Source organism: Pseudomonas sp. FP603, assembly GCF_030687415.1.
Classification (GTDB): domain Bacteria; phylum Pseudomonadota; class Gammaproteobacteria; order Pseudomonadales; family Pseudomonadaceae; genus Aquipseudomonas; species Aquipseudomonas wuhanensis.
On sequence record NZ_CP117431.1, the window covers coordinates 2,167,140 to 2,224,810 of the forward strand.

General features: G+C 59.4%; 42 protein-coding genes and 1 pseudogene (2 of these 43 cut by a window edge). 22 read left to right on the plus strand and 21 right to left on the minus strand.

Going from position 1 to position 57,671, the window contains the following annotated elements:
• Nucleotides 1–353, plus strand: the 3' portion of a protein-coding gene (locus tag PSH65_RS10125; RefSeq protein ID WP_305426097.1) for a hypothetical protein. The gene continues 4 nt to the left of window position 1, outside the view; the window shows 353 of its 357 coding nt (coding positions 5–357); its start codon lies beyond the left edge, outside the window; the stop codon is at nucleotides 351–353.
• Between the two features lie 58 nt (nucleotides 354–411).
• Here PSH65_RS10125 and PSH65_RS10130 read toward each other — a convergent pair whose 3' ends face one another.
• Together PSH65_RS10130 and PSH65_RS10135 are read right to left on the minus strand one after the other, a co-directional pair.
• Complete coding sequence (locus tag PSH65_RS10130) at nucleotides 412–807, minus strand: hypothetical protein (RefSeq protein ID WP_305426098.1); 396 nt, start codon at nucleotides 805–807, stop codon at nucleotides 412–414.
• A complete protein-coding gene (locus tag PSH65_RS10135) occupies nucleotides 804–5,681 on the minus strand; it encodes an RHS repeat-associated core domain-containing protein (protein WP_305426099.1) in 4,878 nt (1,625 codons plus the stop codon). Before PSH65_RS10135 ends, PSH65_RS10130 begins: the two co-directional genes overlap by 4 nt.
• Nucleotides 5,682–5,944: 263 nt before the next feature.
• On the opposite strand from PSH65_RS10135, the gene PSH65_RS10140 reads away from it, so the two are divergent.
• Nucleotides 5,945–6,640, plus strand: coding sequence for an HAD-IA family hydrolase (locus PSH65_RS10140; RefSeq protein ID WP_007902125.1), 696 nt, complete (start codon nucleotides 5,945–5,947; stop codon nucleotides 6,638–6,640).
• Between the two features lie 111 nt (nucleotides 6,641–6,751).
• Here PSH65_RS10140 and PSH65_RS10145 read toward each other — a convergent pair whose 3' ends face one another.
• Complete coding sequence (locus PSH65_RS10145; RefSeq protein WP_305426100.1) at nucleotides 6,752–7,498, minus strand: 3-oxoacyl-ACP reductase family protein; 747 nt, start codon at nucleotides 7,496–7,498, stop codon at nucleotides 6,752–6,754.
• A 124-nt stretch (nucleotides 7,499–7,622) separates the two neighbouring features.
• Here PSH65_RS10145 and PSH65_RS10150 point away from each other — a divergent pair, with 124 nt between their 5' ends.
• The gene (locus tag PSH65_RS10150; protein ID WP_305426101.1) at nucleotides 7,623–8,546 is read left to right on the plus strand and encodes a LysR family transcriptional regulator; all 924 of its coding nucleotides are present in this window, start codon (nucleotides 7,623–7,625) and stop codon (nucleotides 8,544–8,546) included.
• A 133-nt stretch (nucleotides 8,547–8,679) separates the two neighbouring features.
• Here PSH65_RS10150 and PSH65_RS10155 read toward each other — a convergent pair whose 3' ends face one another.
• From PSH65_RS10155 to PSH65_RS10165, 3 genes are all read right to left on the minus strand, one after another.
• A complete protein-coding gene (locus tag PSH65_RS10155; RefSeq protein WP_305426102.1) occupies nucleotides 8,680–9,408 on the minus strand; it encodes an aspartate/glutamate racemase family protein in 729 nt (242 codons plus the stop codon).
• Between the two features lie 59 nt (nucleotides 9,409–9,467).
• Nucleotides 9,468–11,009, minus strand: a complete 1,542-nt coding sequence (locus PSH65_RS10160) for an NCS1 family nucleobase:cation symporter-1 (protein WP_305426103.1) — start codon at nucleotides 11,007–11,009, stop codon at nucleotides 9,468–9,470.
• A gap of 577 nt (nucleotides 11,010–11,586) precedes the next feature.
• Nucleotides 11,587–12,327, minus strand: coding sequence for a phosphoadenylyl-sulfate reductase (locus PSH65_RS10165; protein WP_305426104.1), 741 nt, complete (start codon nucleotides 12,325–12,327; stop codon nucleotides 11,587–11,589).
• A 174-nt stretch (nucleotides 12,328–12,501) separates the two neighbouring features.
• On the opposite strand from PSH65_RS10165, the gene thrH reads away from it, so the two are divergent.
• Nucleotides 12,502–13,119 carry a bifunctional phosphoserine phosphatase/homoserine phosphotransferase ThrH gene (gene thrH, locus PSH65_RS10170; protein WP_305426105.1) on the plus strand — a complete coding sequence of 206 codons (618 nt, stop codon included), beginning with the start codon at nucleotides 12,502–12,504 and terminating at the stop codon, nucleotides 13,117–13,119.
• 110 nt (nucleotides 13,120–13,229) lie between these two features.
• Here thrH and pabB read toward each other — a convergent pair whose 3' ends face one another.
• From pabB to PSH65_RS10190, 4 genes are all read right to left on the minus strand, one after another.
• Nucleotides 13,230–14,567, minus strand: a complete 1,338-nt coding sequence (gene pabB / locus PSH65_RS10175; RefSeq protein WP_305426106.1) for an aminodeoxychorismate synthase component I — start codon at nucleotides 14,565–14,567, stop codon at nucleotides 13,230–13,232.
• Nucleotides 14,568–14,769: 202 nt separating this feature from the next.
• On the minus strand, nucleotides 14,770–15,756 hold the full coding sequence (locus PSH65_RS10180) for an alpha-L-glutamate ligase-like protein (protein WP_123360058.1): 987 nt from the start codon (nucleotides 15,754–15,756) through the stop codon (nucleotides 14,770–14,772).
• Nucleotides 15,756–17,291, minus strand: coding sequence for an inactive transglutaminase family protein (locus PSH65_RS10185; protein WP_305426107.1), 1,536 nt, complete (start codon nucleotides 17,289–17,291; stop codon nucleotides 15,756–15,758). The genes PSH65_RS10180 and PSH65_RS10185 overlap by 1 nt, the downstream gene beginning before the upstream one ends.
• A gap of 5 nt (nucleotides 17,292–17,296) precedes the next feature.
• Nucleotides 17,297–17,833 carry an ATP-dependent zinc protease gene (locus PSH65_RS10190; RefSeq protein WP_305426108.1) on the minus strand — a complete coding sequence of 179 codons (537 nt, stop codon included), beginning with the start codon at nucleotides 17,831–17,833 and terminating at the stop codon, nucleotides 17,297–17,299.
• Between the two features lie 297 nt (nucleotides 17,834–18,130).
• Between PSH65_RS10190 and PSH65_RS10195 the strand changes: the two genes are divergently transcribed.
• The 7 genes from PSH65_RS10195 to PSH65_RS10225 all read left to right on the plus strand — a co-directional run bounded on the left by PSH65_RS10195 (nucleotide 18,131) and on the right by PSH65_RS10225 (nucleotide 28,224).
• A complete protein-coding gene (locus PSH65_RS10195; protein WP_007902102.1) occupies nucleotides 18,131–18,853 on the plus strand; it encodes a GntR family transcriptional regulator in 723 nt (240 codons plus the stop codon).
• Nucleotides 18,850–19,740, plus strand: a complete 891-nt coding sequence (gene prpB, locus PSH65_RS10200) for a methylisocitrate lyase (RefSeq protein ID WP_305426109.1) — start codon at nucleotides 18,850–18,852, stop codon at nucleotides 19,738–19,740. The genes PSH65_RS10195 and prpB overlap by 4 nt, the downstream gene beginning before the upstream one ends.
• A gap of 138 nt (nucleotides 19,741–19,878) precedes the next feature.
• Entirely contained in the window at nucleotides 19,879–21,006 is a 1,128-nt protein-coding gene (prpC, locus tag PSH65_RS10205) for a 2-methylcitrate synthase (RefSeq protein ID WP_305426111.1), read from the plus strand.
• Nucleotides 21,007–21,213: 207 nt separating this feature from the next.
• Nucleotides 21,214–23,811 (plus strand): Fe/S-dependent 2-methylisocitrate dehydratase AcnD, encoded by a 2,598-nt coding sequence (gene acnD / locus PSH65_RS10210; protein WP_305426113.1) that lies wholly within the window; start codon nucleotides 21,214–21,216, stop codon nucleotides 23,809–23,811.
• A 53-nt stretch (nucleotides 23,812–23,864) separates the two neighbouring features.
• Nucleotides 23,865–25,055, plus strand: coding sequence for a 2-methylaconitate cis-trans isomerase PrpF (prpF, locus tag PSH65_RS10215; protein WP_305426114.1), 1,191 nt, complete (start codon nucleotides 23,865–23,867; stop codon nucleotides 25,053–25,055).
• 212 nt (nucleotides 25,056–25,267) lie between these two features.
• A complete protein-coding gene (gene prpD / locus PSH65_RS10220) occupies nucleotides 25,268–26,752 on the plus strand; it encodes a 2-methylcitrate dehydratase (RefSeq protein ID WP_305426116.1) in 1,485 nt (494 codons plus the stop codon).
• Nucleotides 26,753–26,922: 170 nt separating this feature from the next.
• Entirely contained in the window at nucleotides 26,923–28,224 is a 1,302-nt protein-coding gene (locus tag PSH65_RS10225) for a transposase (protein ID WP_305424801.1), read from the plus strand.
• 50 nt (nucleotides 28,225–28,274) lie between these two features.
• On the opposite strand, the pseudogene PSH65_RS10230 reads toward PSH65_RS10225, so the two are convergent.
• Nucleotides 28,275–29,188 (minus strand): annotated as a pseudogene (locus tag PSH65_RS10230) (pyruvate, water dikinase regulatory protein).
• A 236-nt stretch (nucleotides 29,189–29,424) separates the two neighbouring features.
• On the opposite strand from PSH65_RS10230, the gene ppsA reads away from it, so the two are divergent.
• From ppsA to PSH65_RS10270, 8 genes are all read left to right on the plus strand, one after another.
• Nucleotides 29,425–31,800: a phosphoenolpyruvate synthase gene (gene ppsA, locus PSH65_RS10235; RefSeq protein WP_305426117.1), complete on the plus strand. Its 2,376-nt coding sequence runs from the start codon at nucleotides 29,425–29,427 to the stop codon at nucleotides 31,798–31,800.
• 99 nt (nucleotides 31,801–31,899) lie between these two features.
• A complete protein-coding gene (locus tag PSH65_RS10240; protein ID WP_305426118.1) occupies nucleotides 31,900–32,889 on the plus strand; it encodes an alpha/beta fold hydrolase in 990 nt (329 codons plus the stop codon).
• 175 nt (nucleotides 32,890–33,064) lie between these two features.
• On the plus strand, nucleotides 33,065–33,556 hold the full coding sequence (gene rraA / locus PSH65_RS10245; protein ID WP_305426119.1) for a ribonuclease E activity regulator RraA: 492 nt from the start codon (nucleotides 33,065–33,067) through the stop codon (nucleotides 33,554–33,556).
• A 25-nt stretch (nucleotides 33,557–33,581) separates the two neighbouring features.
• Entirely contained in the window at nucleotides 33,582–34,577 is a 996-nt protein-coding gene (locus PSH65_RS10250; RefSeq protein ID WP_217858229.1) for a zinc transporter ZntB, read from the plus strand.
• Nucleotides 34,578–34,640: 63 nt separating this feature from the next.
• A complete protein-coding gene (locus tag PSH65_RS10255) occupies nucleotides 34,641–34,889 on the plus strand; it encodes a hypothetical protein (protein WP_007902080.1) in 249 nt (82 codons plus the stop codon).
• A 2-nt stretch (nucleotides 34,890–34,891) separates the two neighbouring features.
• Entirely contained in the window at nucleotides 34,892–35,716 is an 825-nt protein-coding gene (locus tag PSH65_RS10260; RefSeq protein WP_007902078.1) for a mechanosensitive ion channel domain-containing protein, read from the plus strand.
• Nucleotides 35,717–35,802: 86 nt separating this feature from the next.
• On the plus strand, nucleotides 35,803–36,393 hold the full coding sequence (sigX, locus tag PSH65_RS10265) for an RNA polymerase sigma factor SigX (RefSeq protein WP_017337463.1): 591 nt from the start codon (nucleotides 35,803–35,805) through the stop codon (nucleotides 36,391–36,393).
• 107 nt (nucleotides 36,394–36,500) lie between these two features.
• The gene (locus PSH65_RS10270) at nucleotides 36,501–37,535 is read left to right on the plus strand and encodes an OmpA family protein (RefSeq protein WP_305426120.1); all 1,035 of its coding nucleotides are present in this window, start codon (nucleotides 36,501–36,503) and stop codon (nucleotides 37,533–37,535) included.
• 94 nt (nucleotides 37,536–37,629) lie between these two features.
• On the opposite strand, the gene cobA is transcribed toward PSH65_RS10270, so the two are convergent.
• The 8 genes from cobA to PSH65_RS10310 form a co-directional block, all read right to left on the minus strand.
• Entirely contained in the window at nucleotides 37,630–38,397 is a 768-nt protein-coding gene (gene cobA / locus PSH65_RS10275; RefSeq protein ID WP_305426121.1) for a uroporphyrinogen-III C-methyltransferase, read from the minus strand.
• Between the two features lie 10 nt (nucleotides 38,398–38,407).
• Nucleotides 38,408–41,125, minus strand: coding sequence for a nitrate reductase (locus PSH65_RS10280; protein WP_305426122.1), 2,718 nt, complete (start codon nucleotides 41,123–41,125; stop codon nucleotides 38,408–38,410).
• Complete coding sequence (gene nirD / locus PSH65_RS10285; RefSeq protein WP_007902067.1) at nucleotides 41,125–41,442, minus strand: nitrite reductase small subunit NirD; 318 nt, start codon at nucleotides 41,440–41,442, stop codon at nucleotides 41,125–41,127. The genes PSH65_RS10280 and nirD overlap by 1 nt, the downstream gene beginning before the upstream one ends.
• The gene (gene nirB, locus PSH65_RS10290) at nucleotides 41,439–43,892 is read right to left on the minus strand and encodes a nitrite reductase large subunit NirB (RefSeq protein WP_305426123.1); all 2,454 of its coding nucleotides are present in this window, start codon (nucleotides 43,890–43,892) and stop codon (nucleotides 41,439–41,441) included. Before nirB ends, nirD begins: the two co-directional genes overlap by 4 nt.
• Nucleotides 43,893–44,277: 385 nt before the next feature.
• On the minus strand, nucleotides 44,278–45,948 hold the full coding sequence (locus PSH65_RS10295) for a bifunctional protein-serine/threonine kinase/phosphatase (RefSeq protein WP_305426124.1): 1,671 nt from the start codon (nucleotides 45,946–45,948) through the stop codon (nucleotides 44,278–44,280).
• 7 nt (nucleotides 45,949–45,955) lie between these two features.
• Entirely contained in the window at nucleotides 45,956–47,167 is a 1,212-nt protein-coding gene (locus PSH65_RS10300) for a NarK/NasA family nitrate transporter (protein ID WP_305426125.1), read from the minus strand.
• 259 nt (nucleotides 47,168–47,426) lie between these two features.
• Nucleotides 47,427–48,002 carry an ANTAR domain-containing response regulator gene (locus PSH65_RS10305; RefSeq protein ID WP_008006986.1) on the minus strand — a complete coding sequence of 192 codons (576 nt, stop codon included), beginning with the start codon at nucleotides 48,000–48,002 and terminating at the stop codon, nucleotides 47,427–47,429.
• A 15-nt stretch (nucleotides 48,003–48,017) separates the two neighbouring features.
• Nucleotides 48,018–49,229 carry a CmpA/NrtA family ABC transporter substrate-binding protein gene (locus tag PSH65_RS10310; RefSeq protein WP_305426126.1) on the minus strand — a complete coding sequence of 404 codons (1,212 nt, stop codon included), beginning with the start codon at nucleotides 49,227–49,229 and terminating at the stop codon, nucleotides 48,018–48,020.
• Nucleotides 49,230–49,457: 228 nt separating this feature from the next.
• On the opposite strand from PSH65_RS10310, the gene PSH65_RS10315 reads away from it, so the two are divergent.
• A complete protein-coding gene (locus PSH65_RS10315; RefSeq protein WP_305426966.1) occupies nucleotides 49,458–50,477 on the plus strand; it encodes a quinone-dependent dihydroorotate dehydrogenase in 1,020 nt (339 codons plus the stop codon).
• Between the two features lie 299 nt (nucleotides 50,478–50,776).
• Here PSH65_RS10315 and rmf read toward each other — a convergent pair whose 3' ends face one another.
• A complete protein-coding gene (rmf, locus tag PSH65_RS10320; RefSeq protein ID WP_003223300.1) occupies nucleotides 50,777–50,992 on the minus strand; it encodes a ribosome modulation factor in 216 nt (71 codons plus the stop codon).
• Between the two features lie 530 nt (nucleotides 50,993–51,522).
• Between rmf and rlmKL the strand changes: the two genes are divergently transcribed.
• Nucleotides 51,523–53,793 (plus strand): bifunctional 23S rRNA (guanine(2069)-N(7))-methyltransferase RlmK/23S rRNA (guanine(2445)-N(2))-methyltransferase RlmL, encoded by a 2,271-nt coding sequence (gene rlmKL, locus PSH65_RS10325; protein ID WP_305426127.1) that lies wholly within the window; start codon nucleotides 51,523–51,525, stop codon nucleotides 53,791–53,793.
• Between the two features lie 143 nt (nucleotides 53,794–53,936).
• Nucleotides 53,937–56,327, plus strand: a complete 2,391-nt coding sequence (locus PSH65_RS10330; protein ID WP_305426128.1) for a GGDEF domain-containing protein — start codon at nucleotides 53,937–53,939, stop codon at nucleotides 56,325–56,327.
• 132 nt (nucleotides 56,328–56,459) lie between these two features.
• On the opposite strand, the gene dacB is transcribed toward PSH65_RS10330, so the two are convergent.
• A protein-coding gene (gene dacB, locus PSH65_RS10335) for a D-alanyl-D-alanine carboxypeptidase/D-alanyl-D-alanine-endopeptidase (protein ID WP_305426129.1) crosses the window boundary here: on the minus strand, nucleotides 56,460–57,671 show its 3' portion. It continues 249 nt past the right edge of the window; 1,212 of the gene's 1,461 nt are visible here — the last part of the coding sequence; its start codon lies beyond the right edge, outside the window; its stop codon occupies nucleotides 56,460–56,462.

Here is a 57,671-nt window from a genome sequence, read left to right on the forward strand (position 1 = left end):
TCAGGTCAAAATTGACAACCCTGACGGTGGTCGGCTTATTGTCGATCAGTTCATCAGCGGCGTTTGCTCAATCTTCTGGCCGCGATGCGCCGGTCGATAAGGGCGGGATGCCACCTTATTCGGAAATGAATGCGGGTACCTCGGGCGGGAAGGTGCTGCCACCGGACACTATTGGTGGTGGGAGTGGCGGCGATGCCAGTGGAAGTAGCACCAGTCCGGGAAAGGGGAGTGGCTCGATGAGCGATGGAAGTTCGATGGGGAGTGGTTCTGGAAGTGGGTCTGGAGAGTCAGGTGATTTTGAGATTGATGAGAGCGGTGGTGGAGCAGGAAGTGGAGATAAAACCGGTGGTTAGAGTTTTCTTAATACGAATCTGGCCCGGACATGAGCCGGGCTTTTGATCATTTAACTAATCATATTTTTTCTGATTCAATCCAGCGTCTATAGAAAGATAATTGTTCATGTGGATCGTTTGTTAAATTGTTATCCTCATAATCAAAGATATAAACTACATCATTGAGTGACGACGTTTTGCCCAATGTCAATTCATATGCTTTCAAACCAAGAGACATTTGTGATGACATGCTTGAGGGATGTACGTTGAGTTTTGATCCCTTGCAGAGAAATTGTATGTTGGGGTTGTCTTCTCGAATGCGAGCGAAGCATCTATAAAAGTTACTATCTGAATATGTTTTATTAAGTCCGCTTTTCATTGTAAAGATTATAGTTATGCTTTTGTTATCGCATGTGAAATTGGCGGTTTCCTTTGTGCCGTCGATGCTGATGGTTATTTCAACCTTAAATATCATTTTTTTATTATCCTGTACGGATTAGGTATGGAATAGCCGAGCTCTCTGCCATCATCAATGATTAGGGTGGCGCCAAGTACGTCGACATTTTCTATACGGTTAGCTATCGCTATCTCTTTTTCCGCTCCGAAAAGGTAGGCTGGTCCAAGCTCTTTCTGCAAATCATATCCATCTATTTTTTGAAGAGTATAGAGGTAACCTACTTTTGTGTGATAGCCGGTTGCGAAAAGTTTGCCAACATCTCGCGATGGCGACGTGCTGATGAAATTACTGGGTGGGTTTTCACTATCTATAGAGTGGAGCAATAGATCATTGCTTTTTCCTTTGCTTTTAAAACCGTTTTGAAATACATCATTAGGCTCTCGTTCATCCCCGCGGTATAAGTAATCCTCTTCTCTTTTAGGTGAAGGAGTTGTTGGCTCCCCCTCATCAACCCCCACCTTACCCGCCGGTTCCTCATCCCCAAACGACGGCTTCTTACACCCATCCCCTCCAGGACAATCACTCAACCCCAACGGATCAACCCAACCCACCGGGTTGCGCGTGTACTGATAGCCGTTTAACCCACCCGCCAACTTGCTCGGGTCCGGCGTCAGGTACCGCCCGACATCCGGGTTGTAGTAGCGATGTCGGTTGTAATGCAGGCCGGTTTCCGCGTCGAAATACTGCCCTTGAAAGCGCAGCGGCTGATCGAGGACCTGGTGGGTGTTGCGGTTGAGGCGGGTGAGGCGGCCATAGGCGGTGTATCGGGCGGCCCAGATGATGTCGCCGCTGTAGTCGGTGAGTTCTTGCGGTGTGCCGAGGTGGTCGAGTTGGTAGTAGAACGGGCAGGCTTGGCGCGGGCCTTTGCCGTCGAGCATGGCCAGTGGACGGAAGGTGCCAGGTTCGTAGATGTAGCTTCGATGGTGATCCTGGCTGTGTTCGGCGACGAGGTGGTCGCCTTGCCAGAAGAACTCGGTGGTTTTGCCGTCGACGGATTTGCTGATACGGCGGCCGAAGGCGTCGTAGCGGTAAGTGGCTTGGCTGCCATTGGGCAGGGTGACGCCGATCAACCGGTGCTGGCAGTCGTAGTGGTATTCGGTAACGAGTTTTTGCGCAGTGCCGCGACGCTCGCGGATCAGGTTGCCGAAGGCGTCGTAGTCGTAATGCCGGTCGCCCTGCATCAGCAGGCGATTACCCAGCAACTTCGCAACGCCCGGGCGATCCTGCATCAACAGGTTGCCCGCCGGGTCGTGGGCGAAGCTTTCCGGCGATTGGTCACGGGAATGGCGGACGCGGATCAGGCGGTCGAGCGAGTCGTATTGGTAGCTGCGCTGGCCGTGGCGGGTATCGGCGATGTGGTCGAGATTGCCGATGACGCTGTAGGCATAGTCTCGACGGTACAGCGGATGTTGGTGTTGGCTGACGGCATGGGCTTTCAGCCGGCCTTGGTCGTCGTAGGCATATTCGCTGAGCAGCAGACCCTGCTGGCGGTTTTGTTCGCGACCGAAGGCAAGCTGGTGGGTGGTGAGGCGCGCGCCGTTGAGGTCGATGGCCGTCAATGCGCCGCCCTTGGCGTGGTGATAATCGAGTTTGCTGTTGTCCGGCAGGCGCAGGTGGTTGAGTCGGCCGCACGCGTCGTAGCGGTAACGCAAGGTGCCCCAACTTTGGTGCTCGGTGATCAGCCTGTCCTGGGCGTCGTATTCGAATTCCAGCGGATGGTCGTGGCCGTCGTCGACACTGACCAGTCGGCCGAGGTGGTCGTAGCGGTACTTGACCTTGACGCCATCGGGCAGGGTCTTGACCAGCAGACGTCCAGCCGAGTCCCGCTGATAAGCCGTGATCAGTTGCGAGTCGTCATCACCGAACTCGGTTTTCTCCAGCAGATGGCCGTTGAGGTCGTAGGCGTAGGCGGTGCGGCGGCCGTCGAAGCCGGTTTCCTGTCGGATCAAGCCGTTCGGCGTGTAGTCCAGGCGATACTTTTCACCGGATTCATTTTCAATTTCCGTCAGCCGTAACTGCGCGTTGTCGTAGCGATAACGCAGTTGCGTGCCATCGGGATTGATCCGGCGGCTGACCAGGTGCAGATCGTCGGCGTATTCGTAGCGGGTGATGCGGCCCAATTCATCGCGTTCAGCGGTGATCTTGCCGTAGGCGTTGTAGCTGAACCCGCGGCTGGCGCCGGTAGGCAGCGTTGTCTGAACCAGTCGGCCGACGGCATCCCATTGGTACTGGGTGAGAGCACCGTGTTCGTCCTGACGGGTCGTCTGCCGGCCTAGCGCATCGTAGGAAAAGCGTCGCTGACCGCCGTCCGGCAAGGTCTCTTCGAGCAGTTGTCCCAGCCCGTTCCGGATAAAGACATGCCGACTGTTGTCCGGGAAGCGGATCGACAACAAACGCCCCTGGGCGTCGTAGTGATAGTGGGTGACCTGGCCATCCGGATCGGTGGCTTCAATGACGTCACCCTGAGCATTGCGCTGATATTTCCACACCGATTTGCCGCGATAGCACGCATGCAGGAAACCGTTGCGGTATTCGTAGGATGTTGGCTCGTCTTCGGGTGGAATCAGCGCCACCAACCGTCCAACTTCGTCATAACGGTATTCAGTGACGGCCCCGAGGGGATCCTGCTCGGCCAGCAACCGGCCGTTGTCGTCATAGTCCTTGAGGTGTTCTCCACCGTTCAGCTCAACCTTGCGCACCAGCCTCGCCCGGTCGTCGTGGACGTAAACCTCTTCGCTGCCATCGATGTTCTGGACGGTGACACTGCCTTGGTCATCCCAGACGTAGCGCGCATCCATCTGCGAAAACGACGCCCAATGCCGGACGCAGCGCGCCGCCTTGCCGGACCTTTCCCACTCCCAGAAGAAACTCGCGCCACCGGCCAGTTGCCGCTGCAGAATCACGTGTCGGTCGTCGTAGTCGTAACGCTCGCTTTCACCAGCGGCGTTGGTCGCTTCGATCAAGCGTTGGCGGGCATCGTAGCGATAGAAAACCAGCGTTTGCTCTGTATGCCAGGCTTCGCCCGAAGAATCGCCGGGCTGAAACGACTGGTATTCGATGGCGACAAGGTGCCTGCGCTCGTAGCACAACAGCAACGAGCGACCGGAACCGTTATCGAGGCGTTGAATGCGATCCTGACGGTCGCGAGTGATGTGGAGGCGGTTGTTGTAGGCGTCGCTGATCGCCGTCAAGCGGCCCTCTCGAAAGTGGTAGAACCGGTTCGTCTCGCCAGCCAGCGCGAGAATCAACTCCTCCGGTTCGCCTCCGAGGTAAATCGCCGCCCGCGACAGGCTGTTGTGGATCACCGGGCGCTCGACACTCGGCAGCGGAAACGTCGTACGACGGTTTTCATGGTCGATCCAGACGACCTGTTCATCGTCCAGTTCCAACCGCTGCGCCAGCGAATGGCTCCAGCCCCAGCCCAGCCCGCAATCGATCTCCACCGCGCTGGTGCGGTACAACCGGGTGAAGGCAAATGGCAGTAGCCCATCCAATGAGCCGTCGGTCAGGGTCAGCAGTTCTTCACCGGTGACCATCGATACCGGGCAGTTGTTGGTGCAGGTCAGTGCCACACAATCGGCACTGTCACCGTTGGGGTTTTTCGACTGACTCGATGCATCGTCGTGAGGTTCGTGACGGCCCAGCCGGGTCATGGCGAAGGACTTGTCGCGAGCAATGGCAACCGGATTGTTCACCTGTACAACTGGAGAGTTGCCAGCACGGATCTGTAACGGAACCGTCGGTGCCGGTTTCAGTGGTGCATTCCGCGCGCTGACCACGAGCGGCTTGAGCGCGCCAGCGTGAGCTGTCAGGTCAGATTTGGCCGTCAGTTCTGCCAGCCGCAAACTGGCCGCCGTCAACCACTGTCGAGCCTGCTGGGACTTGATCTTGTCCAATACTTTGGCGCTCATGCCGAGCTTCAGGCCCGTAGGTCCGGTGAGGCGCACCAGCAGGAAACTGATCAATAGTTCTGTACGAATTTGCGCCACGACTTCGGCGATGTACTGCGGCGGCAGCATCCTCAGCCAACTGGTGAAGGCCGCGAGATGAATGAACATCAACGGCTCATCGCTCAACATCAGCAACACATTGGCGATGGCTTCTGCCGAAGCATTCAGTAACGTCCCAAGCTCGCCTTGGGTCAGGTACTCAAGGAGTTTTTCGCTGTTGGTTTGCAGGTCTGCCAGCAGGGCGTAGACCTGCTTCACGTCATCCCACAAACCGTGCAGCGAACGCTCGAAACCGCGCCAGTCGGCCTGTTGCAGCATGCCGTAACGCTGGGTGAACCCTGCCTCGGAAAACCCTGCCCACAAGGGCTGGAATTCGCTCGTCCATTCATTGCGCAACCAGCCTTCCAGCTCGCCGATCACGCCTTGATAGGAGGCGTAGAGCGCTTTGACGTGATCGGTGGAAACATTGGGAAAGAAGGTGATGCGATAACGCTGGCCGCGCCAGCATTCGGGGATTTCGAGAATGCCGCTGGGGCCGATGGTTTTGTGGACGGGCTCACCGAACGTCAGTTCACCCTTACGCTGCGAGATAACCGGTTCGAGCATCACCGGCGTATTGCCGATCGGCACGAAACGCGCGGCCTCAAACAGGTGCACCAGAGTCAATGGACCGCTGGCCGGGCACATGGCGAGCGTCGAACTGACAGGGAGGGTGGAGTCCTTCGGCGCGCTCAGCCGGACTTCATTACCGACCTTGAACACCTGCTCGACATTCAGCGCCCCACCGGTCCAGAAGTTTTCCGCCCAGGCCTCGTAGTCGTTGAGGCAGAGACGAAAATCACCGAGCAGTGCTTCGACGTCAGGCTGCTCGGGGTTCATGGCGGCGACCACCAGCAGGCCGATGGCATTGTTCAAGGCCAGGACCTTGTCAGGTTCGAACATTCGCAGTCCCTCGCGCTGATTAATCTGGAGCGCAAGACTTTGCGGGGGATCAACGAGGAAAGAAGTCGGGAAAGGAGGTGTTTTGTGTAGGGAAAATCGCTAAATGATCACGGGCGTCTCGGCACAGTTTTTTATGTCCGCCTGGCATTGCCCGTTGCTCTCTGCCAACCGCGCTCGCTATGCTGCTGAACCCTTTAATCCATCACGGACCCGGTCGTGCCTTAGCCGCTCCCGGGATGTCATGAGAAAACGGATCAGATGCGATGAATGCACCCTTGGATGAGTTCGGCCCGATCAAGGCCGTGATTTTCGACATGGACGGCTTGTTGCTGGACACCGAGGGCATTTACACCGAGGTCACGTCCATCATTGCCGGGCGTTATGGCCGGACTTTCGACTGGAGCGTCAAACAGAACATCATCGGTCGTGGCGCGGGTGATCTGGCGCGCTATGTGGTCGAGGCGCTGGACCTGCCGATTACAGCCGAAGAGTTTCTGGTGATCCGCGAACCGCTGATGCGCGAGCGTTTTCCGACGGCGCTGGCGATGCCTGGCGCAGAGGAACTGGTTCGGCACTTGAAGGCCAACAACATTCCTATTGCGGTGGGCACCAGTTCTTCACGTCAGTCATTCGGCCAGAAAACCACCTTGCACCGCGACTGGTTCGCGCTGTTCGACTTCATCGTCACCGCTGATGACCCGGAAGTGGGCGCGGCCAAACCGGCGCCGGATATCTTCCTGACGGCGGCGCGACGTCTGGGTGTCGCGCCTGAGGATTGCCTGGTGTTCGAGGATTCACCGTTCGGCGTCACCGCGGCGAAAGCGGCGGGAATGACGGCGATAGCGATCCCGGATGCGGCGATGGCCGACGAAAAGTATGCACACGCCGATGGCATTCTTCGTACGTTGAAGGCGTTCAAACCCAGTGCATGTGGCCTGCCGGCGCTTGAGTGGGCTTAATGCCGATAAATGTGGGAGCGGGCTTGCTCGCGAAGAGGGCGTGTCAGGCAACATCAATGTCGACTGATACGACGCCTTCGCGAGCAAGCCCGCTCCCACAAGTGACCTGTATCAGGCGCCGAAACCACCGTCGATGGTCAGGCTGGCACCGGTGATGTAGCCGGCTTCGGGGCCGACAAGGTAGGCGACGAAGCTGGCGATTTCTTCCACTTTGCCGTAACGACCCACGGCCATCAGCGGGATCAGGCTTTCAGCAAAGTCGCCGCTGGCGGGGTTCATGTCAGTGTCGACCGGGCCCGGCTGCACGTTGTTGATGGTGATACCCCGTGGGCCGAGGTCGCGAGCCAGGCCTTTGGTCAGGCCGACCAGCGCCGACTTGCTCATGGCATACGGGCCACCACCGGCGAAGGGCATGCGCTCGGCATTGGTGCTGCCGATGTTAATGATGCGGCCGCCTTCGGTCATATGTTTGGCCGCTTCCTGAGTGGCGATGAACACACTGCGCACGTTGATGGCCAGGGTCTGGTCGAAGTCTTCGAGTTTGAAGTCTTCCAGCGGTGCGACGGCCAGAACGCCCGCGTTGTTGACCAGGATGTCCAAACGCCCAAAGGCTTCGACGGTGGCATTAACGGCATTGCGAATGGCGACGGCATCGGCGCTGTCGGCCTTGATGGCCAGGGCTTTGCCACCAGCGCTGGTGATGCTGTTTTGCAGCTCTTCGGCTTTGGCGGTAGAACTGACGTAGGTGAAGGCGACGGCAGCGCCTTCGGCGGCCAGACGTTTGACGATGGCAGCACCGATGCCGCGTGAACCGCCTTGAATCAGAGCTACTTTGCCGCTGAGGTGTTGAGTGGTCATGTCGATCTCCAGAAATTCAAGGCGGGCTGCCTTGTTGTTGGAGTCGAGTATCGGCCTCGCACTACCCTGCGGGTAGACCGTCATTGCTATAGTCTGTGTAAACCAAAAGTTTATAGTGGCGCTTATGGAAACCTTCAGTAGTATCGAATGCTTCGTGCGTAGCGCCGAGGTTGGCAGCTTTGCCGAAGCGGCGCGGCGCTTGAGCCTGACGCCGGCGGCGGTGGGCAAGAGCGTTGCCAAGCTGGAGGCGCGACTGGGTGTGCGGCTGTTCCAGCGCAGCACGCGCAGCCTGACGCTGACTGAGGCCGGCCAGCTATTTCTCGGCGAAGTCAGCGCCAGCCTGCACACGATCCAGAATGCCGTGGCCAACCTGGCCAGCGCCGAAGGGCGTCCCGCCGGTACATTGAAAGTCAGCATGGGCACAGTGTTCGGGCGTTTGTACATCGTGCCGTTGCTGGGCGAGTTTCTGCAGCGCTTTCCGGCTATCAACCCTGACTGGCATTTCGATAACCGCCAGGTCGACCTGATCGGCCAGGGTTTCGATGCGGCGATTGGTGGCGGATTCGAACTGCCTCAGGGCGTGGTGGCGCGCAAGCTGACGGCTGCCCATCGGGTATTGGTGGCTTCAACCGAGTACTTGGCGAAACACGAGGCGATCATCGAGCCCGACGACCTCAAGCACCACGACGGCATCTTGATACGGTCGCCACAGACGGGGCGCGTGCGTTCCTGGCAGCTGACCAGTCGCACCCGGCAACACAGCCCGCTGACGCTCAAGGCGCGGATGACCATGAGCGATTCGGAAGCCGCCTGCGCCACGGCAGTTCAGGGGTTGGGCATTGCGTTGGTGAGCATGCCGTTTGCCGTGGGCTATCTGGATGCGGGAACGTTGCAGCGTGTGTTGCCTGACTGGTACGTCGATGACGGCAACATCTCTATCTATTACGCTGAGCACAAACTGCTGCCGGGCAAGACCCGGGCGTTTGTCGATTTCATCATTGAGCAGTTTGCGGAGCAGGGGTTGGGGCAGAGGTTCAGTGCTCTTTGAACCTGGCTTAAGACCGAGGTGTGGCTATCGCGGGCAAGCCACGCTCCCACAGGGTTTTGAGTCTTATCATAATGATATAAACGACACAAAACCTGTGGGAGCGAGGCTTGCCCGCGAAGAACGATAACGCGGTCTACCTGCCAAACCGCCCCGGCCAACCAATAATGCTCTTCGGCCGAGGCATCGCATACGTCCGCACTTTCGACGTCGACAACCCCAGCCGCACCAGCGATTCGGCAATGGTCACCGCCGCCGTCACCCCATCCACCACCGGCACGCCGGTGCGCTGACGAATCTGCTCATCCAGCCCGGCCATGCCGCCGCAGCCCAGGCAGATCACCTCGGCCTTATCCTCAAGCACCGCCAGTTCCGCTTGCCGAACAATCGCCTCCAGTGCACGTTCTGGGTCGGACTCCAACTCCAGCACCGCCAGCCCGCTGGCCCGTACCGACGCACAACGGTCCCAGAGCCCGGACAGTTTGAGGCGATCCTCGATCAGCGGCACGGTGCGGTCCAGGGTGGTGACCACCGAGTACGCATGCCCGAGGAACATCGCGGTGCTGGCGCCGGCATCGGTGATGTCCACTACCGGCACGTTGAGCAACTCCTGCAAACCTTCGCGACCGTGCTCGCCATAACCGGCCTGGATCACCGCATCGAAAGGCTGGTCGTAGGACATGACCCGATCCATCACCGCAATGGCGGCCAGATAACTTTCGAAATTGCCTTCAATGGAGTCGGCACCGAAGTGCGGTGTCAGGCCGATGATTTCCGTGCCGGGCGAGGCTACGGATTGGGCCTGACGGGCGATGGCCTGGGTAATGGATTCGGTGGTGTTGACGTTGACCACGAGAATTCGCATAGGAGGTCCTTTTATAGCGAGGTGGTTCTGCGGCCCGACGTTGCCGGGCCGCCCGGGGATCAATGGCTGACGTTATCGACCGCGATGGTTTCACCGCTGACATCTGCGTAGTAAGGCTGCCGTTTGGCGATGATCAGGTAGAGCATCCCTGCAATCCCGGCGCCAATCAGCCAGGAGAACGGCGAGACGCTGTCGAAACCTGGCACCAGGGCCAGGACAATGGCGATCAAGGCTGCCGGAATGAACGCCGCCACGGCACGCAAATTGACCCCATGGCTGTAGTAATAATCGCCATTGGGATCTTCGCTGTACAACTGCGGCACGTTGATCCGGCCTTTTCGTACCTGCCAGTAGTCGACCATGATCACCCCGTACAACGGGCCGAGCAGGGCGCCGAGGCCCGACAGGAAATAGACGATCACCAGCGGACTGTTGTAGAGGTTCCACGGCAGGATCAGCACCGCGATGGTCGCACTGATCAGCCCGGCGCGACGGAAGGTCAGGTACTTGGGCGCCAGGTTACTCAGTACGAAAGCCGGGGCCACGAAGTTGGCCATGATGTTCACCGCCACGGTGACAATCAGGAACGCCAGGCAGCCGAGTACCAGAAAGAAGGTGTTGGGAATCGATGCGATGATTTCCGTTGGGCTTTCGATAATCCGGCCATTGATCTGAAATTGCGCACCGCAGAGTAGGACCGTGATCCCGGCGAATACCAGAATGTTGACGGGCAGGCCCCAGAAGTTACCCACCCGAATGGTCTTGCGGCAGGGCGAAGAACGGGCGAAGTCACAGAAATTCAGGATCAGCGTGCCGTAGATCGACAGCCACAATGCGCCGCCCGCAAAGATGTTGCGCCACATCTCGCCACCGCTCAGCGGCTCGCGAATCGACCAGGCGATAGTTGCGTTGGCCTGGAAGTACATCCACCCGGCGAGGGAGGCGACGGTCAGCAAAATCACCGGGCCGGCAAACGCTTCGTAGCGCCGCACCATTTCCATGCCATAGGCCAGGATCGCCAACTGCACGAACCAGATCGCCACGAAACACACCCAGCCCAGACTCGACAGTCCGAGGATCGAGTTGTGGTCGTAATCGGCGAAACCGGGGTGCACCGCCGTCAGTAGTACACGAAAGACCACTGACGCCAGGTACGTCTGAATCCCGAACCAGGCGATGGCGATAACGGCGCGAATCAATGCAGGAATTTGTGCCCCATGGATGCCGAAACTGATCCGGCTGATCACCGGAAACGGCACGCCGGTTTTCTGGCCCATGTAACCGGAAAGATTCATGAAGCCATACACCAGCGCCGCGCCGATTCCCAGGGACAGCAGAATCTGCCAGCCGCCCAGGCCTAGTGCATACAGGCCAATGGCGAAGGAGTAATTGGCAATGTTATGCACGTCGTTGGTCCACAGGGCAAAGATGCTGTAACGACCCCAACGTCGACCTTCAGCCTTGGTCGGCGCCAGGTCCTTGTTGTGCAGACGGGGGCTGAGTACCACGGGTGGTTGAAATGTTTGATCGTGAATGACGGATGGGGAAAGTGAGGAGGGCAGATCCAGCGCGATGTTGTTATTGGGGAGGCTAGTACGCATTCCGGCAGGCTCCAGAAGCTCGTTGCCGCGATGACTGTGCATGAGCGTGAACTCGACAAATCTTCGTCGCGGCCGGGAGAGCATCATTGGTTACGGGGCATCTGCAGCCTGTACGGGATAGGGCGCTTCAGGCTTGCGGATCTAAAGTGTGTGTATGTTTTAGTATTTATTGTATACAAAACATATGTTCACTTAAGCCAGATCTGTGCCAGTCAGTGATCTATGAATTACTTGGCTAATTTCGTTTTGTTATTGATTGAAACTAAGTAATTGAAAAATTGGAAATATAAATTGACCGTTTGAACAGGTATTTATTTCGGCGGGGTTGTGTGGGAATGATCGACTGAGGACGTCACGAAAGAATGATGTAACTTTTTGGGGCGCACAGATAAAAAGTGCACACAGATATGGCACTTATAGTGACATTTTTGTGTACACAATTATTCGGGTTGACCCAGGGGCAGTATGGGAGCGGGCTTGCTCGCGAAGAGGCAGTCACATTCAACACTGATGTTGACTGGCAGTCCGCTTTCGCAAGCAAGCCCGTTCCCACAGGGGATTGCAGAGGGCGGGGGAATTAAGCCTTGGATTTGCTGATGATGTTTCCGGCATGCAGCCCGCATTCTTTCTGCGTGGCTTCTTCCCACCACCAACGACCTTCGCGCTCATGCTGGTTCGGCAGCACCGGACGGGTGCAAGGCTCGCAGCCGATGCTGATGAAGCCGCGTTCATGCAGGCTGTTGTACGGCAGCTCCAGCATGCGGATGTAGCCCCAGATCTCTTCGCTGGTCATTTGCGCCAGCGGGTTGAATTTGTACAGAGTGCGTTCCGGGGTGGAGAACGCGGTATCGATTTCCAGCACCGCGACCGCGCTGCGGGTGCCCGGGCTCTGGTCCCGACGCTGGCCGGTGGCCCACGCAGTCACCCCCGAGAGCTTGCGACGCAATGGCTCGATCTTGCGGATGCCGCAGCACTCGCCATGGCCGTCCTTGTAGAAACTGAACAGGCCCTTTTCCTTCACGAAAGGTTCGAGCTTGGTGTAGTCCGGCGACACCACTTCGATGTCGATCTTGTAGTGTTCGCGCACCTGTTCGATGAAGCGATAGGTCTCGGGGTGCAAGCGACCGGTGTCGAGGCTGAACACTTTGACGTTCTTGTTCAGCTTCCAGGCCATGTCCACCAGCACCACATCCTCGGCGCCGCTGAAAGATATCCACAGGTCATCGCCGAACTCGGCGAACGCGAGTTTCAGGATGTCCTGGGCGGATTTGTTGGCATAGGTCGTGGCGAGTTCCACGACATTGAACGATGGGCTCATCAGGGCGGCTTCCTACAGGTCGGTGGCGCTGGGCGCTCTATATGTGCCTGATGGTAACAAAATCCTGCGGTGGCTGGTGCGCCCTCTGCGTTGCACAGAGGAGGGCGAGTCGCTAGAGTTCGGCAGTCCTTTTGCTCGCTCGACTCAATAAACAGTACAAAATGGGAGTGTCTTGTGGAAATTGCCTGTCTGGATCTTGAAGGTGTGCTGGTCCCGGAAATCTGGATCGCCTTTGCCGAAAAAACCGGGATCGACTCCCTCAGGGCCACCACTCGGGACATTCCCGACTACGACGTGTTGATGAAGCAGCGGTTGCGGATTCTCGACGAGCACGGCCTGAAGCTTTCCGACATCCAGGAAGTGATCGCCACGCTCAAGCCTCTGGACGGCGCCAGCGAATTCGTCGACTGGCTGCGTGAGCGCTTTCAGGTGGTGATTCTGTCGGACACCTTTTACGAATTCTCCCAGCCGCTGATGCGTCAACTGGGCTTCCCGACCTTGCTTTGCCATCGTCTGATTACCGACGATGCCGGTCGGGTCACGGGCTATCAGTTGCGTCAGAAAGATCCCAAGCGTCAGTCGGTGTTGGCGTTCAAGAGCCTCTACTACCGGGTGATCGCGGCGGGGGATTCCTATAACGACACGACGATGCTGGGCGAGGCCGATGCCGGGATTCTGTTCCATGCGCCGGACAATGTGATTCGCGAATTTCCACAGTTCCCGGCGGTGCACAGCTTTGCGGAGTTGAAGCAAGAGTTCATCAAGGCTTCGAATCGGGCGTTGAGTTTGTAGTCGTCAGGGATGGCCCCTTCGCGGGCAAGCCCGCTCCCACAGGATTTGTGTTGATCGCATAATTGTGGCTCGACACATAACCTGTGGGAGCGGGCTTGCCCGCGATGCTTTTAGAGGTCCCGCAAAGTATCGAGCAACACCTTCACCTTGGTTATCGATTCCTGATATTCCGCCTGCCAGTCCGAATCCGCGACGATCCCGCCGCCACCCCAGCAACACACCTGCCCATCCTTGACCAGCAAGCTGCGAATGGCGATGGAGCTGTCCATCTCCCCACGCACGTCAAGATACAGCAATGAACCGCAGTACAACCCACGACGGGTAGGTTCCAGCTCATCGATGATCTGCATCGCGCGAATCTTCGGCGCGCCGGTAATCGAGCCGCCGGGGAAGCTGCCGGCGATCAAATCCAGCGCATCCTTGTCATCCGCCAACTCGCCGGTAACGCTGCTCACCAGGTGATGCACGTTCGGATAGCTTTCCAGACTGAACAACTCCGGCACCCGCACTGAGCCGATGCGGCAGGTACGGCCGAGGTCATTGCGCAGCAAATCGACGATCATCAGGTTTTCCGCGCGGTCCTTGGGGCTGGCCAGCAGTTCGGCGGCGTTCGCCGCATCTTCAGCGGCAGTCAGGCCGCGAGGGCGAGTGCCCTTGATCGGGCGGGTTTCGACGTGGCGCTCGCTGACTTTGACGAAGCGCTCCGGCGACAGGCTAAGCACGGCGTCGCCGTCGGGCAGGCTCTGGAAACCGGAAAACGGCGTCGGACACGCCGCCCGCAGCGCGCAGTACGCGGCCCATGGATCGCCCTGGCATTGCGCACGAAAGCGCTGGGCGAAGTTGACCTGATAGCAGTCGCCGGCCTGGATGTACTGCTGAATGCGTTCGAAGGCTTGTCGATAGTCATCGGCGCTCAGGTCGGCATTCATCGGGCCGTCCAGTTTGAAAGGCTCGATCTTCTGAGGTGCAGGCTGAGTGAACAGTTCGATCAGCCGCTGTCGTTCGCTGTCGATCAGCGCCGGGTGGAACACCAGTTGGCTGGTGGCGAGGTGGTGATCGCTGATCAGTGCCCAGTCGTACAGCCCGAAACGTGCGTCGGGCAATTGCAGATCATCCCGCGCCTGGCTCGGCAGGTTTTCCAGGTGCCGGCCGAAGTCGTAGCTCAGATAACCGATCAGGCCACCGGCGAAAGGCAGGTTGAAAGGAACAGTGGCTTCGCCGAGTCGCGTCAGGTTGTCGCGAAGGCGTTGCAGGAAATGGTTGCCGCTTTCATCCGGTAATACATCCAGTTGCTCCAGCGGCCAGGCGCTGAGCAGGTCATAACGCCCACGCTCGGCGCTCGGCCGGCCGCTGTCGAGCAGCACGGCACCGGGGGCATGACGAATCGCCGCGAAGTATTCGGCGGGGTTGGCGCGATAGGGCAGCGAGTGTACGGAACAGGTCAACATGGGCGGGGCAGATCAGCCATCGAGGCGGGGGAGCGATTGTAGTCCTCTGCAGGATTTGCTCCTAGAGGGGATGTCGGGGATTGGCAGGTTGAGAGCTTCAGTGACTGTCAGTCAGCCATCGCGAGCAGGCTCGCTCCCACAAGGACCACGCTCAACCCTGTGGGAGCGAGCCTGCTCGCGATGGCAGCGACTCGGTCTCGGATCAACCCTCAACCGCAGGAATATGCCCAAACATTTCCTGAACGAACTCCACGCGTTCCTGCGCTGTTTCGATTATCCCGCGGGCCTGTAATTCTTCCAGCCGCGCTTCGACCGCGTGGGTACGTAACGTCAAGCCGCAATCGTTGGCGATCTGAATGTTCAACCCGGGCCGGGCGTTAAGCTCAAGAATCAGCGGCCCTTTCTCCTGGTCGAGCACCATGTCGACACCGATGTAACCCAGCCCGCACAGCTCATAGCAGCCGGCAGCCAGCTTCATGAAACCGTCCCAGTAGGGCAGTTGCACGCCGTCCACTGCGTTGGTGGTGTCCGGGTGTTTGTTAATGATGTTGTTCAGCCAGGTGCCGCGCAATGTCAGGCCAGTGGCCAGATCGACACCGACGCCGATGGCGCCCTGGTGCAGGTTGGCCTTGCCGCCGGACTGGCGGGTCGGCAGGCGCAACATGGCCATCACCGGATAGCCCATCAGCACGATGATGCGAATGTCCGGCACGCCTTCATAGCTGATGCTTTTGAAGATCTGGTCCGGGGTCACGCGGTATTCGATCAACGCCCGATCGCGGTGACCGCCGAGCGAGTACAGGCCGGTCAGGATGCTGGAAATCTGATGCTCGATTTCCTCGTGACTGATGATCTTGCCCGACACCGTGCGATACCGGCCCTCGAAGCGGTCGGCGATCACCAGAATGCCGTCACCGCCGGCGCCCTGAGCCGGTTTGACCACGAAATCGGTGCGTCCGCCGATGATCTCGCCGAGGTTGTCGATTTCCTTCTCGGTGGAGATTACGCCGTACAGCTCCGGCACGTGAATGCCGGCGGCGATGGCGCGCTCCTTGGTGATGATCTTATCATCGACGATCGGGTACAGGCTGCGCTTGTTGTACTTGAGCACGTAGTCTGCGTTGCGCCGATTGATCCCCATGATGCCCCGGGCCTCCAGGGCTTTCCAGGTCTTCCAGAGACCAAACATCAGGCGTCAGCCTTCTTGAGGAAAGCCTTGAAACGCACCAGTTCGGTCAGGCGGTAACCGCGATAGCGACCCATGGCCAGCATGAAGCCCACCAGAATCAGCAGGATCGCCGGGAAGGTGAACACGAAGTACACCAGTTCTGGCACGCTCATGATCAGATGCGCCAAAGAGGCGGCGAACAGTGTGCCGATCGCCACTTTCATGGCATGGCCGCCGCCGCGCTCTTCCCAGGTGATCGACAGGCGTTCGATGGTCATGGTCAGAATCACCATCGGGAACAGCGCCACTGACAACCCGCGTTCCAGGCCGAGTTTGTGGCTGAACAGGCTGATAGCCGCGATCAGCACCACCACGAAGGTCAGCACCACCGACAGCCTCGGCAGCATTTGCAGCTTCAAATGTTCAAGGTAGGAGCGCAGCGACAGCCCCAGTGTCGTAATGATTGTAAACAGCACAATACCGAAGCCGAGCTGGGTTTCCCGGAAGGCGAGGGCGATCAGCACCGGGGTAAAGGTGCCGAGTGTCTGAATGCCGATCAGGTTGCGCAGGATCAGGATCACCAGCACGCCGATCGGGATCATCACCATGATCATGAAGGTTTGCTGGGTTTGCAGCGGCAGGCCATACAACGAGTAGTCGAGGAAGTTGGCGTCGGAGTTTTCGTCGGTCAGCTTGGCCAGGCGAATGGCGTTCATTTCGCTGTTGTTCAGGCTGAAGGTGACGTTGGCTTTCTTGCCACCATCGACGGTGATCAGGTTTTCATCGCCGGTCCACCACAGCAAGCGGTCGGTGGGCAGGCCCTGTTCGCCGGTTTCCGGGTTGAAGTACAGCCAGTCGGTGCCGTTGAAGCTGCGCAACCAGAGTTCAGGCATTTGTGGTTGATCGGCCACCAGACGAATGGTGTGGACCTTTTCCACCGGCACGTGGGCGATGGACAGTACCAGCTCGACGATTTTGGCTTTGTTCACGGTGGACGGATCGCCGGCCAGCAGCAGTTTCACGTTGTCGTCGTTGAGGTTGTTGACGCGCTTGATGGCCTCGCCGATGAAGGTTTCGACGTCGGCCGAGTGTTGGCGGATCGGCGCGAGCAAGGCTTCGGCGGCGATTTTTTCAGGGCCTTCGACGGCGATGCTGTCGCGGAAGGTCGGGCCTTTGACCTTGGATTTTTCGCCGCTGTAGCGCTTGGTCAGCACCAGTCGGTAATAAAGGGTCTGGTTGCCCTTGGCGCGGCGCGCCGACCAGGTGACCTTGCGGTTACCGTCGGCACGGTTCACCGCCACGCCGTAATTATTGGAAATGAAACTCTCGTTGAGGCTCACGTAGTCGCGGCTCAGCGGCGGCACGAACATCTGGATCTTGATCGGGTCTTTGGCATTGGCGACGAACTCGACCTTGGCGTCGATGTTCCACAAGTCGTCGGTAGCGTCTTCGGTCACCGGAATTCCGAGCACGAAAATCTGATAGGCCGTAACTGAAATGCCCAGCACCACCAGGATGGCGATCAGCAGTTTCAGATGGAGGGTAAGAGAGCGCATTGGAATTACTCTGCGGTATGTGCGTCGGTGGCGCAGGCGGGTTTGCCAGCAGCGTATTTAAGACTGGGGTCGACCAGCGCATCGAAACGTTTGAGAGCTTCGGAGCCGATCAAGAGCGGGTATTGGAAGGCACTGCGGTCAGTCAAGTTCACTTCGATGCTGCGTAAAGCCGAACCCATGCAGATATCCAGCTCAATGACCGGACGGGCGGTGTACTTCTTGCCTTCTTCCGGGTCGTAGTCACCGGCCCGGCGCTTGATCTTGCTGACACGGGCCAGCGGTCGTTCGATCGGGTGCGAATGCGCGGCGTCGATAGCCAGATAGAAGCGCACCCAGGATTCGCCATTGCGTTTGAAACGTTTGATGTCGCGGGCACTCAGCGAAGCGGTTTTCGCTCCGGTGTCGAGTTTGGCGGCGACTTCCAGATTGATGCCATCCAGCGAAGCGTACTCATTGAGGCCGTACACAGTCTTTTCCCCTGCCGCGGCGAAACCTGGCAGGCCAAAAAGACAAAGGAATGTGGTGAAGAGCTTGAGTCTCATAAATCCTGGTGCGCAGCGGTCCGTTCTTCAATTCAAGGCCCTGGCATTGCTGCACAAGCTCCCTCGTATGCCTATCCGCTTTTTATGACAGGCAATGCAGATGACAAGCAAATGCGGGCGGCATTCTAGCACGGTGGGTTTATGGCGCCAGCGTTGGCCGACGGCTATAACTTGAGGTGTTGCTTCCTTATGGTGCAGCAGGTTATTAGACGATTGTCGACAATATCGATTTATCCTTTGACGTAACCGGCCATATTCGCTAGTTTTTGCGGCATTGGTTTTCAAGGTGTCGACAATATGCTGGATCAACTCGATCCCCCGGTCACAGTTCAGGACGACTCGGAAACACTTTCCGAAAACGTCTTCCGACGCATTCAGGCGGCCATCGTCAAAGGTGAGATCGCCCCGGGCAGCAAGATCTCCGAGCCGGAGCTGGCGCGTACCTACGGCATTAGCCGCGGGCCGCTGCGTGAGGCCATTCACCGTCTGGAAGGCCAGCGCCTGCTGGTTCGCGTGCCGCACGTCGGGGCGAGGGTGGTGTCGCTGAGCCACGCCGAATTGCTGGAACTCTACGAAATTCGCGAGTCCCTGGAGGGCATGGCGTGCCGTCTGGCGGCTGAACGCATGACGGTCGAAGAAATCGACGAACTGCGCCGTGTGCTCGAAACCCATGAGCGCGATGCGGCGTTTCAGGCAGGCGTCGGTTACTACCAGCAGGAAGGCGATTTCGACTTTCATTACCGGATCATCCAGGGCAGCGGCAACCGCACACTGACCCAGATGCTGTGCGGTGAGCTCTATCAACTCGTGCGCATGTACCGCATCCAGTTTTCCACCACGCCCAATCGGCCGCGCCAGGCGTTTGCCGAACACCACCGAATTCTCGATGCCATCGCCGACCGTGACGGTGAATTGGCCGAGTTGTTGATGCGCCGTCATATCGGCGCCTCCAAACGCAATATTGCCCGTCACTACCAGGACGGCGCTAACCCGACAGCCACTGAACGAGGTGAGTCATGAGTTCCAACAAGAACACTCCAGGCCAGCGTTTCCGCGATGCGGTCGCCAGCGAACATCCGCTGCAAGTGGTCGGCACGATCAACGCCAACCACGCACTGCTGGCCAAGCGCGCCGGTTTCAAGGCTATTTACCTGTCGGGTGGCGGGGTGGCTGCCGGCTCCCTGGGCGTGCCGGACCTGGGGATTACCGGTCTGGATGACGTGCTGACCGACGTGCGTCGCATCACTGACGTCTGCGACTTGCCACTGTTGGTGGACGTGGACACCGGTTTCGGTTCCTCGGCGTTCAACGTCGCCCGTACCGTGAAGTCGATGATCAAGTTCGGCGCGGCGGCGATTCACATCGAAGACCAGGTCGGCGCCAAGCGCTGTGGTCACCGTCCGAATAAAGAGATCGTCTCGCAGCAGGAAATGGTCGACCGCATCAAAGCGGCCGTCGATGCGCGCACCGACGACAGCTTCGTGATCATGGCCCGCACCGACGCCCTGGCGGTGGAAGGTCTGGAGTCTGCGCTGGATCGCGCCGCCGCGTGCATCGAAGCCGGCGCCGACATGGTGTTCCCGGAAGCGATCACCGAGCTTGAGATGTACAAACTGTTCGCCAGCCGCGTGAAGGCGCCGATCCTGGCCAACATCACCGAATTCGGCGCGACGCCGCTGTACACCACCGAGCAGCTTGCCGCTGCCGACGTGTCGCTGGTGTTGTACCCGCTGTCGGCGTTTCGTGCGATGAACAAAGCCGCGGAAAATGTCTATACCGCGATCCGCCGCGACGGCACGCAACAGAATGTCATCGACACCATGCAGACGCGCATGGAGCTTTACGATCGCATCGATTACCACACCTTCGAGCAAAAGCTCGATGCGTTGTTTGCTGCGAAGAAGTAATGAAAGCCCTGTAGGAGCGAAGCTTGCTCGCGAAGACAGACTGACATTCAAAATCAATGTCGTCTGAGGCACCGCTTTTGCGAGCAAGCTTCGCTCCTACAAGTTTCCCCAACAAATTCAAGAAAACTGGAGACAGCAATGGCCGAAGCAAAAGTACTCAGTGGCGCCGGGCTCCGTGGCCAGGTAGCCGGGCAAACCGCACTGTCCACCGTGGGCCAGTCGGGCGCCGGCCTGACCTATCGCGGCTACGACGTTCGCGAACTGGCGGCTGACGCACAATTTGAAGAAGTGGCTTACCTGCTGCTGTACGGCGAACTGCCAACCAAGGCACAACTCGCTGCCTACACCCAGAAACTGAGCAAGCTGCGCGACCTGCCGCAAGCGCTCAAAGAAGTGCTGGAACGCATCCCCGCCGACGCCCATCCGATGGATGTGATGCGCACCGGCTGCTCGTTCTTGGGCAACATCGAGCCGGAGAAAGACTTCTCCGAGCAGCACGACAAGACCGACCGCCTGCTGGCCGCGTTCCCGGCGATCATGTGCTACTGGTACCGCTTCAGCCACGACGGTAAACGCATCAACTGCGTGACCGATGAAGCCTGTATCGGCGGCCATTTCCTGCACTTGTTGCACGACAAGAAGCCGAGCGAATTGCACGCCAAGGTGATGAACGTTTCGCTGATCCTTTACGCGGAACACGAATTCAATGCCTCGACCTTCACCGCCCGGGTGTGCGCCTCGACCCTGTCGGATCTGTTTTCCTGCGTCACCGCCGCCATCGGTTCCCTGCGCGGCCCGCTGCACGGCGGCGCCAACGAAGCGGCGATGGAAATGATCGAGCGCTTCAGCTCGCCGGAAGAGGCGGTCGAGGGCACCCTCGAGATGCTCGCGCGCAAAGACAAGATCATGGGCTTTGGTCATGCGATCTATAAGGACAACGATCCGCGCAACGAGGTGATCAAGGGCTGGTCGAAAAAACTCGCCGACGAAGTGGGCGACACGGTGTTGTTCCCGGTCTCAGAAGCCATCGACGCAACCATGTGGGAACAGAAGAAATTGTTCCCGAACGCTGACTTCTACCACGCCTCGACGTACCACTTCATGGGCATCCCGACCAAGTTGTTCACACCGATCTTCGTCTGCTCACGCCTGACCGGCTGGGCGGCCCACGTGTTCGAGCAACGTGCCAACAACCGCATCATCCGCCCGAGCGCCGAATACGTCGGCGTCGAACAGCGCAAGTTCGTGCCAATCGAACAACGCTGACTGGGGGAGGGCGCCGGTGCCGGTTATTGGGTGCAACGAATAACCCTGTGGGAGCGGGCTTGCCCGCGATGACGGACTGACATCCAACATTGATGTCGACTGATACACCGCTATCGCGGGCAAGCCCGCTCCCACAGTGGAGTGTGTTTGCTTCAATAGCTGCGCCAGGCGCCCACCTTTTGTAACCACCGTGACCGAGTCCTGACGATGAACACTGAATTCCGCAAACCGCTGCCCGGCAGCCATCTGGATTATTTCGACGTCCGCGCGGCGGTCGATGCCATTGCGCCTGGCGCCTACGACACCCTGCCGTACACCTCCCGCGTGTTGGCGGAAAACCTTGTGCGTCGCTGTGACCCGGCCACGCTCACTGAATCCCTGAAGCAATTCATCGAACGCAAGCGCGATCTCGACTTCCCTTGGTTTCCAGCCCGCGTGGTGTGCCATGACATTCTTGGTCAGACCGCCCTGGTGGACCTCGCCGGTCTGCGCGATGCCATCGCCCTGCAAGGCGGCGATCCGGCGCAAGTGAATCCGGTGGTGCCGACTCAGTTGATCGTCGACCATTCCTTGGCCGTTGAACGCGGTGGCTTCGATCCCGAGGCGTTTGAAAAGAACCGCGCCATCGAAGACCGTCGCAACGAAGACCGTTTCCACTTCATCAACTGGACCAAAAAAGCCTTCAAGAACGTCGACGTGATCCCGCCCGGTAACGGGATCATGCACCAGATCAATCTGGAGAAAATGTCGCCGGTGATTCAGGTGCGTGACGGCGTGGCCTTCCCCGATACCTGCGTCGGCACCGACAGTCACACCCCGCACGTCGATGCGCTGGGCGTGATTGCTATTGGTGTTGGTGGTCTGGAAGCGGAGAGCGTGATGCTCGGGCGCGCATCGTGGATGCGTTTGCCGGAAAGCGTTGGCGTCGAACTTACTGGCAAGCTGCAACCGGGCATCACCGCCACCGACATGGTGCTGGCGCTGACCGAATACCTGCGCAAACAAAAAGTCGTCGGCGCGTGGCTGGAGTTTTTCGGTGAAGGTGCTTCCGCGCTGACCCTGGGCGACCGCGCGACCATTTCCAACATGGCCCCGGAATACGGCGCCACGGCGGCAATGTTCTACATCGACCAGCAGACCATCGACTACCTGAAACTCACCGGCCGTGAAGACGAGCAAGTGCAGTTGGTCGAGAATTACGCCAAGCAAACCGGTCTCTGGGCTGACAGCCTGAAAGGCGCGCAATACGAGCGAGGCCTGACGTTCGACCTGTCCTCGGTGGTGCGCAACATGGCTGGCCCGAGCAACCCGCACGCCCGTGTAGCGGTTTCGGATCTGGCGGCGAAAGGCATCTCCGGGAAGTGGGAAGACGTACCGGGTCAAATGCCGGACGGCGCGGTGATCATCGCCGCCATCACCAGTTGCACCAACACCAGCAACCCGCGCAACGTGATTGCCGCAGGTCTGCTGGCGCGCAATGCCAACAAGCTCGGGCTGACCCGCAAGCCGTGGGTCAAATCCTCGCTGGCGCCGGGTTCGAAAACCGTGGCGCTGTATCTGGATGAAGCCGGCCTGACCAAAGAACTGGAGCAACTCGGCTTCGGCGTCGTGGCCTTCGCCTGCACCACGTGCAACGGTATGTCGGGCGCGCTGGACCCAGTGATCCAACAGGAAATCATCGACCGCGACCTGTACGCCACCGCCGTGCTGTCCGGTAACCGCAACTTCGACGGGCGGATTCACCCGTACGCCAAAAACGCGTTCCTGGCTTCGCCGCCATTGGTGGTGGCTTACGCCATCGCCGGCACCATTCGTTTCGACATCGAAAAAGATGTCCTGGGCCTGGACGCGAACGGCAAGGAAATCCGCCTGAAAGACATCTGGCCGAGCGACGAAGAAATCGACGCGGTGGTCAAGGCCTCGGTGAAACCAGAGCAGTTCCGCCAGGTGTACATTCCGATGTTCGCCATCCACGAAGACACCGGTCCGAAGGTCACGCCGCTGTATGACTGGCGCGAAATGAGCACCTACATCCGTCGTCCGCCGTATTGGGAAGGCGCGCTGGCCGGCGCTCGTCCGCTCAAAGGCATGCGCCCGCTGGCGGTGCTGCCGGACAACATCACCACCGATCACCTGTCGCCTTCCAACGCGATCATGCTCGACAGCGCGGCGGGCGAATACCTGGCGAAAATGGGCCTGCCGGAAGAAGACTTCAACTCCTACGCCACGCACCGCGGTGACCACTTGACCGCGCAGCGCGCAACCTTCGCCAATCCGAAACTGTTCAATGAAATGGTTCAGGAAAACGGCAAGGTCAAGCAGGGTTCCCTGGCGCGGGTCGAGCCGGAAGGCAAAGTGATGCGCATGTGGGAAGCCATCGAAACCTACATGGAGCGCAAGCAGCCGCTGATCATCATCGCCGGCGCCGACTATGGTCAGGGTTCGTCCCGGGACTGGGCGGCCAAAGGTGTGCGTCTTGCAGGTGTGGAAGCGATTGCCGCCGAAGGTTTCGAGCGCATTCACCGCACCAACCTGGTGGGCATGGGCGTGTTGCCGCTGGAATTCCAGCCGGGCACCGATCGCCACACCCTGGCCATCGACGGCAGCGAAACCTACGACGTGATTGGCGAACGCACCCCGCGTGCGACGCTGACGCTGGTGATCAATCGCAAGAATGGCGAACGCGTCGAAGTGCCGGTGACCTGCCGCCTCGACACCGCTGAAGAAGTGTCGATCTACGAGGCTGGCGGCGTGTTGCAGCGTTTCGCTCAAGACTTCCTCGAAGAATCGGCGGTTGCCGTTTAACACGATGAGCCAGCGCGGGATTTAAAGTCCCGCGCTGGCCGACAAGGATCAATATGGCTCACGCACCTCAAATCAAAATCCCCGCCACCTACATGCGCGGCGGCACCAGTAAAGGCGTGTTCTTCAGCCTGAAGGACCTGCCCGAAGCGGCGCAGATTCCCGGCCCGGCTCGCGATGCGTTATTGCTTCGAGTGATCGGCAGCCCCGACCCTTACGACAAGCAAATCGACGGCATGGGCGGTGCAACGTCCAGCACCAGCAAAACCGTGATCTTGTCGAAGAGCATCAAGGCCGATCACGACGTCGATTACCTGTTCGGTCAGGTCTCCATCGACAAGCCTTTCGTTGACTGGAGCGGCAACTGCGGCAACCTGTCCGCGGCGGTCGGTTCGTTCGCCATCAGCAATGGCCTGGTGGACGCCAGCCGCATTCCGCACAACGGTGTGGCGGTGGTGCGCGTATGGCAGGCCAACATCGGCAAGACCATCATCGCCCATGTGCCGATCACCAACGGTGAGGTCCAGGAAACCGGCGATTTCGAACTCGACGGCGTGACCTTTCCGGCGGCCGAAGTGCAGCTCGAATTCATGGACCCGGCAGCGGAAGAAGAGGGGGGCGGTGGTTCGATGTTCCCCACCGGCAACCTCGTGGATGACCTCGAAGTACCGGGCGTCGGAACGCTCAAAGCCACCCTGATCAACGCCGGGATCCCGACTATTTTCATCAATGCCGAAGACATCGGCTACACCGGTACCGAATTGCAGGGAGCGATCAACGGCGACCTGAAGGCCCTGGCGATGTTCGAAACCATCCGCGCTTACGGCGCGTTGCGCATGGGGCTGATCCAGCACCTGGACGAAGCGGCCAAGCGTCAGCACACGCCGAAGGTGGCGTTCGTCGCCCCACCTGCGGATTACATTGCGTCCAGCGGCAAGGCGATTGCAGCCGCCGACATTGACTTGCTGGTGCGTGCGCTGTCCATGGGCAAACTGCACCACGCGATGATGGGCACGGCAGCGGTGGCCATCGGCACGGCTGCGGCGATTTCCGGCACGTTGGTGAACCTGGCGGCGGGTGGCATCGAGCGCAACGCGGTGCGCTTCGGTCATCCCTCCGGCACCTTGCGCGTGGGCGCCGAGGCCAGCCGGGTCAACGGGGAATGGACCGTGAACAAAGCCATCATGAGCCGCAGTGCGCGGGTGTTGATGGAAGGCTTTGTGCGTGTGCCAGGAGATTCTTTCTGAAATAAATGTAGACGTCACCGAAAACCCTGTGGAAGCGGGCTTGCCCGCGATGAGGCCTTCACATTCAACATCTATGTTGGCTGATACACCGCCATCGCGGGCAAGCCCGCTCCCACAGTGGACTGCATTTCAATAACAGGAATGGTGTCACCCACTAAGATTGATCCTGAACCGAGGTCCCATCAGCGAACCACTGACCGAGTGAATCGAACATGAGCGCCAACGTCGACCTGAACAACCGCCCCGACTACGACACGGTCCTGCAGGACATCGCTGACTATGTCCTCAACTTCAAAATCGAATCTACCGAGGCGCTGGATACCGCGCGCAATTGCCTGATGGACACCCTCGGCTGCGGTCTGCTGGCCCTGCGTTTTCCCGAATGCACCAAACACCTGGGACCCATCGTCGAAGGCACTGTCGTTCCCTTCGGTGCTCGCGTGCCGGGGACCAGTTATCGTCTCGATCCGGTCAAAGCCGCGTGGGACATTGGCTGCATCGTCCGCTGGCTCGACTACAACGACACCTGGCTCGCCGCCGAGTGGGGGCATCCGTCCGATAACCTCGGCGCCATTCTCGCAGTGGCCGACCACCTGTCGCAAAAACGCCTGGCCAATGGCGACGCACCGCTGACCCTTCGCGTGGTGTTGGAAGCCATGATCATGGCTCACGAGATTCAAGGTGTGATTGCGCTGGAAAACTCTTTCAACCGCGTTGGCATCGATCACGTCATCCTGGTGAAAGTCGCCTCGACCGCCGTCACCGCCAAGCTCATGGGCGCCAATCGCGAGCAACTGCTGTCGGCGTTGTCCCATGCCTTTGCCGACGGCCAGGCGCTGCGTACTTACCGGCATGCGCCAAATGCCGGGTCGCGCAAATCCTGGGCAGCAGGGGACGCATCCAGCCGTGGCGTGCGTCTGGCGGACATTGCGATGCGCGGGGAAATGGGCATTCCCGGTGTACTGACCGCCAAGCAATGGGGGTTCTACGACGTACTGTTCAGCCATACCAACAATGACCTGGCGCTCAAGCCTGAAGACAAACGTGCCTTCAGCTTTTCCCGGCCGTTCGGCAGTTATGTGATGGAAAATGTGCTGTTCAAGATCAGCTTTCCCGCCGAGTTTCACGCGCAAACCGCCTGCGAGGCCGCCGTCACCTTGCATCCATTGGTCAGGAACCGTCTGCACGAAATCGACAGGATCGTCATCACCACCCACGAATCGGCGATCCGCATCATCTCCAAGGTCGGCCCGCTGGCCAACGCTGCGGACCGCGATCACTGCCTCCAGTACATGACCGCGGTGCCATTGGTGTTCGGTAATCTGGTGGCCGAACAGTACGAAGATGACTTCCACGCGGTGCATCCGATCATCGACGTGCTGCGCGACAAAATGGTCATCGTCGAAGACCCGCGCTTCACCCGCGAATACCTGGAGCCGGACAAGCGCTCCATCGCCAATGCGGTGCAGGTGTTCTTCAAGGACGGCTCCAGCACCGAGAACGTGGTAGTGGAATACCCGATCGGCCATCGCCGTCGTCGCACCGACGGAATTCCGTTGTTGGAAGAGAAGTTCAAGGTCAATCTGGCGACGCGATTTACGGCTCAGCGGAGTGCCGAAATCTTTGCGCTGTGCAAAGACCAGGCTGCGCTGGAGGCGACGCCTGTGAACCGGTTTGTGGATTTGTTTGTGATCTAGTTACACCGCGTCATCGTTCTATCGCGGGCAAGCCCGCTCCCACAGGTTCTCCATTGTTTGCAGATTTTGCATTCAACACAGATCCCTGTGGGAGCGGGCTTGCCCGCGATGGCCATAGGTATCTACACATCTCCCGATCCTGGTCTATAAAGGGACGGCATGGATATCAAATGACCGGGCTAGATGCCCGACTGACAAAACGATACGACGAGTTAGTCATGGGACACAGTAATGGACTACCGGCGCTGGCCGCCGGGATGAAAGCCTTGCCGCGAAGCGACAAGGCTTTTGCACAGACGCAAGCCCTTTGGCGATTTTTGAGCAATGACCGGGTTCGGCCCGTTGACCTGGTTAAACCGCTGCTGGCGCTGGCCCACGAGGGTTGTCGGGATGACTGTGATGATTACGCGCTGGTCATGCACGATTGGTCTCGGCTCAATTACATGCACCACCACAGCAAGGCTGATCGCCTGCAAATGACCCACCGGGGCGACATCGGTTACGAGCTGCAAAGCAGCCTGCTAGTCACCGACCGTGACGGTGCACCGATCTGTACTCCCGCTCAAAATCTGGCGACCAAGGACGGCGTGCTCAGCACGCGAGCCGAAGAAGTGCTGGCCCCTGAGAAGCATCTGCATGAACTGACACAACGTATCACTTGGCTGGAACAGCAGAATTTTGCCAAGCCGCTTGTCCATATCGTGGATCGAGAGGCTGATTCGGTCGCTCACCTGAGGCAATGGCAGGCCGAGGGTCGGCAATGGCTGGTGCGAGTCAAGGCCGGTTCCACGGCCAGTCATGCAGGTCAATCGAGGGCCCTGAGTCAAATTGCTCGCGAGATGACCTACCGCAAAACTCGCAAGGTGGACTACAAAGGAAAACCGGCCATTCAATGGGTGGGAGAAACCGCCGTCGTGCTGACTCGCCAAGCCCAGCCTTTCACCAAAGACAGGGCCGACCGCAAGACGCTGCGCAAGTCTGGTGAGCCGTTGCCGGCCCGGCTCGTCGTGAGCCGAATACTGGGAGCCGATGGTCACCTGCTGGCCGAATGGTATTTGCTGAGCAACCTTGAGCAAGAGGTCGCAGATGAACGATTGGCGCTCTGGTATTACTGGCGCTGGCGTATCGAGTCCTACTTCAAACTGCTTAAAGGGGGTGGGCATCAGCTGGAAAACTGGCAGCAAGAGAGCGGTGAAGCGGTGTTCAAACGGCTGTTGATCGCCAGTCAGGCATGTGCTGTCAGTTGGCGTCTGATGCGGGCTAAGGGGGAGTTCGCTGAGCAAACACGGGATTTTTTGGTCCGTCTGTCTGGTCGACAGATGAAGCGCTCGCAGCCGGTGACGGCTTCCGCGCTGCTGGCCGGTTTATACATGCTTTTGGCCATGTGCGAGACATTGGAGCAATACACGCCCCAGGAACTGGCGGGTTTTGCTAAAGAGGCCATCGGCTGGGTGGCCAGCCGAAGACTTTAGAGATGTGTAGATACCTATGCCGCGATGGCTGTGGAGCAGGCGCCGAAAATTTATTTGAACCGCCGCTCCACACCTTTCTCTACTAAAATCTTCGCTGAGATTTCTTCCACAGAGAAATGCGTGGAATTGATGTGGGCAATGTTCTCGCGGCGAAACAGATTCTCCACCTCGCGCACTTCGAATTCGCACTGTGCGTAGCTCGAATAGCGGCTGTTGGGCTTGCGTTCTTGCGGATCGCGGTGAGGCGGTCCGGGTCGATGGTCAGGCCAAACAGCTTGTGATGATGGGCGCGCAGGGCGGTTGGCAGTTGCAGGCGCTCCATGTCGTCTTCGGTCAACGGGTAATTGGCTGCGCGGATGCCGAATTGCATGGCCATGTACAAACACGTCGGGGTTTTACCACAGCGCGACACGCCTACTAGTATCAGGTCGGCTTTGTCGTAATAGTGCGTGCGCGCACCATCGTCGTTGTCGAGGGCGAAGTTCACCGCCTCGATGCGCTCCATGTAATTGGAGTTGCCACCGATGGAGTGGGATTTGCCGACGGTGTAGGAAGAATGCTCGGTCAGTTCCTGTTCCAGCGGAGCGAGGAAGGTCGAGAAAATGTCAATCATGAAACCATTGGACGTTGCGAGGATCTCACGAATGTCCTGATTGACGATGGTGTCGAAAATAATCGGACGAAAACCATCGTTTTCGGCGGCTTTGTTGATTTGTTGTACCATGGCCCGCGCTTTATCCGCGTTGTCGATGTAGGGCCGCGTGATTTTGCTGAAGGTAATGTTTTCGAACTGCGCCAACAGGCTTTGACCGAGGGTTTCGGCCGTAATGCCCGTGCCATCGGAGATAAAGAAAGCAGATCGTTTCATTTGCACCTTGGGCCTTAAGTGAGTGTCCTGTGTCACAAATGCGTTCCCTTTTGACGGCGGCTGTTGTCGCCATACTGCGTTGCCGCTCCTCGCCATAGCCAGCTATGACTCGTCGCGGCGCCTTGTCTGGCAACAACAGTCACTCGCCAAAAAGGAACGCATTTGCAACACAGGACACTTGTGACGATTCTTGGATATAGTAGGCGCGATTTGTCGGCCGCCAGTGGCCAGCATTCTCACTTATTTTCCAGGTCCAGGCCATACAGCCGGCAAATGCTCCCCCGAGTCGCCGGCTTCTGAGCTTTTCCAACACAGTTAGTGGAGAGATCACCTTGGTAGAGTACGTAGTTTCCCTCGATAAGCTCGGCGTCCATGATGTAGAGCATGTGGGGGGCAAGAACGCATCCCTGGGCGAGATGATCAGTAACCTTGCAGGTGCCGGTGTATCGGTGCCCGGTGGCTTCGCCACGACAGCTCAGGCGTATCGTGATTTTCTGGAACTGAGCGGTCTGAACGATCAGATCCACGCCGCCCTCGACGCGCTGGATGTCGACGACGTCAACGCCCTGGCCAAAACCGGTGCCCAGATCCGTCAATGGATCATGGAAGCCGAGTTCCCCGAGAAGCTCAACGCCGAGATCCGCACCGCGTTCGCCACGCTGTCGGCCGGCAACCCTGACATGGCCGTGGCCGTGCGCTCTTCCGCTACCGCCGAAGACTTGCCGGACGCTTCCTTCGCCGGCCAGCAGGAAACCTTCCTGAACATCCGTGGTGTCGAAAACGTTATTCGCGCCGCCAAAGAGGTGTTCGCTTCCCTGTTCAACGACCGTGCGATTTCCTACCGCGTCCACCAGGGCTTCGACCACAAGCTGGTGGCACTGTCGGCCGGTGTGCAGCGCATGGTCCGCTCCGAAACCGGCACCGCCGGCGTGATGTTCACCCTCGATACCGAATCGGGCTTCCGTGACGTGGTGTTCATCACCGGCGCTTACGGCCTGGGTGAAACCGTCGTACAAGGCGCGGTGAACCCGGATGAATTCTATGTCCACAAAGGCACGCTGCAAGCCGGTCGTCCGGCCATCCTGCGTCGCAACCTGGGCAGCAAAGCCATCAAGATGATCTACGGCGAAGTCGCCACGGCCGGTAAATCGGTCAAGACCATCGACGTGGACAAGGCGGATCGCGCCCGTTTCTGCCTGACCGACGCCGAAGTCAGTGAACTGGCCAAGCAAGCGATGATCATCGAAAAGCACTACAAGTGCCCGATGGACATCGAATGGGCCAAAGATGGCGACGACGGCAAGCTCTACATCGTTCAGGCCCGTCCTGAAACCGTGAAGAGCCGTACCTCGGCCAACGTCATGGAACGCTATCTGTTGAAAGAAACCGGCACCGTGCTGGTTGAAGGTCGCGCCATCGGCCAGCGCATCGGCGCCGGCAAGGTGCGGATCATCAAGGACGTGTCCGAGATGGATAAAGTCCAGCCGGGCGACGTTCTGGTTTCCGACATGACCGACCCGGACTGGGAACCGGTCATGAAGCGCGCCAGCGCCATCGTCACCAACCGTGGCGGTCGTACCTGCCACGCGGCGATCATCGCTCGCGAGCTGGGCATCCCGGCCGTGGTCGGTTGCGGCAACGCCACCCAGCTGTTGAAAGACGGCCAGGGCGTGACCGTTTCTTGCGCTGAAGGCGACACCGGTTACATCTTCGAAGGCGAACTGGGCTTCGACATCAAGAAAAACTCTGTGGATGCCATGCCGGATCTGCCGTTCAAGATCATGATGAACGTCGGCAACCCGGACCGCGCCTTCGATTTCGCGCAGCTGCCGAACGCCGGTGTGGGCCTGGCCCGTCTGGAATTCATCATCAACCGCATGATTGGCGTGCATCCCAAAGCGCTGTTGAACTACGACGGCCTGCCGCAAGAAATCAAGGACAGCGTCGACAAGCGCATTGCCGGTTACAACGACCCGGTCGGCTTCTATGTCGAGAAACTGGTCGAGGGCATCAGCACCCTGGCGGCAGCGTTCTGGCCGAAAAAGGTCATCGTGCGCCTGTCGGACTTCAAGTCCAACGAATACGCGAACCTGATTGGCGGCAAACTCTACGAGCCGGAAGAAGAGAACCCGATGCTGGGCTTCCGTGGTGCTTCGCGTTACATCAGCGAATCGTTCCGCGACTGCTTCGAGCTCGAGTGCCGTGCCCTCAAGCGCGTGCGCAACGAGATGGGCCTGACCAACGTTGAAATCATGGTGCCGTTCGTCCGTACCCTGGGCGAAGCGAGCCAGGTCGTTGACCTGCTGGCCGAAAACGGTCTGGCCCGTGGCGAAAACGGTCTGCGCGTGATCATGATGTGCGAACTGCCGTCCAACGCGATCCTGGCTGAAGAGTTCCTCGAGTTCTTCGACGGCTTCTCCATCGGCTCCAACGACCTGACCCAGCTCACCCTGGGCCTGGACCGTGACTCCGGGATCATCGCGCACCTGTTCGACGAGCGAAATCCTGCGGTCAAGAAGCTGTTGGCCAATGCTATTCAGGCGTGCAACAAGGCTGGCAAATACATCGGCATCTGCGGTCAGGGTCCTTCGGACCACCCGGATCTGGCCAAGTGGCTGATGGAGCAGGGCATCGAAAGCGTTTCGCTGAACCCCGATTCCGTGCTGGAAACCTGGTTCTTCCTGGCTGAAGGTCAGGCTTCGGTCTGATCGGTGAATGAAGCCCCGGCCCGCTTCGGTGGGCCGGGGTTTTAAGATTCAAGTAGGGCGGGCTCCTCTGGACGCCGCCCTTTTTTGTGCAAGAGCATTATGCAAAGCAGCAGCAACCTATTTCCTGTCGCCCTGATCAGCGCCGAGCGGCGCGGTGATCTGAGCGAAGACGTCTATCGTTTGAAACCCGGTAACAGCCCCGACGGCACCGTCGAACTGGCTGTGACCCGCTTGGGCCTGGCCGATGAGCCGGCGGTGCGTGGCGTGCCGGTCATTCTGTTGCACGGCAGCTTTTCCAATCGACGGTTCTGGTTCTCTCCCAAAGGTCTGGGGTTGGGGGCTTATCTGACGCGTCTGGGCTTCGATGTGTGGATTCCGGAAATGCGCGGCCATGGGCTGTCTCAGCGCAATCAGGACTATCGCAAGAACCGCGTCGCTGACTACGCGCGTTACGATCTGCCGGCCATTGGCGCGTTCGTGCGCGAGCAAAGCGGCCAGGTCCCACACTGGATCGGTCATTCGCTGGGTGGCATTACCCTGGCTGCGGCATTGGGCGGTCAGTACCTGGGCGAACCTGCCGTGGCCTCTGCGGCGTTTTTTGGCACGCAGGTCAGCCGCACCTACTGGCCGTTGAAGTTTCCGCCGGTGGAGTGGAGCGGGCGCTTCATTCTCAAGCGATTTGCCCAACTGTCAGGTTCACGGCTCAAGCGCGGCCCGGAGGATGAGCCGATTGGCCTGGCCCTGGAAAGCATGCGCTGGTACGGACTGTTCGGCCGCTTTGGCGATGCCGACAAGGACTGGTGGGCGGGTTTGGCCGAGGTTCAGTTGCCAGTGCTGGCCGTGAGCGCCGCAGGCGATCATCAGGACCCGACCTGGGCCTGCCGCAAGCTGTTCGATCAGGTCGGCTCCGAGCACAAGCAATTCATCACCCTTGGCCGCGAGCAAGGTTTTGGCGATAATTTCGGTCATGTGGAAATGCTTGTGAGCAAGGCTTCACAGACTGAAGTCTGGCCGTTGGTGGCGCGTTGGCTGGCGGATCAACAGACACCTTTGCTGGGTGGAAAGCCGGATTTGGCCGCGGCCGTTTGAGCCTGATGCTCTAACAAGGGGCATTTCGCTCTGAACGGCTTGCGGCTAAGATATGACGCATTAAGCGGTTCTGGTCACTTTTGGTGATTGATTCGATCGGCGCGTTTGCAGCCGTTCAGCCTTGGCCCGCCTCTGCGGTCTACTCGATTGTCTTCCTTTTTACAGGAGTTTCTCGATGAACCATTACCTTACGCCTGACCTGTGCGACGCCTATCCGGAGCTGGTGCAGGTGCTGGAACCGATGTTCAGCAATTTCGGTGGCCGTGATTCTTTCGGTGGCGAAATCGTGACCATCAAATGTTTCGAAGATAATTCGCTGGTCAAGGAGCAAGTCGCGCTCAAGGGTAACGGTAAAGTGCTCGTGGTAGACGGTGGCGGTTCCCTGCGCCGCGCGCTGTTGGGCGACCTGCTGGCCGAGAAAGCCGCCAATAACGGTTGGGAAGGGCTGGTGATCTACGGCTGCATTCGCGATGTCGACGTCATCGCGCAAACCGATCTGGGGGTTCAGGCCCTGGCCAGTCACCCGATGAAAACCGACCGACGCGGTGTGGGTGAACTCAATATTGCCGTGACCTTCGCGGGTGTGACCTTCCACCCGGGTCACTATGTTTATGCGGACAACAACGGCGTGATCATTTCGCCAAGCCCGCTGAAGATGCCTGAATAAAGCGCGTTTCAACAAAGGGGTGAGGATGTTCGAGGAAGAAAACGCGCAGTGGGGGCTGGTGCATGCCCTGGTGCTGGACGGTAAAGGCGGTGCGCGTTCGATAGCCCGGACTGAACTCGATGACTTGCAGTTGCAGGCCCATGAAAGCCTGTGGCTGCACTGGGATCGTAGTCACCCGCAAACCCAGACCTGGCTGCGTAAATACAGCGGTCTGAGTGAATTTAGTTGCGACTTGTTGCTGGAAGAGAACACCCGGCCGCGTCTTTTGCCGCTGCCGGACTCCGAGCTGTTACTGTTTCTGCGCGGGATCAACCTCAATCCAGGTGCCGAGCCGGAAGACATGGTCTCGGTGCGGATCTTCGGTTCGGCCCAGCGGGTGATCTCCCTGCGTCTGCGGCCGTTGCGCGCCACCGATGAGTTGCTGGTGCAACTGGCCGAAGGCAAAGGGCCGAGAACCGCTTCCGAACTGATCCTTTATATGGCGCAATACCTCACTAATAAAGTGCAGGATCTGGTCGGCTGCCTCTCGGAAATCGTCGATGAGGAAGAAGAAAAGCTGGATACCGACGAACGGTATACACCGGAGCATGGGGCCGTTTTGCAGATCCGTCGCAGAGCAGCCGCACTGAAACGTTTTCTGGCACCGCAGCGGGATATTTTCGGTCAGCTGACGCGGATAAAACTGCCATGGTTCGTTGAAGACGATGGCGATTACTGGAACGAATTGAACAACAGCCTGACCCGTTATCTCGAGGAGCTGGAATTGACCCGGGAGCGCGTGGGGCTGGTCCTGGAGGCCGAAGACCGGCGTCTGAGCGTGCGCATGAACCGCACGATGTACCGCTTCGGGATCATCACCGGGATCTTTTTGCCGATGAGTTTTCTGACCGGTCTTTTGGGCATCAACGTCGGCGGTATTCCGTTCTCCACCAGCCCTTATGGCTTCCTGATCGCCTGCTTGCTGGCAGGCTCGGTAGCGCTGGGGCAGTGGTGGCTATTCCGACGTTTGCGCTGGTTCTGATGATGAGTCATGTGACCCGACCAAATTTGACCGCGTCTTTCACAGATATCACGAGAGGTGCGTATGCACGATCCGTTTGAACAGTCTTTGCGTGACATGCTCAAAGCTTCGCCGTCCAGCCGTGACGACGATGCTTGCTTGGGTCGCGTGCTGAAAACCGCCAACCGCCAGGTCGGTGCCGGCGATCTGTTCAGCCTGCTGGGCCGTTGGTTGCCCGCGCTGATGATCGCCCTGAATAACGGATCGGCCCATATCTCGCCGGTTTCCCGTCTTCGTAAACCTACCGCACGCACTGCTGATAAGGCTGATTGAATATGGAACTTGATCTCTGGACTCAGAGCCTCGTCACTGCAATGACTGCGTTATGGACCAAAGTTGCGAACTTCATTCCGAACCTGTTCGGCGCATTGGTTGTGCTGCTGCTGGGTTTTGTCGTGGCCAAACTGCTGGACACGCTGCTCTCCAAATTGCTTGCCAAACTGGGCCTCGATCGCCTGATGGGCGGCACGGGGCTGACCAAGTTGCTGTCCCGCGCCGGCCTACAAGTGCCTATCTCGACGCTGATCGGCAAGATCGTCTATTGGTTCGTTCTGCTGATTTTTCTGGTTTCGGCGGCAGAATCACTTGGACTTGAGCGAGTTTCGGCTACGCTGGACATGTTGGCGCTGTATTTGCCGAAAGTATTCGGCGCTGCGCTGGTGCTGTTGGTGGGTGTCTTGCTGGCGCAACTGGCCAATGGGCTGGTGCGTGGCGCGGCAGAAGGCGTAGGACTTGATTACGCCGCGGGCCTGGGGCGAATTGCTCAGGGCCTGGTGATCATCATCAGTATTTCGGTTGCGATCAGCCAGTTGGAGGTCAAAACTGACCTGCTCAACCATGTGATCGTGATCGTCTTGATTACCGTTGGTCTGGCGGTTGCGCTGGCCATGGGCTTGGGAAGCCGGGAAATTGCCGGTCAGATTCTTGCGGGAATCTATGTGCGTGAGTTGTATCAGGTAGGGCAACAAGTGCGAGTTGGCGAGGTCGAAGGTCAGATCGAAGAGATCGGCACGGTTAAAACCACCGTGTTGACCGATGAGGGTGAGCTAGTCTCTCTCTCGAATCGGATTCTCTTGGAGCAGCATGTGAGTAGCCGCTAACCCGGCAAATCCTGCTAATGTATGCCGCCGCAAAATGTCCTGAAGGACTGCGGCGGACATTGACCTGACTGTCGGCCAGACTTGTTTTGAATAAAGCTCAATCGCTCTCCACGCGCTACGACCCCCGCGAGCTCTCTGATGAGGAGTTGGTCGCGCGCTCGCATACCGAGCTGTTTCACGTAACGCGCGCTTATGAAGAACTGATGCGGCGTTACCAGCGAACACTATTTAACGTTTGTGCACGGTATCTCGGGAACGATCGTGACGCAGATGATGTCTGTCAGGAAGTGATGTTGAAGGTGCTGTACGGCCTGAAGAACTTCGAGGGGAAATCGAAGTTCAAGACATGGCTGTATAGCATCACGTACAACGAGTGCATCACGCAGTATCGGAAAGAACGGCGAAAGCGTCGCTTGATGGACGCTTTGAGTCTGGACCCCCTTGAGGAAGCGTCTGAAGAAAAGGCGCCGAAACCCGAGGAGAAGGGCGGACTTGATCGCTGGCTGGTGTATGTGAACCCGATCGACCGAGAGATTCTGGTGCTACGATTTGTCGCAGAGCTGGAATTTCAGGAGATCGCAGACATAATGCACATGGGTTTGAGTGCGACAAAAATGCGTTACAAACGCGCTCTAGACAAATTACGTGAGAAATTTGCAGGCATTGCTGAAACTTAGTTCGGCGCAAATATCTCTTACGTGTAGGCAAGTTCTGATAGACTTGCCGCCGAGTTGTCCCCCGGTTTGCGGGACTGCTTCACAATCACCAGATGGGGATTTAACGGATGAAACTGAAAAACACCTTGGGCTTGGCCATTGGTTCTCTTATTGCTGCCACTTCGTTCGGCGCTCTGGCACAAGGCCAAGGCGCAGTTGAAATCGAAGGCTTCGCTAAGAAAGAAATGTTCGATAGCGCTCGTGACTTCAAGAACAACGGCAACCTGTTCGGCGGTTCTGTTGGTTACTTCCTGACCGACGACGTTGAACTGCGTCTGGCCTACGACGAAGTGCACAACGCACGTGCCGAAGATGGCCGTAACATCAAGGGCTCCAACACCGCTCTGGATGCTCTGTACCACTTCAACAACCCGGGCGACATGCTGCGTCCGTACGTATCGGCTGGCTTCTCCGACCAAAGCATTGGTCAGAACGGCAAAAGCGGTCGTAACGGTTCCACCTTCGCCAACGTTGGCGGCGGTGCCAAGCTGTACTTCACCGAGAACTTCTACGCCCGTGCCGGCGTTGAAGCTCAGTACAACATCGACCAGGGCGACACCGAGTGGGCTCCTAGCGTTGGTATCGGTGTGAACTTCGGTGGCGGCTCCAAGCCTGCTGCTGCTCCAGTTCCAGCACCAGCTGAAGTTTGCGCCGACAGCGACAACGATGGCGTTTGCGACAACGTTGACAAGTGCCCGGACACCCCAGCCAACGTAACTGTTGACGCTGATGGCTGCCCAGCAGTTGCTGAAGTTGTTCGTGTTGAGCTGGACGTGAAATTCGACTTCGACAAGTCGGTAGTCAAGCCTAACAGCTACGGCGACATCAAAAACCTGGCTGACTTCATGAAGCAGTACCCATCCACCACTACTACTGTTGAAGGTCACACTGACTCCGTCGGTCCTGACGCTTACAACCAGAAACTGTCCGAGCGTCGTGCAAACGCCGTTAAGCAAGTTCTGACCAACCAGTACGGTGTTGAATCGTCCCGCGTTCAGTCTGTTGGCTACGGCGAATCCCGCCCAGTTGCTGACAACAAAACTGACGCTGGTCGCGCTGTAAACCGTCGCGTAGAAGCGCAGGTTGAAGCTAGCGCTAAGTAATTAGCTCGCAGCTCTGGAAAAGCCCGGCTTAGGCCGGGCTTTTTTTTGTCTGCGATTTGGTGATGAGGGATTTAGTGGAGAGGGGAAGTTAGGTTCAGGCTGATTGATCGGCCGCCATCATCGCGGGCAAGCCGCGCTCCCATAGAGATGACGTTGCACAGGCTGCCACGGTTCCAATCACCAAAATGGCTGGGCTTTTCAATTCAAAGGCGCAGGCATCTTTCTCCATCGCGGTCAGATCGCTCCGACATTCCCGTTGGTGCGGCAGGGAAGCATTTTCGATCATCGCCACAGGCGTATCGGCTGCCATTCCGCCAGCCAGCAGTTGCTCGCGAATTTCACTGAGCTTCGCCACGCCCATGTAGATCACCAGCGTGGTGCCCCCTTGTGCGAGGGCCTGCCAGTTCAGGCTGCTGTCATCCTGAGTGTGCGCCGTGACCAGTGTCACGCCACGCGCGACGCCCCTTAGCGTCAGCGGAATATCGCATTGGGTCGCACCGGCAAGACCCGCGGTGATGCCATTGACCAACTCAACCTCGACGCCACGCTCACGCAGCCACTGCGCTTCTTCACCGCCGCGCCCGAAGATGCACGGATCGCCACCCTTGAGCCGCACCACGCATTTGCCGTGGCGGGTATAACGCAACATCAGGCGATGAATGAAGGCTTGAGGCGTGGAGCGACAGCCACCGCGCTTGCCCACGGGAATAATCCGCGCATTCGGGCAATGCTCCAGTACCGCGGTATTGACCAGGTCGTCGATCAGCACCACGTCCGCTTCGCGCAACGCTCGAACCGCCTTGAGGGTCAGCAATTCAGGGTCGCCAGGACCCGCACCCACCAGCCAGACTTTTGCGTTCATAGTGTTTTCCTCACAAGGTGACGGCGACTGGCTGCGCAGTGGCGGCCAGCAAACGCTTGATTTCCGGGACGCAGGAGCCGCATTGCGTGCCGCAGCCCAACTCTTGTTTCAAGCCCTGCAAGTCCAGGCCACGGCTGATGCCGGCACAGACCGCGTTCTGGCTGACGTTCATGCAGTTGCACAGGGTTTTGGTGCCCGATGCCGGGCTGCCGGCGCTGCCCGGTGGCGCACTCAAAGGCGCCAGCAGCCAGCGGCGTAGCTGTTCGTCGGCGCGACCTTCGAGCCACAGGCTTTGCAGCCAGTGCTGAGCGAGGGTTTCGCCGGCCAGGCGAATCGCGGTGATCCGACCGTTCTCGATCCGTACCCGCTTGCCGATTGAGCGCCGAGGATCGTCGTAGGCCAGTACCGGGCCATCGTTGAGTCCCAGGCATTGATCGATATCACGCAACAGCTGCGGCTCAGGCGCGGTAGGGCTGGCGGCGCGTATCAGCAATGCAGGGCGCTCACGGCCGGTAAGGCTGAGGCTTGCGTAGGAAAATGCCTCGCAGAGCGGTCGCAGCGTCTCCAAATGCTGTTGAACATCGCCCTCTATCAGGGCGAAAAGCTGCCAAGGCAATTGCACAGGCTCGAGTCGCACACCGCTGTGTTTGAGTTCCGGTTGTTTCGACAACGGATCGAAGGCGGGAAGGGTGAGGGTATTCACGCCGCCCTTGAGAAAGCGGTCGCCCCAGTGCATCGGCAGGAACGCCTGGCCCGGACGTACGCTGTCATCGCTGCTGACCGGCACGATCACCGAGCCCCGGCGACTTTTCAGATTGATCAGATCGCCAGGTTGCAGGCGGTGCCGACGCAGTTCATCCGGGTGCAGGCTCAACACGGCTTCGCTGACATGGCCGAATAGCTGCGCGGCGGTGCCGGTGCGGCTCATGCCGTGCCATTGATCGCGCAGGCGGCCGGTGATCAGGGTCAGAGGGAAGCGCGCATCGCGTTGTTCCTTGGCGGCGCGATACGGGTCGGTCACGAACTGTGCGCGCCCGCTGGCGGTCGGGAAAACTCCGTCGAGGTACAGCCGTGCAGTACCTTCGCGGGCACCGGCGGGGAAGGGCCATTGCTGCGGACCAAGTTGGTCGATCAATTCATGACTGATTCCGGACAGATCGAGGTCGCGGCCGCGAGTCAGGTGTTTGTATTCGTCGAAAACCTGCGCCGGGGTTTCAAAGGCAAACAGGCTGGTTGCTTCAGGGCGAAGATATTTTTCCAGGCGCTGTGCGAAATCCACGGTGATCGCCCAGTCGGGCCGTGCTTCACCGGGTGCGCCGATGGCCTGACGGACGTGGGAAATGCGCCGTTCCGAGTTGGTGACTGTGCCGTTCTTTTCGCCCCAACTGGCGGCGGGCAGCAGCAGGTCGGCGAACGCGGCGGTTTCGGTGGTGCGAAAGGCTTCCTGCAACACCACGAATGGACAGGCTTGCAGTGCTTCGCGCACAGCGGTCTGATCCGGCAGCGACTGTGCAGGGTTGGTGCAGGCGATCCACAGGGCTTTGATCTTGCCGCTGCGCATCTGCTCGAACAGTTCGATGGCGGTCAGCCCGGTGTTCGCGGGCAGTTGATCAACGCCCCAGTAGTCGGCCACTTGCGCGCGGTGTTCGGCATTGGCCGCTTCGCGATGACCTGGCAGCAGGTTCGACAAACTGCCGGTTTCCCGGCCGCCCATGGCATTCGGCTGACCAGTCAGCGAGAAAGGTCCTGCGCCGGGCCGGCCGATTTGCCCGGTGGCCAGGTGCAGGTTGATCAGCGCGCTGTTCTTCGCGCTGCCGGCGGTGGACTGATTCAGCCCCATGCACCACAGCGACAGAAAACTCGGCGAAGTGCCGACCCATTGCGCGCATTGCTGCAGTTGCTCGACGCTGATGCCGCAGAGTTGCGAAACCATTGTCGGGGTGTAATCGCGCACCAGGTTTTTCAGCTCGGCCAGGCCTTCGGTGTGGGCCTTGATAAAATCGCGGTCGACCCAGTCTTCCCACAGCAACAGATGCAAAATCCCATGGAACAAGGCGACATCGGTGCCGGGCAGAATCGCCAAATGCATGTCAGCCAAATCGCAGGTGTCGGTGCGCCGAGGGTCGATGACGATGACTTTCATCTGTGGGCGGCGGGATTTGGCTTCTTCCAGGCGACGAAACAGGATCGGGTGGGCGTAGGCCATGTTGCTGCCGACGATCATCACGCAGTCGCTCAATTCCAGGTCTTCGTAGTTGCAAGGCGGAGCGTCGGCGCCGAGGCTGCGCTTGTAGCCGACCACTGCCGAAGACATGCATAGCCGCGAATTACTGTCGATGTTGTTGGTGCCCACCAGCGCTCGCGCCAGTTTGTTAAAGGCGTAGTAATCCTCAGTCAGCAACTGCCCGGAGATATAGAATGCAACGCTGTCCGGGCCATGCTCGGCGATGGTTTCGGCGAAAACGTTGGCGGCGTGATCGAGCGCAGTGTCCCAGTCGGTGCGGCTGCGGGCCAGGCCTTTGCCCAGGCGCAGTTCCGGGTACAACGCCCGTGCGGCCAGGTCGCCGGTCAGGTGCAGGGTCGAACCTTTACTGCACAATTTGCCGAAGTTGGCCGGGTGTGCCGGATCGCCGCTGACGCCGAGAATGCGCTCGCCGTCGTGTTCGATCAGCACGCCGCAGCCGACCCCGCAGTAGCAGCAGGTGGAGGCGGTGATTTGACGGTCCATCAGCTTGCTTCCCGTAGGGCCAGCAGCACGCGGCCGTTCTCGACTCGTGCCGAATGATGGTGGGCGCAGCCGATATCCGGGGCTTGGGCTTCGCCGGTTTCCAGGTCGATCTGCCAGTTGTGCAGCGGGCAGGCCACCCGCTTGCCGTAGATCAAACCCTGGGACAGCGGCCCGCCCTTGTGCGGGCAGCGGTCGTCGAGGGCGAAAACCTCATCGTCGCTCGTACGAAAAATCGCGATGTCGCCTTTCGGGCCTGCGATGATCCGCGAGCCAAGGGTGTTGATCTCTTCCAGTGCACAGATATCCAGCCAGTTCATACCGACACCTCCAGGTTCTTCACGGGAATGACCTCGAATTCTTTTTTCAGCAGTGGCTGTTCGAGGCGTTCCTTCCAAGGGTCCTGTTCGAACGACAGGGAAAATTGCAGGCGATCGTTCAAGGCCTTGCGCCGCTCCGGGTCTTCCAGCACGGCTTTCTTGATGTGTTCCATGCCGACCCGTTGCAGGTAGTGCACGGTGCGTTCGAGGTAGAAGGCTTCTTCGCGGTACAGCTGCAGGAATGCGCCGTTGTATTCGCGTACTTCTTCGGCGGTTTTCAGCTTGACGAAAAACTCTGCAACTTCGGTTTTGATCCCGCCGTTGCCGCCGATGTACATTTCCCAGCCGGAGTCTACGCCGATAATTCCGACGTCCTTGATCCCCGCTTCCGAGCAGTTGCGTGGGCAACCGGAAACGGCCAGTTTCACTTTGTGCGGCGACCACATGTTGAACAGGTCGTGCTCAAGCTCGATGCCCAATTGCGTGGAGTTCTGGGTGCCGAAGCGGCAGAACTCGCTGCCGACGCAGGTTTTCACGGTGCGGATGGATTTGCCGTAGGCGTGGCCGGACGCCATGTCCAGGTCTTTCCAGACGCCAGGCAGGTCCTGCTTTTTGATCCCCAGCAAGTCGATACGCTGGCCGCCGGTGACCTTGACCATCGGTACGTTGTACTTGTCGGCCACGTCGGCAATGCGCCGCAGCTCAGAAGGATTGGTCACACCGCCCCACATCCGAGGGACTACAGAGTAAGTGCCGTCTTTCTGAATGTTGGCGTGGGCGCGTTCGTTGATCAGACGCGATTGCGGGTCGTCCTTGGCTTCGCCCGGCCAGGTGGAAATCAGGTAGTAGTTGAGCGCCGGACGGCACGTGGCGCAACCGTTCGGGGTACGCCAGTTCAGGTAGCTCATGGTGCCGGCGATGGTCAGCAGGTGCTGGTCACGGATGGCCTGGCGGATTTGCCCGTGGTTGAGGTCGCTGCAACCGCAGATGGCTTTTTCGCTTTTCGGTTTGACGTCCGCCGCGCCGCCCACGGTGTTTATCAGGATCTGTTCGACGAGGCCGGCGCAGGAGCCGCAGGAGCTGGCAGCCTTGGTGTGTTTCTTCACGTCGTCGACGCTGAACAGCCCGTGTTCCTGAATGGCTTTGACGATGGTGCCTTTGCACACGCCGTTACAGCCGCAGACTTCGGCGGTGTCGGCCATGCTCATGGCTTTGTCCTGGCCTTGGTGTCCTACATCGCCTAAAGCATTTTCGCCAAACATCAGGTGATCGCGGATCTCGCCGATGGCATGGTTCTCACGGATCTGCCGGAAATACCAACCGCCATCTGCCGTATCGCCGTACAGACAGGCGCCGACCAGCACGTCATCCTTGATCACCAGTTTCTTGTAGACCCCGCCAATCGGGTCGGAGAGGGTGATGGTCTCGGTGCCTTCGCCGCCCATGAAGTCGCCGGCGGAAAACAGGTCGATGCCGGTGACTTTCAATTTGGTCGACGTCACCGAACCCTTGTAGGTGGCGAAACCCAATTGGGCGAGGTGGTTGGCGCACACCTTGGCCTGTTCGAACAGCGGCGCGACCAGGCCGTAGGCGATTCCACGGTGGCTGGCGCATTCGCCGATGGCGTAGACCCGAGGGTCGTAGGTTTGCAGGGTGTCGTTGACCAGAATCCCGCGGTTGCACGGGATGCCGGATTTTTCCGCGAGTTCGGTATTGGGGCGAATACCGGCGGCCATCACCACCAGATCGGCGGGGATGATGTCGCCGTTCTTGAACTGCACCGAGCCGACCCGGCCATTGCCGGCGTCGTGCAGGGCTTGGGTCTGTTCGCACAGGCGGAAATGCAGGCCACGGGCTTCCAGGGCGGTTTGCAGGAGTTGGCCGCTGGTTTTATCCAGTTGCCGTTCCAGCAGCCATTCGCCGATGTGCACCACGGTGACGTGCATGCCGCGCAGCATCAAGCCGTTGGCGGCTTCAAGGCCCAGCAGGCCGCCGCCGATGACCACGGCATGTTTGTGGGTCTTGGCGGTGTCGATCATCGCTTGGGTATCGGCAATGTCGCGGTAGCCGATCACACCCTGCAAGGTATTGCCGGGGATCGGCAGGATGAACGGGGTCGAGCCGGTGGCAATCAGCAGGCGGTCGTATTCGGCCTCGGTGCCGTCTTCGGCGATGACCCGGCGTTTGACCCGGTCGATCTCCACCACTTTACGGTTGAGCAGTAGCTTGATGTTGTTTTCCAGGTACCAGTCCAGATCGTTGAGCACGATCTCTTCGAACGTCTGTTCGCCGGCCAGCACGGGCGACAGCAGGATGCGGTTGTAGTTGGTATGGGGTTCGGCGCCGAAGACCGTGATGTCGTACAGCTCGTTACTCAGCTTGAGCAGCTCTTCCAGGGTACGAACCCCGGCCATGCCGTTGCCGATCATCACCAGTTTTAGTTTTTTCATCAGGTTCTCCGGGGAGCTCGGGCCTGCCTCATCAGGGCATTCAGGCCTTGCTCGACAAAATTTTGCGCAAACAAAAAAAGGCGTCCCGCCAGTTAACTAGCGAGGACGCCTTTGTCCTTGTCCCGTTCTCTCGGGCAGCGCAGCCTTCTACGTTGAAGGTTGGGCTTTATGTATGTTGGGAAAGGTAATGCAGTGGTTGTGCCAAGTCGGACATATGCCGAATTTATCGGCTCTCAGCGTGGGAGAAGGGTGTTTTCGTGCACCGGTTCAATGCGCTATGCCCGGTTTTGAAGCAAAAAAGTCAAAAGATCGCAGCCTACGGCAGCTCCCGCAGGAGATCGTGGGCACCCGAAGGAGCTGCCGCAGGCTGCGATCTTTTGATCTTTTAACCGTGAAACAACAAAAACAGCAGCACTAAATTCACCAGCAATGACACCAGTGCCAATGTCCGCCAGACCTTCAACGGTTCGCGTTCCAGCAACGGTCTGGGGCGCACGCTCAAACTGCGACGTTCCCCTTGTTCCAGCACCAGCAACCATTCCTCGGCCGTTTCAAAACGCTGATCCGGAGCCACCGCCACCGCCCGCTCCAGACTTTGCGCGATCCACTCCGGCAGGTCGGGCCGGTAGCGACTGGCACTGACAGGCACACCAAACCGAGGGCGCTGGAACGCTTCGATTTCGCCGTAGGGATAATGCCCGGTCAGCAGGTAGTACAAGGTCACGCCGACGGCATACAAATCCTGTTGGGGTGTCGGCGGGTCGCCGCGAAAGGCTTCCGGCGCGATATAGCTGGGCGTTCCGGGCAGGGCGCAAGCTTGATCTTCGGACAGCCCGGGGCAGTAGGCGAGGCCGAAATCCAGCAAGCGCAACTCGCCGTCGTCCCCCAGCAGCAGGTTCTCCGGTTTGATATCGCGATGCAGAATTTGCCGTCGATGCAAGATGCCGACGGCCCGCAGCAGGCGTTCGGCCAGATCCAGCCATTGAGCCAGCGGCAGCGTTGCGACACGCTCATGCAACTCAGCCAAGGTAGATCCGGAATATTCACGCATCACGTAGTACAAATGCTGACGCTGACTGGCGGTATGGACTTCAGGAAAATGCCGCCCGGCCACACGCTTGAGAAACCATTCCTCCGACAACAATGCCTGCCCGGCCTGGTGATCGTCACGGAGCGCACCGGGCAAGGTTTTCAGCAGCCAGGGTTGTTGTTGTGCGTCGCGTACCCGATAAAGCAGCGATTGCTGGCTCTGGCCGAGTATTCCCTCGACCTGCCAGCCTTCGAAGGTCTGGCCCGGCTTCAGCGCAGGCGGGAGTGGCCATTGCTGTAGATGAATAAGCGCGTCGCCAATGCTGGTTTCACCGAGGGCATCGACCCGCACCAGCAGGGCGCTGGCGTTGTCCTGACTGCCGGCCAGGTGCGCAGCGCTGACCAACGTCTGCGCAGCACTGTCCAGATCAGGTTGATCGCGCAGAATCGCCGCAATGGCCGTGTCGCCCAGCACGGCCCAGATGCCGTCGCTGAGCAGCACGAAGCTCTCGTTCAGGCGCAGTTCGCCATCCAGAAAATCCAGTACCAGATGCTGATCCAGTCCCAGGGCCCGTTTAAGCACATGTTGCATGCCCGGCTGGTCCCAGACGTGATCCTCGCTCACCCGTTGCAGCGTGTCGGCGTGCCAGCGATAAACCCGGCAATCGCCGACATGCGCCAAGGTGAAACGCCTGCCGCGCATCACCAAGGCACTGACTGTGGTCAGCAGCGGTTGCCCGCCGCCGTTAGCCTGCAACCAGCGATTTTGCGCCAGTAGCAGACGGTCCAATGCCTGGGCGACACCCCAGGTTTCCGGGGTGGCGTAGTAGTCCAGCGCCAAGGCCTGCAAGGTCGAACGGGCGGCGAGCCCGCCGTCGGCACATTGGCTGACGCCATCGGCGATGGCGAACAGGTAACCCTTGCTTGCCGCCAGCGCCGGGGCCGGAGTGACCAGGCGCAGAGCGTCCTGGTTCTCCTCGCGGGGGCCGATGGCGCTGTGTTCGGCAAAACTCAGTTGCAGGCTCATTCAGTCCTCACACCCGTGCAGCGGTGACGGCTGCCGAACCCCAAGTGGTTCTCCAGCGACGTTTTACGCCGTGCAGACCGAACCAGGCAAGTACGCCGAGGCTGGCAAACAACCACAAGGCCAGTTGATAGCTGCCGGTGCTTTGCTTGATCGCGCCCATACCAGCCGCCAGTGCGAAGCCACCGATGCCGCCGGCCATGCCGATCAGGCCGGTCATCACACCGATCTCCCGACGAAAACGCTGCGGGACCAACTGGAATACCGCACCGTTGCCTGCACCCAAACCGAGCATGGTGCAGACGAAAAGCGCCAACGCGGCGTAGGAACTCGGCAGATTGAAACCCACTGTCGCAATGCAGATCGCTGCCACGGTGTACATCGCCAGCAAGGTGCGAATCCCGCCGAAGCGATCCGCCAGCGCGCCGCCCAACGGACGCATCAGGCTGCCACCGAACACACAAGCCGCAGTGTAGTAGCCGGCGGTCACTGGGCTCAGGCCGTATTGGTCGTTGAAGTAGCCGGGCAGGGCGCTGGCCAGACCGATGAAGCCACCGAAGGTCACGCTGTAGAAAAACATGAACCACCAGCTGTCGCGGTCACCCAAGGCCTTCAAGTAGTCGGACATGGACTTGGCTTTCGGGCGCTCAGGCGCATTCTTGGCCAACCAGTAGAAGACGATCAGGGTCAGGATCAGGGGGATCAGGGCGAAGCCGAACACATTGCTCCAGCCAAATGCGGCAGCCAGCACTGGGGCGATCAGCGCAGCGAGCACGGTGCCTGAGTTGCCGGCACCGGCGATGCCCATGGCTTTGCCTTGGTGCTGGGGCGGATACCATTGCGAGGCCAACGGCAGGGCGACGGCGAAGGACGCACCGGCCATGCCGAGGAACAGGCCCAGCAACAGCGCTTGCTCGTAAGTGTGAATGCCGACTTTCCAGGCGACGAACAGGGCGCAGATGACGATCACCTGGCCGATTATCCCGGCGGTTTTTGGCGACAGGCGATCAGCCAGCAGGCCCATCGCAAAGCGCAATACGGCGCCGGCCAGAATCGGCGTGGCCACCATCAGACCGCGCTGTTGGGTGGTCAGCTGCAGGTCAGCGGCGATCTGCACCGCCATTGGGCCGAGCAGGTACCAGACCATGAAGCTCAGATCGAAATAGAGGAAGGCTGCGAACAGTGTCGGGGTATGGCCGGATTTCCAGAAGCTTGAATTCATCGCGCACCTCAGCTGTCAGGCGTATCAAGAAGGAGTCATGAGCTTGCAGGTGGGGCGCCACAACGGCCGCACCACCAGCCCCGGTCTCTGGGGCCAAAACGGAAAAACGCCGCTACCCGATCCGCCAAGGGGGCGAATGAGGTGAGCGACGTCTTTGTCGTAGGTGGGGCAACCGCCGTTGGTTACCTTGCAGGGATTTACTTAGCGAGATCTGTGCCAACAAGTGAGATCGAGTCGTCAGCACAGGCTCCGCAAGGCTTCAGCCAAGCAGTTCACTCATGGCAATGATCTGCTCCGCCACCTGTATCAGCTTCTGCTGGCGGCTCATGGCCTGGCGGCGCATCAGGGTGTAGGCCTCTTCTTCGTTGCAGTCCTTCATTTTCATCAGCAGCCCCTTGGCCAGCTCGATGCGCTTGCGTTCGGCCAGTTGCTGGTCGCGGGCGTGCAGTTGCGCGCGCAGGGCCTGGTCGCTTTCAAAGCGCGCCATGGCCACGTCGAGAATCGGCTGCAAGCGTTGTGCGTGAATGCCTTCGACGATGTAGGCACTGACGCCGGACTTGATCGCCCGGCGCATCACGTCGGGGTCGTGCTCGTCGGTGAACATCACAATCGGTCGTGGTTGGTCACGGGTCACCAGCACCACTTGCTCCATCACATCGCGGCTCGGTGACTCGGTATCGATCAGAATCACGTCCGGACGCACCGTTTCGACGCGCGCGGGCAGGTCAATGGTCAGGCCGGACTCGTCGATGACCTCGAACCCGGCTTCGGTCAGAGCCGCTTTCAGGCGCCCGACTTTTTTCGCAGTGTCGTTGATCAGCAGGATACGCAACATATTCGCAGGCTCCTGTCAGCGGCTGGCGAGAAGGGGAGCGCTGTCGCTCATGGCGTGCAGCGTGAAGCTGCGGGCATAGCCGACCGGGTCCGAGCCGTCCCAGACTTTGCCGTCGATCAGTTGACTGCTGCGCATTTCCTGACTCCGGATGGGCACACCGACAGCGGTGGCGGCCTCACGGTATAAGTCTAGTTGCTGGACCTGGCGGGCCACGCCGAGGTAATCCGGGTCGTCACGCAACAAACCCCAGCGCCGGAACTGGGTCATGAACCACATACCGTCGGACAAATACGGAAAATTGACCTCGCCATTACCGTGGAAACGCATGGCGTGCGGGTCTTGCCAGCGATTACCCAAACCGTCGGCGTAGTCACCGAGCAAGCGCGGTTCGATGCAATCGAGCGGTGCATCCAGATACTCAGGCGCACTCAACAGTTGCGCGGTGCTGCGGCGATTTTCGCGGCTGGCTTCGATGAATCGGCTGGCTTCGAGGATCGCCATCACCAAGGCCCGTGCGGTGTTGGGGTATTGCTCGACAAAGGCGCGGGTGCAGCCGAGGACCTTTTCCGGGTGATCGGGCCAGAGGGTCTGGCTGGTGGCCATCGTAAAACCGAGATTCTGCTGCACTGCACTGGCGGCCCACGGTTCACCGACGCAGAATCCGTCGATGCGCCCGGCTTGCAGGTGCGCGACCATTTGCGGCGGCGGCACCACCACGCTGTCGACATCCTGCAATGGATGAATGCCCTGACTCGCGAGCCAGTAATACAGCCACATGGCGTGGGTACCCGTAGGAAATGTCTGGGCGAAGGTCAGTTTTGGGCGACTTTGGTGCACGTGCAGGTGAAGTGCTTCAGGACTGGTCACGCCCTGGGCCTGCAAACCGTGGGAGAGGTTGATGCTCTGGCCATTCTGGTTCAGGCCCATGAGCACGGCCATGTCGGTGGAGGCTACGCCGCCGATGCCCAGGTGCACGGCGTAAATCAGGCCGTACAGGCTGTGGGCGGCGTCGAGTTCGCCGCTGACCAGTTTGTCTCGCAGGTTGGCCCAGGACGATTGGCGCTTGAGGTTCAGGGTCAGGCCGTAGGGTTGGGCAAAGCCCTGAGTGGCCGCGACCACCACTGAGGCGCAGTCGCTCAGGGCCATGAAGCCGAGGTTGATTGCGGTTTTTTCCGGGGCATCGCTGCCATTGACCCAGGCCAGTGGGCCGGCTGATGGTTCGTTCATCGATTTCGCACCTTCCAAAAAAAAGCGTCGTCCCAGGCCTTTGCGTGGGCAAAGCCGGGTGACGACGCCATTGTCCTTCCACTCATCCCGCCGTTGGCATGAGTGCTGATGCCGGTGACGGTGCAAGGCATATGCCATCGCTGGCTGATTTTGTTGCGCGCCTCGCGTGAAGCCCTGATGCGCGGCTATAATCGCCGCCTCTCATCGCCAACCGAGTCAAGCCTGCCCATGTACACCCTGGCCCGTCAGCTGTTGTTCAAACTTTCCCCGGAAACCTCCCACGATCTGTCCCTGGACCTGATCGGCGCGGGCGGGCGTTTGGGCCTTAACGGCTTGCTGTGCAAGGCGCCGGCGAAACTGCCGGTGACGGTCATGGGCCTGGAGTTCCCGAACCCGGTGGGTTTGGCAGCCGGACTGGACAAAAACGGCGCAGCGATCGATGGGTTTGCCCAATTGGGTTTCGGTTTCGTCGAAATCGGCACCATCACGCCGCGTCCGCAACCGGGCAACCCGAAACCACGGATTTTCCGCTTGCCGGAGGCCGAGGCGATCATCAACCGCATGGGCTTCAACAACCTCGGCGTCGATCACTTGCTCGCTCGCGTGGCGGCGGCCAAATACAAGGGTGTGCTGGGCATCAACATCGGCAAGAACTTCGATACGCCGGTTGAGCGCGCGGTCGACGACTACCTGATTTGCCTGGACAAGGTTTACGCCCACGCCAGCTACGTCACGGTCAACGTCAGCTCGCCGAACACCCCGGGCCTGCGCAGCCTGCAATTCGGTGATTCGCTCAAGCAATTGCTCGCCGACCTGGCCACCCGCCGGGCGGAACTGGCCCTGCGCCACGGCAAACATGTACCGCTGGCGATCAAGATCGCGCCGGACATGACCGATGAAGAAACCGCTCAAGTCGCCCAGGCGTTGATCGAAACCGGGATGGATGCGGTGATCGCCACCAACACCACCCTGAGTCGCGTCGGTGTCGAAGGCCTGGAGCATGGTGACGAGGCGGGCGGTCTGTCCGGCGCACCGGTTCGCGACAAGAGCACTCATACGGTGAAGGTGCTGGCGGCGGAACTGGCCGGTCGCTTGCCGATCATCGCCGTGGGCGGTATCACCGAAGGCAAGCACGCGGCTGAGAAAATCGCAGCGGGTGCCAGTTTGGTGCAGATCTATTCGGGCTTTATCTATAAAGGCCCGGCGTTGATTCGTGAATCGGTAGACGCCATCGCGGCCCTGCGCTAGAGGCTGATGTCGATGGGGGGCTTTTTGTGGCGAGGGAGCTTGCTCCCGCTGGGCTGCGAAGCAGTCGTAAATCCTGCAATCGCGTTTTACCAGATACACCGAGTTGATTGGTTTTTGGGGCCGCTTCGCAGCCCAGCGGGAGCAAGCTCCCTCGCCACAAAAAGCCCCGCCGCCATATTTACAGGAATAAAAAAGGGCTCCTCGAAGGAGCCCCTGGGCCGAAGCCCGCCGTCCGGATGGGACGTGCGTGGTTAAGTCGTTGCGTAATCAGATTGTCGTGTCGGAGTGTGTGCCCTGTATTAGCCGACGGCGTGAAGTTCGTTGAGTCTGTGGATTCCCGCAGTGCCGGTCATACCGTCCCAGTTGTCGCCGCGTCCTTCTCGCCAGCCATTGATCCAGGCTTGGCGTACCGACGGTAGAGTAAAAGGGCAAAGCTCACGGGATTTACCACCAACGCCATATTGATATCCGCGCAAAAATGCTCTTTCCAACGGATCACGCTTAAGTCTTCTCATAGGGTGTTGCCCTCACTTGTTGACTGTATTTATCGCGTCGACCTCAATCGAGGTCAGGCAGAAAAATCCTGCCGTTGGCGGCTCGCTGCCGGCGTCGCGAGCCAAGGTGTTGACGCCGTTGCGACGTCAACCTGAGTTGAGTTCTAACCAATGCGTCACATCGAGGGAATGATCGTTTTGTCATAAGAACGTAACCATAAAGATGTTATGGCCATAAGTAACACGATATTTGTCCCGTGTTTATTGGCCAAAGCCCGGTATGATCGGCCCTGCGCGGGGTGAGAGGGGTGAGGCCTTTAACGAGAATGACACCCGTTCACCTGGGGACTATTCGACGAAGGGTCGACTTATGACATTTTGTTGCATCAACTTTTTTATCTGCCCTGGCATCTAAGCTCTTTTAACCCGAGCAGTCAGGGTGGGACGGCACACTTTCGTGCCACGCGGGCGTTCTGTTAGAAAAACGCCTGATTGAAAACCGGATCGGCAATGCGTTGCCGGTTCACTTAGCTAAAGGCTCTGGAACTACCATGTCCGATCGTTTCGAACTCTTCCTCACTTGCCCAAAAGGCCTTGAAGGCCTGCTCATCGAGGAAGCCGTCGGGCTTGGCCTTGAGGAAGCACGTGAGCACACCTCGGCTGTGCGCGGCATGGCCACCATGGAAACCGCTTATCGCCTGTGCCTGTGGTCGCGCCTGGCGAACCGCGTGCTGCTGGTGCTCAAGCGCTTCCCGATGAAGGATGCCGAAGACCTCTACCACGGCGTGCTGGATATCGAGTGGCAAGATCACATGCTCAACGATGGCACCCTGGCGGTCGAATTCAGCGGTCACGGTTCGGGCATTGATAACACGCACTTCGGCGCCTTGAAGGTCAAGGATGCGATCGTCGACAAACTGCGCACCCCGCAGGGCGATCGTCCGTCTATCGACAAGCTCAACCCGGACCTGCGCATTCACCTGCGTCTGGACCGTGGCGAAGCGATTTTGTCCCTCGACCTGTCCGGTCACAGCCTGCACCAGCGTGGTTATCGCTTGCAGCAGGGCGCCGCGCCGCTGAAGGAAAACCTCGCGGCGGCGATTCTGATCCGTTCCGGCTGGCCACGAATTGCCGCCGAGGGCGGCGCCCTGGCTGACCCGATGTGCGGTGTCGGTACGTTCCTGGTCGAAGCCGCGATGATCGCCGCCGACATGGCGCCGAACCTGCGTCGCGAGCAGTGGGGCTTCACCGCCTGGCTCGGTCACGTGCCGGCGCTGTGGAAAAAGCTCCACGAAGAAGCCACCGAACGCGCCGCGGCCGGTCTGGCCAAGCCACCGCTGTGGATTCGCGGTTACGAAGCTGACCCGCGCCTGATTCAACCGGGCCGCAATAACGTCGAACGTGCCGGCCTGAGTGAGTGGATCAAAATCTATCAGGGCGAAGTCGCGACGTTCGAGCCGCGCCCGGACCAGAACCAGAAAGGCCTGGTGATCTGCAACCCTCCGTACGGCGAGCGTCTGGGCGATGAGGCGAGCCTGCTCTACCTCTACCAGAACCTCGGCGAACGTCTGCGTCAGGCCTGCCTGAACTGGGAAGCGGCGGTGTTCACCGGCGCCCCGGACCTGGGCAAGCGCATGGGCATCCGCAGCCATAAGCAGTACTCGTTCTGGAACGGCGCCTTGCCGTGCAAATTGCTGCTGATCAAGGTCACGCCAGACCAGTTCGTCACCGGTGAGCGTCGCACCCCGGAACAGCGCCAGATCGAGCGCGAACAGGCCGAAGTCGAAGTCGCAGACAACGACGTAGCACCTGGCAAGTACGAGAAGTACAACAAGAACGGCAACCCGATCAAACCGGCCCCGGTGGTGATCGAGCAACCGCGCTTGAGCGAAGGCGGGCAGATGTTTGCCAACCGTCTGCAAAAAAACCTCAAGGCGCTGGGCAAGTGGGTCAAGCGTGAAGGCATCGACTGCTACCGCGTCTACGATGCCGACATGCCAGAATATTCCATGGCCATCGACCTGTATCACGATTGGGTCCACGTCCAGGAATACGCCGCACCAAAATCCATCGACCCGGAAAAAGCCTCGGCGCGGATGTTCGATGCCCTGGCGGCAATCCCGCAAGCGTTGAACATCGACAAGAACCGCGTGGTGGTCAAGCGTCGCGAGCGTCAGAGCGGCACCAAGCAGTACGAACGCCAGAGCGCACAGGGCAAGTTCAATGAGGTCAACGAAGGCGGCGTGAAGCTATTGGTGAACCTCACCGACTACCTCGACACCGGGCTGTTCCTCGACCACCGGCCGATGCGCATGCGGATTCAAAAAGAGGCGGCGGGCAAGCGCTTCCTCAACCTGTATTGCTACACCGCGACCGCCAGTGTCCATGCCGCCAAGGGTGGCGCGCGCAGCACCACCAGCGTCGACCTGTCGAAAACGTATCTGGATTGGGCGCGTCGCAACCTGTCGCTGAACGGTTTCTCCGACAAGAACCGTCTGGAGCAGGGCGATGTAATGGCTTGGCTCGATGCCTGCCGTGACGAGTACGACCTGATCTTCATCGACCCGCCGACCTTCTCTAACTCCAAGCGCATGGAAGGGATCTTCGACGTGCAGCGTGATCAGGTGCAGTTGATCGACCTGGCCATGGCGCGTCTGGCACCGGGCGGGGTGTTGTATTTCTCCAACAACTTCCGCAAGTTCCAGCTCGAGGAAAACCTCACCGAGCGTTATGCCGTTGAAGAAATCACGGCCCAGACCATCGATCCCGATTTCGCCCGTAATGGCAAGATCCACCGTGCCTGGAAGATCACTGCTCGCTGACACTTGAGCCTGATTGGATCCACAGAGCCTTGATTTTCAAAGGCTCTTGGGTTCTTTCAGTGCTGGTCAAATTAGTGGCTAATAGCTATAACTCAACCCATGGCCAATGGGCTTTCCGGCACCTGGCGTTATGAGTTGCGTTTATGTCGTTACACGCCGTGCGCCCCAAGATCCTGGGTTTTATCCGCGAAGATGTTTCGGCCTGGCTGGTCGCGCTGCTGGTATTGCTCGTTGGCGGGATTCTCACGGGATTGTTGGCCTGGGCGACGTTCAATCAATTTCATATGCAATTGCGGCAACGTTTCCAGCTGCTTGCCAGTGAACGTTACAGCCGTATCGAAGAACGTTTCGAAGATCAGGAGCAGCGCCTCGACGGGCTGCGTCGGTTCTTCGTCAATTCCGAATCGGTGTCCCGCGAGGAATTCGACGGTTACGCCAAACCTCTTTTGCGGCGCACCCTAGCCTATTCCTGGGCCCCTCGGGTTTCCCGCGCCGAACGTCCCCTGCTTGAACGCGTGGTGAGAGAAGAAGGCTTGAGCGGTTTCACCTTTCGCGAACTCACCGCCGACGGCCAGTTGCAACTGGCCACGGAACGGGACGAATACGTACCGGTGCTCTACACCCAAACCCAAAGCCGATTGCCCACGCCGCTGGGGTACGACCTGCTGGCCCAAGCGCTGCGTCGTTCGACCCTGGAACGGGCCGATCGCAATGGCCGCATGGCCGTGTCGCAACCGTTGCATCTGGTAGGCATCGAGCCCGCCTATTCGCGAGGCGTGTTGCTGGTAGCGCCCGTCATCCATCAGGACCTGCCGAACGCCGCGCCCGACGGGTATGTCATGGCGGTGATCAGCATGCACCAGCTGTTGGCGGACGGTCTGCCGGAAGAGAATCATGACTCTCTCTCGGTGCGTATCCTCGACTTGTCCACCGATGATCAACACGAAGTGTTGTACGAGTCGACCAACACGGCGGGGGCCAGTGACTTGTCCTCCACGCGTTTGCTACGTCTGGCCGACCATGATTATCAAGTGGATATGCGCCCCAGCGCCGCGTTCCTGAAAGCCAACCATTCCTCGGTGGCCAGCCTGGTGGTGCTCGGCAGTTTGCTCAGCCTGCTGCTCAGTGTGTTTCTCTATGTGCTGGTCAGCCAGCGGCAGCGGGCGCTGAAAATGGTGGAGCTGCGGACCCAGGAACTTCACGACCGTGAACAAGAGTTGCGCGGCACGCATGGCCAGTTGCGTGGTGTGCTGGATGCCGCGACTCAGGTGGCGATCATCGCCACCGACCTGCGCGGAATCATCAGCACCTTCAACGCTGGCGCAGAGCAGATGCTCGGTTACTTCAGTGCTCAGGTCGTGGGCCATATGACCCTGGAAAATCTGCACCTGCCCCGGGAGCTCGAAGCGCGCTCTGCGGAGTTGAGCGCGCGCTATGGCAAGCCAATCCCGAGGTGTCAGGCGATGCTGGTCGAAGGCGGGGAAGAGGGCGGTCACGAAGCCCGGGAGTGGACACTGGTGCGCCACGACGGCACTCATTTGACGGTGAACATGCTGGCGACCCCGGTCCTCGACGAGCAAGGCTTGTGGGTCGGGCACCTGGCGATCTGTATCGACATCACCGAGCGCAAGCGCGTCCACGAAGCCCTGGCGGCACGGGACTTGTTGTTGAAAAAACTCAGTGCCCATGTGCCCGGCGGGATTTACCAGTTCAAGATGGAATTCGATGGGCGCTTCAGCGTGATCTACGCCAGCGACGGAATGCGCGATATCTACGAACTCGAGCCGGACGTGCTGTTGCTCAACGCCGAAGCGGTGTTTGCGCGGATTCATCCTCAGGACACGCGTCGGGTCCGCGCTTCGATCCTGGCCTCGGCGGACACCCTCAGCCCCTGGCGTGAAGAGTACCGCGTGCAATTGCCCCTGCGCGGTCTGCGCTGGGTCCGCGGTGAAGCGACGCCGGAGGAACTGCCCGGTGGCGGTGTGCTGTGGCATGGCTACATTTCGGACATCTCCGATCTCAAGCGTGTGGAAGAGGAATTGCGTGCACTGTCGGTGACCGACTCCCTGACCGGGATCCATAACCGTCGCTACTTCCAGGAGCGCCTGACCACCGAAATGGCCCGGGTCGAGCGCGGCGGTGGCGAGTTATCGGTGATCATGCTCGACATCGATCACTTCAAACGCATCAACGATCAGCACGGTCATGCCGTGGGTGATCGGGTATTGCAGGCCGTGTGCGAGCGCATTGGCGGTCGCCTGCGGCGCACTGATGTGTTTTGTCGCCTGGGCGGCGAAGAGTTCATGGTGCTCTGTCCGGATATCGACGGCGAACAGGCTCAGGTGCTGGCCGTGGAGTTGTGGCAAGGGTTGCGCAGTGCGCCGATCGACGAGGTCGGGATCGTCACCGCGAGTTTCGGGATTGCCAGCTGGCGGGCCGGAGAGGGCGCGGATGCGCTGCTGTTGCGGGCTGACTCAGGGGTGTATGCGGCGAAGCAGGCGGGAAGGGATCGGGTTGAGGGGCAGATGAGTTAACCCAGCCAAGATGATCGTTCCCACGCTCTGCGTGGGAATGCCTCAATGGACGCTCCGCGTCCGCTTCGGCAGGGACGCGGAGCGTCACTGGCAGCATTCCCACGCAGAGCGTGGGAACGATCAGGTTGGGAGTTACAACACCGAAGCCGTTTCCGGCAATTTCGGCTGGCGATACAGGTCCAGCAGCACCTGATCCAGCACCGAGGAAGCGCCAAACGGTGCCTTGTCATTGAGGATCGCCACCACCGCCCAGGTATTGCCATTGACGTCGCGACTGTAACCGGAGATGGCACGCACGGTGTTCAGGGTGCCGGTCTTGACGTGGGCTTCACCGCGCATCGCGGTGGTCTTCAGGCGTTTGCGCATGGTGCCGTCGGTGCCGGCAATCGGCATCGAGCTGATGAACTCGGCGGAATACGGGCTGCGCCAGGCAGCTTGCAGCATCGCGGCCATTTCACGCGCACTCACTCGCTCGGCGCGGGACAGGCCGGAGCCGTTCTCCATCACCAGGTGCGGCGCGGTGATGCCTTTCCTTGCCAGCCACTGACGCACCACGCGTTGGGCTGCCTTGGCGTCGTCACCGTCGGCATCAGTGCGGAACTTCTGACCCAGGCTCAGGAACAACTGCTGAGCCATGGTGTTGTTACTGTATTTGTTGATGTCGCGAATGATTTCCGCCAGGTCTGGCGAATAGGCCCGGGCCAGTACCTTGGCGTTGCTCGGCGTCGGTGCCAGACGATCCTGGCCCTGGATGCTGCCGCCCAATTCCTTCCAGATCGCCCGCACAGCGCCGGCGGTGTAGGTCGCGTGATCGAGCAGCGACAGGTAGGTCTGGGAACTGCAGCCTTCGCCCAACTGACCGCCAACGGTCACGGTGACGCTGCCATCAGCCTGGGGCACCGGGTTATAACGCACGCCACCGGTGCATTGCTTGGAGTTGAGCGCCTTGACCTGATTGTCGATGCGGATGCTGGCAATCGGCGGCTCGACCGACACCAGGACCTTGCCCGAGTCGTTGCGGGCCACGAAGCGCAGGGCCTTGAGGTTGACCAGCAGCGCGTCGGGTTTGACCAGGAACGGTTTGTTCTCGTCATTGCCGTCGTCGTTGAATTCGGGCAGTTGCGGTTGCACGAAGAAGCCGCGGTCCAGCACCAGGTCGCCGGTGATCTGGGTCACGCCGTTGGCGCGCAAGTCGCGCATCAGCAGCCAGAGTTTTTCCATGTTCAGCTTCGGATCGCCGCCACCCTTGAGGTAGAGGTTGCCGTTGAGGATGCCACCGCTGAGGGTGCCGTCGGTGTAGAACTCGGTTTTCCACTGATGGTTAGGGCCGAGCATTTCCAGCGC

Coding starts and splice junctions, on each gene's coding strand:
- PSH65_RS10130 (WP_305426098.1), bottom strand. CDS start 807: ATGATATTTAAGGTTGAAATAACCATCAGCATCGACGGCACAAAGGAA.
- PSH65_RS10135 (WP_305426099.1), bottom strand. CDS start 5,681: ATGTTCGAACCTGACAAGGTCCTGGCCTTGAACAATGCCATCGGCCTG.
- PSH65_RS10140 (WP_007902125.1), top strand. CDS start 5,945: ATGAATGCACCCTTGGATGAGTTCGGCCCGATCAAGGCCGTGATTTTC.
- PSH65_RS10145 (WP_305426100.1), bottom strand. CDS start 7,498: ATGACCACTCAACACCTCAGCGGCAAAGTAGCTCTGATTCAAGGCGGT.
- PSH65_RS10150 (WP_305426101.1), top strand. CDS start 7,623: ATGGAAACCTTCAGTAGTATCGAATGCTTCGTGCGTAGCGCCGAGGTT.
- PSH65_RS10155 (WP_305426102.1), bottom strand. CDS start 9,408: ATGCGAATTCTCGTGGTCAACGTCAACACCACCGAATCCATTACCCAG.
- PSH65_RS10160 (WP_305426103.1), bottom strand. CDS start 11,009: ATGCGTACTAGCCTCCCCAATAACAACATCGCGCTGGATCTGCCCTCC.
- PSH65_RS10165 (WP_305426104.1), bottom strand. CDS start 12,327: ATGAGCCCATCGTTCAATGTCGTGGAACTCGCCACGACCTATGCCAAC.
- pabB (WP_305426106.1), bottom strand. CDS start 14,567: ATGTTGACCTGTTCCGTACACTCGCTGCCCTATCGCGCCAACCCCGCC.
- PSH65_RS10180 (WP_123360058.1), bottom strand. CDS start 15,756: ATGTTTGGTCTCTGGAAGACCTGGAAAGCCCTGGAGGCCCGGGGCATC.
- PSH65_RS10185 (WP_305426107.1), bottom strand. CDS start 17,291: ATGCGCTCTCTTACCCTCCATCTGAAACTGCTGATCGCCATCCTGGTG.
- PSH65_RS10190 (WP_305426108.1), bottom strand. CDS start 17,833: ATGAGACTCAAGCTCTTCACCACATTCCTTTGTCTTTTTGGCCTGCCA.
- PSH65_RS10195 (WP_007902102.1), top strand. CDS start 18,131: ATGCTGGATCAACTCGATCCCCCGGTCACAGTTCAGGACGACTCGGAA.
- prpB (WP_305426109.1), top strand. CDS start 18,850: ATGAGTTCCAACAAGAACACTCCAGGCCAGCGTTTCCGCGATGCGGTC.
- prpC (WP_305426111.1), top strand. CDS start 19,879: ATGGCCGAAGCAAAAGTACTCAGTGGCGCCGGGCTCCGTGGCCAGGTA.
- acnD (WP_305426113.1), top strand. CDS start 21,214: ATGAACACTGAATTCCGCAAACCGCTGCCCGGCAGCCATCTGGATTAT.
- prpF (WP_305426114.1), top strand. CDS start 23,865: ATGGCTCACGCACCTCAAATCAAAATCCCCGCCACCTACATGCGCGGC.
- prpD (WP_305426116.1), top strand. CDS start 25,268: ATGAGCGCCAACGTCGACCTGAACAACCGCCCCGACTACGACACGGTC.
- PSH65_RS10225 (WP_305424801.1), top strand. CDS start 26,923: ATGACCGGGCTAGATGCCCGACTGACAAAACGATACGACGAGTTAGTC.
- PSH65_RS10240 (WP_305426118.1), top strand. CDS start 31,900: ATGCAAAGCAGCAGCAACCTATTTCCTGTCGCCCTGATCAGCGCCGAG.
- rraA (WP_305426119.1), top strand. CDS start 33,065: ATGAACCATTACCTTACGCCTGACCTGTGCGACGCCTATCCGGAGCTG.
- PSH65_RS10250 (WP_217858229.1), top strand. CDS start 33,582: ATGTTCGAGGAAGAAAACGCGCAGTGGGGGCTGGTGCATGCCCTGGTG.
- PSH65_RS10255 (WP_007902080.1), top strand. CDS start 34,641: ATGCACGATCCGTTTGAACAGTCTTTGCGTGACATGCTCAAAGCTTCG.
- PSH65_RS10260 (WP_007902078.1), top strand. CDS start 34,892: ATGGAACTTGATCTCTGGACTCAGAGCCTCGTCACTGCAATGACTGCG.
- PSH65_RS10270 (WP_305426120.1), top strand. CDS start 36,501: ATGAAACTGAAAAACACCTTGGGCTTGGCCATTGGTTCTCTTATTGCT.
- cobA (WP_305426121.1), bottom strand. CDS start 38,397: ATGAACGCAAAAGTCTGGCTGGTGGGTGCGGGTCCTGGCGACCCTGAA.
- PSH65_RS10280 (WP_305426122.1), bottom strand. CDS start 41,125: ATGGACCGTCAAATCACCGCCTCCACCTGCTGCTACTGCGGGGTCGGC.
- nirD (WP_007902067.1), bottom strand. CDS start 41,442: ATGAACTGGCTGGATATCTGTGCACTGGAAGAGATCAACACCCTTGGC.
- nirB (WP_305426123.1), bottom strand. CDS start 43,892: ATGAAAAAACTAAAACTGGTGATGATCGGCAACGGCATGGCCGGGGTT.
- PSH65_RS10295 (WP_305426124.1), bottom strand. CDS start 45,948: ATGAGCCTGCAACTGAGTTTTGCCGAACACAGCGCCATCGGCCCCCGC.
- PSH65_RS10300 (WP_305426125.1), bottom strand. CDS start 47,167: ATGAATTCAAGCTTCTGGAAATCCGGCCATACCCCGACACTGTTCGCA.
- PSH65_RS10305 (WP_008006986.1), bottom strand. CDS start 48,002: ATGTTGCGTATCCTGCTGATCAACGACACTGCGAAAAAAGTCGGGCGC.
- PSH65_RS10310 (WP_305426126.1), bottom strand. CDS start 49,229: ATGAACGAACCATCAGCCGGCCCACTGGCCTGGGTCAATGGCAGCGAT.
- PSH65_RS10315 (WP_305426966.1), top strand. CDS start 49,458: ATGTACACCCTGGCCCGTCAGCTGTTGTTCAAACTTTCCCCGGAAACC.
- rmf (WP_003223300.1), bottom strand. CDS start 50,992: ATGAGAAGACTTAAGCGTGATCCGTTGGAAAGAGCATTTTTGCGCGGA.
- rlmKL (WP_305426127.1), top strand. CDS start 51,523: ATGTCCGATCGTTTCGAACTCTTCCTCACTTGCCCAAAAGGCCTTGAA.
- PSH65_RS10330 (WP_305426128.1), top strand. CDS start 53,937: ATGTCGTTACACGCCGTGCGCCCCAAGATCCTGGGTTTTATCCGCGAA.